The following is a 57671-nucleotide window of genomic DNA, read 5'->3' on the forward strand; positions in this document are numbered from 1 at the left end:
GCGGTAGTATTTAAGGCCATTAAACTGTTGGCATTCACCTTTACGTTCAATGTTGGGTAGTTGATGTCGTTTAAATCTACGCTACCATTTGCGGTAGCTTCATGGCCTTCAAGATCTTTAAGTACAAAATCTTCAAGCTTGATTACACTGTTATTTACTTCTACTTTATCGGTAATGACATAAGTGGTTTTAAGGTAGTTTACCATCAGCTCCCCTTTATTTAACGATAAAGTCCCGTTAATTTCCGGCTTGTCTAACTTACCTTTTACCGTTAAGTCAGCTGAAATGTTTCCTTTTAACTTGGATACGAGTTGTTTCACAAATGGCTCAAGCACAGTAAGTTTGCTGTCGTCCATTTTTATGGCAAGGTCGATTTCTTTTTCTTTTAGGTCAAGATTTCCGGTCAGCTTAAAATTCTCCGTATTATCGGCCACAATGCGGGTAAATACATTAAGTTTTTGACTTTCATTGCTATATGATGAAGTATCTGTTAAGGTACCAATATAAATATCATTAAAGTTTAACGAATCAACCTTTAGGTCATCAGTTACCCGAAGTGTTTTTAATACGCCGAATAAATCAGTCTTCCCGTTAACATTTCCACCTAGTTTAACACCAAAACTTTTGGTAAAAGGGTTAAGCGTTTTTAAGCTAAAATCTTTAAATCCAACACTAATCAGGTCTTTTGGGTCTTCAGAAATTAATCCGTCAATAGTAACCTGCTGTTTTCCATTGGTTAAATCGAAATTACTGATCTCGGTTTTACCATTGTTCAGCACGATGCGTACTTTCTCCTGGATACGCCATTCTTCATTATTGATTTTTAAGATAGATGGCAATACGCTTAACCTTGCGGTAGTATCCTGGTTTTTGGTAAATTCTACCAATCCGTTTAAGTCGAGCTGATTATCTTCATCGGTGTTAGACATTTTTACGTTGAAGGCCAAACTATCGTTCCGCAGGATGTTGGAAATGTTTACATCTTTAATGAACAAACTGTCGTTAAGCTGCACGCGATCGGAAGTTACAATCAGTTGAAGCTGTTGTGTGGTGGTATTTTCATCGAGGATAATATTGTTTACGACAATACCATTGTATTTTAATTTCTTCACAAAACCATTTAGTGTGGCAGTATTATTGCGCGAATCGAAATCTCCCGTTAAGGTAGCGCCTTCTTCCAGTTCCAGGCCCGGCGCCAGTATCTGCGCAAGCGGTTCGAATTTTTTAACCTGAAGGTTAAACTGGAAAATCTGCTTATTGTACTTTATAATGTCTGCTTTTAAGGAAGGGATATACGTTTTGGCAATAGCCTTATAGTAAGAAGCAATAGAGTTTAAATCATATTCACCTTTAATACTGGCGTCTAAAATGTCTGAGCGGATATCGAGCACGCGGTTAGCGCCTGTGCCATTGGCCATTAACTGTACCGAATCTACGCTGTAAGTGCCTTTCGGGTTTTGCAGCCTGATCTCTTGAATCAATAATTTGCCCGATATATTATTCAGGTTGGTGCCCGAAAAATTGGTGGTAAATTTGGCATCAACCATTAATGAATCTTTCAATAATTTTAAGGCTTTCAATCGTGCCTTAGAAATGGTCGCATTAAAATTAAATACAGGTAATTTAGGGTTCAGGTTAACACCCCCGTCAAATACCAGCTTAACGTTCCGGTCGTTAATGCTCAGTTTGCCATCAAAATATTTTTTATCGAAGGTGCCATCAATCTTTACGTTACGGTACCTGTATTTATTAAAGTCGATGTAAGCGATGTCGCCATTGATTTTTTCGGTTAAATCTTTCAGTTCCGTACCACGCCCTTTCACATATAAGGAAGAACTGATCCGGCCCAGGCTCTTTTCGTCTAAAAGATCGCCGATGTTAAAATCGTATGTTTTTACGTTTCCGGTATATGAAGGAACATCCTTTTGATCGATTTTCATGTTCACGTCAGAAACAACCCGGCCCAGTTTCGTTTTAAATTCACCGTAGGCAATAAAATCGTTCTGAAAGCCCGTAAAACTTCCGTTAAAGTTAATATTGCCAAATTTCTTTACAATTACCGGAACCATTTGCTTTTTGCTGTTGGTAATGCCTGCCAGCACTTGCTCAAGATCGGCTTTGTTTGTGCCAGCCATCTCGATGTTCAGGTCCATAAAGGTTTCTTTCCATTTTGGCAGCCCCTTTAAAATAAAATCGCCTTTAATGTGCGTGGCCTTTCCTGTTCTTATGGAGAGCTTTTTGGCTTTAAGGTTATTCACTAAACCCGTAATCTGGCCATCAACATCCAGGTCGAGTTTCATGGTTTTTAATTCAGGAGCAAAAAACGCAACATCTCTTGAAGTAATATGGCTATCTTTAAAGATGGCCTTCATCCGTACATTATCGATGTATTGGTTAAAATCTTTAAAGCTTTTAAACCGCATTTGATAGTAATTGGTCAGACGGCTCTGATTGGTTTCGAGCAATAGGTTTTTTAACTCGATGGCATTACTGTCAACCGTGGTTTGCGCCGTTAAATTTTTAAGGTAAAATCCGCTGCGCTCTTTAAAAGTTAAGTTTTTGATATTGGTTTTTAACAAGTGCTTCTTGGTATCCAACCCTTCAAAAATTCCGCTCAGCTGTTTAACGTTTACGTTATCAAAGTTTACACTTGAACCCTGGGTGGTATCTTTTGCGTTATAGTTAATATATCTGAAAGCAAACTTGTTTAAAATGAGGCGGCCCAGGTTTACGTCAAAAGGCTTGCTTTTCTTTTTCTTTACCTTAGGTTTACCAGAATCGAAGTAGTTGATGATGAAATCGAGATTAGAAGACTTATCTTTGAAATCCTTTAGGAAAAACTGACCATCATTAATTTGAACGGTATTGATATCGATGATCTTTTTATCAATGGATAATCGATTAATATCGACCATAAATTGTGGCGTGCTCAATAAAGTGTCTTTTTGTAGATCTAAAACCAATAAATCTTCGAGTACGATAGACTTAAATGGTTTGATGTAAAGACTCTTGATTGATATAGTGGTATTAAGTTCTTTAGACAGGTATGCAGCAGCCCGTTGTGCAAAATAGGTTTGAACAGGCTTAAATTGTAGTGAGAAAATAAGAAGCGCAAGCAGCAAAATTATTGATGCAATTACCCAAAGGAGTATTTTAAATAGTTTTTTAATAATTTTGCAGCTTAAATATTAATAATTTGTCTGTTATACTTGCTATCGAGTCTTCTTGCGATGATACATCCGTTGCTATTTGTAACAACGGCAAAATTACTGCCAATGTTATTGCAAACCAAACAATTCATCAAAATTATGGTGGTGTTATACCTGAATTAGCTTCAAGGGTACATCAGCAAAATATTGTGCCTGCCGTACAACAAGCTTTAATGATTGCAAAAGTTACAAAACAGGACATTAGTGCTGTAGCTTTTACACGAGGGCCAGGCCTTTTAGGGTCATTATTGGTTGGTGTTTCTTTTGCTAAATCTTTTGCATTAGCTTTAAATATACCATTAATTTCTGTTAATCATATGCATGCGCATATCCTGGCACATTTTATTGATGATCCTAAGCCGGGTTTTCCTTTTATTTGTTTAACCGTTTCCGGCGGGCATACGCAAATTGTGCTGGTAAAGGACTATTTTGATATGGAAATTGTGGGCGAAACATTGGATGATGCTGCTGGTGAAGCTTTTGATAAAACCGCTAAATTATTGGCCTTGCCTTATCCCGGCGGACCACTGATTGATAAACATGCACAAAATGGAAATCCTTTGGCATTTAAGTTTGCCGAACCACAAATTGCCGATCTGAACTTTAGTTTTAGTGGTTTTAAAACTTCTATTCTCTATTTTATCAGGAAGCAAGAGCAAGAAAATCCCAATTTTATTGCCGATAATTTAGCTGATATTTGTGCATCAGTTCAACATAGTATTGTACAGATTTTGCTCAATAAATTAAAGAAAGCTGCAAAGCAGTACGGAATTAAAGAAATAGCTATTGCGGGAGGTGTTTCTGCAAACTCTGGTTTACGGAATGGACTGCAAAAAACTGCCGATGAACTGGGTTGGAAAATTTATATTCCGGCATTTCAATATTGTACGGATAATGCGGGTATGATTGCCATTGCAGGTTACCAGAAGTACCTGAAAAAGGATTTTGTAGGGCAGGATGTTTCACCAATGGCACGGATGGAGTTTTAAAGTTGGTTTATTGGTCATGGGTTCATTAGTCAATGGTTTATAACCAATTGTCTAACGTCTCCATATTATGAATCGAAGGACTTCAGTATGATTAATTCTGTGGATAAAATCCTGGAACTAGTTCAGGATTACGCCTGCTTAGCGGATTATAGTTCTTAAAGCATATAGATTGAAAACTGGAGACCGGCAACTGTGAACTGAAAACTGCGTACAAAAACTGATTGGATTATAGCCCCCTGGAATGGATTAACACCTTAACTTTCGACTTCGGACACCCGACCTCGGACCAATAAAAACTATTAAATTAAATACATATATGACTGGAGCATCATTAATATTTTGGATTGTTTGTGCGATACCTTTAATCGGCCTGTTGTACTGGTTGATCAGAAAGGATAAAAACAAACTTAAAGGAAGCTGGGGTGTGATTATCCTGGGCGCTTTACTTATTGCAGCACTGCTGGTTATTGTCTACGTAACCAAAGATTTCAGTGCAATTTTTAGCCAGAATTAATCAAAAAGCTTCTTATTCTTATTTAGACCTATTCTTATTAGCATCTGTTTTCTATCTTTGTCAAAAATTAAAGATAGATGAAAAAAATTATACTGATCGTTACCATTCTGATGTGTAATCTTCTTTTGGCGCAGGGCCAAAACGTGAAGATTGAAGGGCACATCAAGGATAAAAGAAATGAAATTCCCTACGCAACCCTCTCTTTACCGGGCCAGAAAGTACAGGCCGATAGCAAAGGTTATTACTCGTTTTATATCAAAAGTGGCATTCCATTTAATATAAGGTTAGATGCAGTTGGCTATCAAACAACTACACAGCAAATTGCTGCAGTAAAAGCGGATACTATTATCAATTTAACATTGGAACCAGTTCCCAATACTTTAGATGATGTGTTGATTTCGACTTCAAGAAAGCCGGAAAACATCAAAAACATTACCGCTTCAGTAAGTATTGTAAATAAAAAGAAACTGGAGAAAGAAATGGCCATTGTACCCGATTTAAGTACAATACTCGCTAATCAGGTGCCTGGTTTTGCGCCTACAGCACAAACCGGGAATAATGTAGGGCAGAATTTACGGGGCCGCCCAATGCTGGTGATGATAGATGGTGTGTCTCAATCCTCGCCACTAAGAAATGCTGAAGTGGATTTAAGGTCGATAGACCCATCGGTACTTGAGCGCATAGAAGTGGTAAAAGGGGCTACAGCCATTTATGGTAATGGCGCTGCCGGAGGTCTGGTAAATTATATCACCATGGTTCCGGATACAGCTGCCAGGTTTGCAGGTAAAACCCAGCTTAACTTAAACGGATCTTTGGTTAAAGTCAAAAACTCCGAAGGCGGCAGGATTAACCAGATGTTTTATGGGAAACTGGGTAAATTTGATTACGTGGTGAGTGGAATGTATGAGCAAACCGGAGAATATAAAGATGCCAAAGGTGATGTAGTTGGACCCAACTATAGTTTAGGCGAAACTGATAGTTATAATGCTTTTGCCAAGTTCGGTTACATGCCTGCAAAAAATCAACGGATCCAGCTTACCTATAATACCTACAGCAGTTTGCAGAACAGTAATTTCACTTTGGTAAACGGTAATCTGGCCACCGGTCAAAAAGCAACAGGTGTGTTGGGAAAACCATTAGGGATTCCAACCGGTGTTGATTATAATCATAATCTAAATCTATCGTATAAAATCGATAGTACATTTTTGCATTCGAGTTTACATGCAGATCTCTATTACGAAACCCGTAAGGATGTATTCTATGTTTCCTTAGGTCGTTTTGACGGAGGTAACGGCCAGTCGCTGGCCAAAAATGATAAACGGGGGGCACGTTTATTTCTGGAAACACCAGTGCTAAACCTCAATTTTTTGAAGATGAATCTGGCCTATGGTGCAGATTTCATGAAAGATAAAACCGCACAGCCACTGGTTGATGGTAGAGTATGGGTGCCCACAATGGATATGACCAATATGGCACCTTTTGCGCAGGCAGATTTTAATATTTTGAGCAAACTGGTATTTAAAACAGGTCTGCGTTACGAAAATGTAAATATTGCCGTTGATGATTACCGTACCTTACGAACTACAGGCGCAAACAATGCAACCATTACCCCATCTTTTGAGGTAACCGGTGGTACTTTAAAATACAGTACTTATCTTTTTAATGCAGGTTTAAGGTATAACCAATTTAATGTGTTCAGCCCCTTTGTAAGTTTCTCTCAGGGTTTTTCTGTGATGGATATTGGCCTGGCATTACGTGATGCCAAAGTAAACAGCATTGATAAGATCAATACCGATGCGGTAAAGGTTAATAACTATGAAGCGGGTTTTGAAAGTAAAATTGCCGGATTAACATTTTCTGCATCGGGATACATCAGTACATCCAAGCTGGGGATTGAAGTGGTTTATGATCCTGCTACAGGTTTATTTAATACAGCCAGAAACCCTGAAAAAATTTATGGTTTTGAGTTGGCAGCCGATTACCAGCTGTTTGATCAGTTGGGTTTAGCTGCAAGTTACAGTTATACAGAAGGCAAGCGCGATATCGACAAAAATGGAAAGTTTAATGATGCGGGTGACTTGTATCTTAATGGCCGCCGTATTTCGGCACCAAAAGTTACGGCTTCAGTCAGCTATAGTCCGTTAAAGGTATTGGATTTGACATTGAACTATACCGGCATCAATTCGCGTAATAGGTTTGAGAAAAACAGCAACGGTATATATAATGGGAACGAAGGCGCTGTTAACGCATATCATTTATTCAGTTTTGCGGGGATTTATCAGGTTAAAAAGAATACCAGGCTTACTTTGGGTGTAGACAATATTTTTAACCAGGATTATTTTCCGGCAAGGGCCCAATGGTTTATGCAGCCTGGTTTCTATTCAAAAGGGAGAGGTACTTCAGTAAACTTTGGCATTTCGGTTAGTTATTAACCGAGATTTCCAGTCCTAAAATAAAAAAAGCGTCACAATTTAAAAATTGGGACGCTTTTTTTATGTTGAAGGGGAACTGATCAGGCTTATTTTTCTGCCAGATGCTCACCGGTTACTTCTGCTTTAATCTTAATTTCCAGTTCTTCTGCAAGTTCCGGGTTGTCGCTTAACAATTGTTTTACAGCATCTCTACCCTGACCTAGTTTGGTATCTCCGTAAGAGAACCATGAACCTGCTTTTTTGATGATGCCAAAATCAACACCTAAGTCGATAATCTCGCCATTTTTAGAAATCCCTTCACCAAACATCACATCGAATTCTGCAATACGGAAGGGAGGAGCCACTTTATTTTTAACAATTTTTACTTTAACGCGGTTACCAGAAACTTCATCAGAATCCTTGATTTGTGAAATACGGCGGATATCTAAACGTACCGATGCATAAAATTTCAAAGCATTACCACCAGTTGTGGTTTCAGGGTTGCCGAACATTACCCCGATTTTATCACGCAGCTGGTTAATAAAGATACAGCAACATCCGGTTTTTGAAATTGTTCCGGTTAATTTACGTAAAGCCTGACTCATTAAACGGGCATGTAAACCCATTTTACTGTCGCCCATTTCGCCTTCAATTTCACTTTTAGGCACCAACGCCGCAACAGAGTCGATTACAATTACATCTATAGCACCAGAACGGATTAAGTTATCGGCAATTTCTAATGCCTGCTCACCGTTATCGGGTTGAGAGATTAATAAGTTATCTGTATCTACGCCTAATTTCTTTGCATAAAACTGATCAAAAGCATGCTCTGCATCAATAAAAGCTGCAATACCGCCTTTTTTCTGTGCCTCGGCAATAATATGTGTAGCCAAAGTTGTTTTACCAGAAGACTCCGGACCATAAATTTCAATTACACGGCCTTTTGGAATACCGCCAATACCCAAAGCGATATCTAAACTGATTGATCCGGTAGATATAAAATCTATTGGTTCAATGGCCGTATCGCCAAGTTTCATGATGGTACCTTTTCCGTAGGATTTCTCTAGTTTATCTAAAGTAAGTTGCAGGGCTTTTAATTTATCTGGATTTGCAGTGCTCATTTCTTTTTTCATTGATTGCGTAAATATAATTGATTATCGGCTAATATGCTCAAATGTTGATATTTATAATGCTAAAATATTTAGCTAAGTTAAATGTTTTTTGGCTAATGTCAATAGTAAAGTGAAAATATTTTTTAAGCTTTTAATTTGTCCCTCTCGTTTTGTGCGGTTAAACGTTCAAAATACCTGCACATATAGGTGATTTCACAAACATCACATTTGGGGTTCCGTGCTACACAAACATAACGCCCGTGCAGGATCAGCCAATGGTGTGCAATATGGATGTCGTGTTCAGGAAGGTTTTTAACCAAATCCTTTTCAACTGCCAATGGCGTTTTGCCGTTGGTTAAACCCAGCCGGTTGGCCACACGGAAAACGTGGGTATCAACCGCCATTGCCGGTGCGTTGTAAATTACAGATGCAATTACATTGGCTGTTTTACGGCCAACGCCCGGCATTTTTTGTAAATCTTCAATCCCTGAAGGCACCACGTCGTTAAATTCGTTTAGCAGAATATGGGCCATGCCCACCAGGTGTCTTGCTTTGTTGTTGGGATAACTGATACTGCTGATGTAATCGAAAACAATATCGGGCGTAGCTTCGGCCAAAGCTTTAGCGTTAGGAAAGCGCTGAAAAAGAGCAGGCGTTACCATATTCACCCTTTTGTCGGTACATTGTGCCGAAAGGATTACCGCTACCAAAAGCTGATAAGGGTTGTTGTAATGTAACTCGGTTTCTGCATCAGGCTGCTTGGCCGAAAAATGTTCTACAAAAAGTTTGTAGCGTTCTTTTTTAAGCATGTGCAAATATAGGCTAAAGATGGAAAATGCAAGGTGCAAATTGCAAGGTGGGTGATGTAAGATGGAAAAGGTAAGATGGAAAAAGTAAGATGGAAAAGGTAAGATGGAAGAATTGGGGTTATGGTAAAACTGTGGTTTGCCATTTCAATCGCAGTAGCGCGATTTTTGTAATACAGTTCCCAATATCTCTCCCACTTTGCGTTGCTCCTGTTGAGATAACAACCCTTGTATTGGAATCTTTCAAGGTAATCCAGTTGAAGAATCATTGTAAAATCTCTTATCGACAATCGATTAACGCTAAATCCCTAGCCCTGCATTAGGGTAATAATTATGTAAACATTTTCTGTAAAAGTATAACATCGGGGAAGGCCATGCCACTAGCTTTGTTTAAAATTTAAACACACAATGAAAACCTTATTTAAATTATGTACGATCCAGGTTATTGTACTAATTATGGCAGGCAGTGTATCAGCTCAGGAAAAAGCCACATCGGTTAACCCTTTACAAGCTTATTACGAACTTACCGATGCCTTGATTGGCAGCAATGCAAGTGTGGCTGGCACCAGGGCTACGGCATTAATTGATGCGCTAAAAGCCAATGAAAAAACCAATGCTTCAAAAGTGTTTCGAGATAAGATATTATTTGATGCCGAACACGTTGCCGAAAGTAAAGATATTGAACACCAAAGAGATCATTTCACTTCTTTATCAACTGATTTTTATGCCTTGGTAAAAACGGTAAAACTGAACGATAAGCCTGTTTATTATGTTTATTGTCCGATGAAGAAAAGCTATTGGTTAAGTGAAAGTGAAGTGATAAAAAATCCATATTATGGTAATAAAATGTTAAGCTGTGGTAAAGTTGCCGAAGTATTGAAATAAAACACACGCTACAAAATGAAATTTATTTTAGTTTGTTGCCTTAGTATTTTGCTCCATAGTTTTGCTTTTGGCCAGCATCAGCATAACGAGGTAAAAGCAGCTGAGCCCAAAAAAGCTTCCCATAAAGCAAGTAATGTAAGAACTTTAAGCACTGGCAGGTCGCCAGGGGTTGTGCGCTATGATTTATATGTGGCCGATACAACCGTAACTTTTGGCGGGAAGCCTAAGCGCGCCATTGCGGTGAACGGACAGATACCCATGCCAACACTCACCTTTACCGAAGGCGATACCGCAGAAATACATGTGCACAACAGGCTAAAAGAGTCAACCTCATTGCATTGGCACGGGCTATTTTTGCCTAACCGATACGATGGCGTTCCTTATTTAACCCAAATGCCCATCAAACCAAATGAAACCCATGTTTACCGTTTTCCTATCATACAGAACGGCACCCATTGGTACCATAGCCACTCTGGTTTGCAGGAGCAGATTGGCATGTATGGCGCAATGATTTTAAATAAAAGAAAAGAGCCGGCCATACCTACTGTACCTGTTGTTCTAAGTGAGTGGACCAATATGAAACCTCATGAAGTGGACAGGAGATTGCACAATGCGAACGATTGGTTCGCCATTAAGAAAGGTACAACACAAAGTTATGCTGAAGCCATAAAAGGCGGACATTTTAAAACCAAACTCACCAACGAACTGAAACGAATGACTGCCATGGATGTGAGTGATGTATATTACGAAGCTTTTTTAGTCAACGGAAAAAATCAGTACCAGGTACCGAACAAGCTCAAGGCAGGCGATAAGCTAAGGTTGCGCTTGGCTAACGGGGGCGCATCCAGCTATTTCTGGCTCACTTATGCCGGCGGTAAAATAACCGTAGTAGCCAATGATGGTAACGATGTAGTGCCGGTAGAAGTAGACCGGCTGATGATAGCTGTATCCGAAACCTATGACGTAATCGTCACTATTCCTGAAAATAAAAGCTACGAGTTTTTGGTCACACCTGAAGACCGCACCGGATCGGCTTCATTGTGGCTGGGCAACGGGCAGAAAGTGCCGGCTCAGAAACTGCCCAGACTGAAATATTTCGAAGGCATGAAAATGATGAACGAAATGATGGATATGAACGGCAATCTGGTGCAGATGGGCGGCATGAAAATGCAGAACCAGGTGATGGATATGAATGCCGTCATGTATGCTGAGCTGGATGATGTGGGGACAAATGCTGTTGTTGATGCTGAAGCACATCAAGACCATAATATGGGTGATAAACATGGCATGAAAGCACCCATCACAACATTAAATTACGATATGCTGCGCGCGCCTGAAAAAACGGTTCTGCCGAAAGCACCCATCCGGCAGATGGAGTTTCAGTTAACGGGTAACATGAACCGTTATGTTTGGACCCTGGATCATAAAACGATTTCTGAAGAAGATAAAATCCTCATTAAAAAGGGCGAAAACCTTCGGATTATTTTATATAACAACAGCATGATGCGGCACCCTATGCACCTTCACGGACATGATTTCAGGGTAATCAATGGCCAGGGTGATCACGCACCTTTAAAAAATGTAATCGATATTATGCCCATGGAACGCGATACCATCGAGTTTCGTGCTTCAGAAAGTGGCGACTGGTTTTTTCACTGCCATATTTTGTACCACATGATGAGCGGAATGGGTAAGATTTTTAGCTATGAAAACTCACCGTTAAACCCCGAAATCCCGAACCCTAAACTGGCACAGCGAAAACTTTTTGCTGATGACAGGATGTTTCATTTTATGGCTGAAAATGATTTTGCCAGTAATGGAAACGACGGTATGGCTATGTTGGCCAATACGCGCTGGAGCATTGGAGCCGAATGGCGATTGGGTTATAATAAAATGCACGGTTTTGAAACCGAAACCCATATTGGCCGGTATGTAGATAAAATGCAATGGTTAATGCCCTTTGTGGGTTTTGATTGGCGGTATCGGAAGATGGAAGCTGGTGAACCCGAAACCAATATTTTTGGCCAGAAAAGCACAAAAGATAAAAGAAGCATGTTTAGTTTGGGGCTTGCTTATACCTTACCCATGTTGGTTATCGCACAGGCAGAAGTGTACCATGATGGTAATATCCGCTTGCAGCTCATGAGGGAAGATATACCGGTTTCTAAGCGACTAAGGGCAAGTTTTATGGTTAACAGTGATAAAGAATTTATGGGTGGACTTAAATTCATCACCACTAAATACATGGGTATTTCTGCCCACTATGATAGTGATATGGGCTTTGGCGCAGGCTTAACGCTTAATTATTAAGCTAACCATTCGTTATCTCCCTCAACAACTTGTCGCATTCGGCAAAGGCATTATACAGATATTTATTGCGGTGTTTTTCACCCTGACCGCTAAAAGAAACCGATTTCATAATCAGACCCTGCATCCATTGTTTGGTTTGTTTGCAATAGGCCTGGTCTTCGGTTCTTAGATAATTAAAAGTATTAAACCTGTTGTAGCAGGCCATGCGTTCTTTAAAATCAACCAGATAAGCGATGCTTCCCAATACATCGCAGTTGTACCAGTTAAAGGTATGGTTAGGGTCGATGGTTTTTTTGCTGCTAATGGCATACATATTCATATCGGTAAGGCAATACCTTACCTGTTCTACAATTTTTACAGCCAGTTCAGTATCCGTAAGATGGCCGGCTTCGAATGCATACCTGATCTGTTCGAGTGTGCCGGTTACGGTATCTTTAGACCATATTTCGGTACTTGGTATTTCCAGATAAGTGGAATGGAGCTCCTGCGAAATTTTAATAATTTCATCAGACAGGAAAGAAGCGCTAAACGGAATGCTGAGGTTACTGGCACTATTTGCCCAAAAGAAGAGTTTGAAGCTGGTAAGTTCAGGGTACTTGAAAAAATGAAATAAGGGAATGTCATCTGTCGTGATGGTAATGTGTTTTTCCTTGCTTTTTTTAATGTTTTTAAGGTTCTTCAGCAGATTGCGCAGGTAGTTCACCATATCCAGATCTTCGTTTACGCTTAAATAATTAAAGGTAACCGACAAAGATTTTTTCGGACTGTAAAGAAATGGGACATCGAAACAGTCAGAAAGTTTGATGAGCTGTTGAAAGGTAAGGTTGCTGTCTCCTCTTATTTTTTTATAAGCCTCGTTCGTGCTGATCCCCAATTCTTCGGCTACACTCAGCGCCAGGTTCTGGTATTCGGGCAGGGCCGCTCTGATGGCCTGAAAAAATGATACTTGCTGATTATCCATAAAGATTAATTTTTAGGTGAATCATTGCGATTTTTTTTATCCGATTAGTTTGTTTAAGCTGGTTAATTTTTTAAAGATAATCTTTCGCTGCTTAATTTGGTTGTATATATTCTCATGAATTTGTTATAAATATAGCTATAATCTATAAGATTAATTCCAGAATTTTTGATGTAATAGATTTGATCAACAAATTTAAACCACATCAAATGGATAGACAATGCTCAACCTTCACAATTCCAGCGGGTGCGACCCTTGGATTGAATCAAAAAAACATAACTGCTATTTCAGCGTTTGCCTGCTTTTATTTTCTATCGGGCTGCGCCTCGTTCTCTGACGGGCCTATCAGGCATCACAAAGTCAAATTGACTGAAAGCAACTTATCAATGCTTTCGGGTACTTATGAATTATATCCGGATTCAGTTTACAAGAAGAATGGAATAACAGGTCTGCAGGCTTGCTCATCAAAGAATCATCAATTACATCAATATATTGGGGCAAGTAGGATAGGTTTTGACACACTTGCCAATTATTCTGTAGTTGTACAGGTTTCAGGTGATCATGTAAACTTTCTTTTTAAAGAAAATGACATGATTAAAGATTCGGTAAGGTTATCATTTAGATTACAGTCGCGGGGTTTGTTATTGTTAGGGAATAAATATGCCAAGTCAGAAGGCATCCCTTACATTTTGGGTGGGGCCAAAAGCGAGAAAACCCGAATAGGTTTAGCTAAAGATGGCAGCCTTATTCTAAATCATGCTATTGACGATACTGGCGCTATTCTACTCTTTTTTACTGTCGGTTATTCCTATAATACTTCTTATCATTTCAAAAGAATAAACTCAAAATAGTATGAAAAAGCTTTTTTTATTTTTTGTTTTAGCGCTGCTAGTCGATGTGGCTAAATCACAGGAAGGAAATGATAATTTTTTTAGGCATTTAAGTGGTGGTTTGGAGTTTGGTGCCGCGACATTGGAAAAGCCACTGTTATCAGGGTGCATCGCTTATCATAAACCAGGTTCTTATCTCAAGTTTAAAATCTCTTCTATAATGCAAGAAACATATGAGGTAAATGTTGACGGTCAGAAAACAACTGTTCCCGGTTTTTCGGAAGCTGCCCTGATTTTAGGTAAAGGGCTTAAATCGAATTCCAATCATCGGTTCGAATTTGGTGGCGGTGTGGCTGTAATTGCCGATCTTAAAAAGTACGATCAGTCTAATAGCGATACCATGAGGGATAAAATTATACAGAAAAATTCGGCCGGAATTGTTGCTGAAGCCAGGTATATATACCGTTTTGTTGATGGTATCGGGGTTTCTCTGTCGGTAAACGGCAATGCGAACAGGCAAAAAACTTTTGCCTCTATGGGTTTAGGCGTTGTATTTAGTGGTAAAATGCTTTAATGATATGAAAAAGTATGTTTTAAGTTTACTTTGCCTTTGCATTACAGGTTTGGTTTTTGGACAGCAGGATACTTTACACCGAAAGTGGAAAACCTATTTCGGTCTTGGTTTTGGTTTGGGCGGCGGTGGAAACAGGAGGTTATACACCGATTTAGATTTCTACCTGCAACAAAGAAACAATTATATATCAGTTAAAACATCAGGCGTTAAACGGATGAGGGTATTTTACTTTGGTGGATTGCCCGAACCGCGGAGTTCCGACGTCAGTATATTAGTAGGTAAAAATTACACTTTTAACCGTTATCATTATCTAAAATTTGGTACAGGCCTATCACTGGCTAATCACATCAGCCAGGGCGCATTTTTGTACGATGATTGTGACCGGCCGGGAGGATGCCTTTTTGGCAATTATGTATATGAAAAGGTCAGAAAGAGACCAATTGGTTTGCCATTTGAGATCAAGTATGGTCTTTATCTGGATGGGACCGCTTCAGTTACTGCTGGTTTTTCGGCAAACTTAAATAAGGTAGCGTCATTTTATGGAATATCAGTGGGTTTGGTACTAGGCCGGCTAAGAGATCAGGTAAAGAGAAAATATTAAGCGCATGTAAATTAAAGAAGAAATGGATATTCTGGTGTTGGGTTTTATGAACGGCGCAGACCCTTGAAAATAAACCTGTTGGAAACAGCAGCCCGAGCTTTTTTCTGCGAGGCTATAGTGTACAGCAGGACTTACTATTTCTAGCTGTACTTGTTTTCATTTTCTAAAAATTAGCTGGCAACCAATTTTGAACGATTGAGTTTTGAATGAGAGCATGACTTGTATTTTCTAATTCAATCATTTTTCATTCTGTCATTCGAAATTAATGAAAAGAAGTAGCCGCCACTTTAACCTTTTCGGTTACGCCCTGGTTGCTTTTGATCAACCAGAAGGCAAATAATGCGCCTACCAAAGCCATGGCTGCGCCTACATAAGCCGGTGACGTATAATCGAAACCGTAAACCAATGGAAGTCCGCCGAAGAACGCGCCTAAGGCATTACCAATATTAAAACTTGCCTGACTGGCGGAGGCGGCCAGCATTTCGGAGCCTTTTGCACTTTGGATCATCAACATCTGGATTGGGGCAGCTAACGAAAAAGCAACCGCACCGGTAATAAAAGTCATGATTAAAGCCAATGGCTGACTCGCCGATACAAAGTGTACAATGGTTAAGGTAACTACCATAGTGAGCAGTAAAGCTGCGGATGCTTTTGCCGGAGAAAACTTATCTGCAAGTCTGCCACCAATGTAATTCCCGAACATCATGCCCAAACCGGCCAGCATTAAGATGTAGGTTACGGCATCAGCTGAAAAACCCGCAACATCTGTCATTAACGGTGCGATATAACTGTACCAGGTAAATAACCCACCGGTTCCGATAGAGATCATGAAAATGATGATCCATGCTTCTCTTTTTTTGAAAAAACTTAATTCTGCTTTTAAATCGCGGTTTTTTGTGGCCTCTAAAGCAGGAAGCCATAATTTTAAACTTAAAAGAGTTATCAAACCTACAAATACCACTACTGCAAAAGAGATACGCCAGGAGAAATTGTGTCCAATAAAGGTGCCCAATGGTACGCCCACAATATTGGCAATGGTTAAACCCATAAACATGAGTGATACGGCTTGCGCAGCTTTCCCTTTCTCTGCAATTCTACTGGCTACTACTGATCCTACACCGAAAAATGCACCATGAGGTAAACCCGAAAGTAACCGGGCAATAAATAAAGTATTAAAAGTTGGGGCAAAAGCAGAGAAAGCGTTAAAAACGGTGAACATGATCATCAAAGCGATCAATATCATTTTTGGCGGATATTTGCCTGCAATTATAATTAATAACGGGGCACCAATTACTACACCCAATGCATAGGCGGAGATTAAATGCCCGGCCTGTGGAATGGTTACTGCTAAATCTTTTGAGATATCAGGCAACAGGCCCATCATCACAAATTCTGTGATCCCGATGCCTAAGCCGCCTAAAGTAAGTGGAAGTAAGTTCTTGTTCATTATGCCCTTAGTGTTAAAATTACACTATGCAAAGTTAGGGCTTTTTATGGTAGAGATTGTAAAAATTGGGACATTTATAAGAGATGGAAGATGTGGGATGGAAGATGGAAGATGAAAGATGGAAGATGTGAAATGGAAGATGTGAGATGGCTGAGGGAGGGCTAAGCGGTAGTAGGATGTTTCATGGCTGATAGGCAATAGTTAATTGACAGATTGGTTCATGGTTGAATTTTTGAGCGCTTATAATGAGATCCTCATGGTTTAAAGCCCAATAGTTTATGCCCTTATCGGTTAGGCCATCCGCCAATGAACTATTAACGCATAACCCGGTAAGCTTGCACTAACAAATAAACCAATGACTCATGGGCCAATAACTAATAAACCAATGACCAATGAACCACCTCACTTTTCCTTTTTCCATAAAAAAAAGTTTGCCCCACCCTGTGGAGCAAACTTTTTACAACTGAAAATTTTATAGTGACCTGCTGTATGCTAGAATCTTATTGATGGTTTCATCTTGAGGATCTTTAGCCAGTTTATCTAACTTACCTTTTATTTGATCATAAAATAAGTCGATTTCTGCGTCCGATTCAATATCAGTTCTAGGCTGAAACATGTTAGGTGTAGGTAAATTTACATTGTTTTGTGGTGTAGAGGTTTTTGTCATAAGCAAATAAATGTGATAAGTTTTATAAACTTAACGATAGTTGAGATGCTTTATTTCAAACCCTAAAAAATTTTATGTAACATTTTTACTACCCTTTGTAGGTCATCTCTTTTGTTTTAAGCATTTTACGCAAATTGCTTAATGCATAGCGCATACGGCCCAGGGCTGTATTAATGCTAACATCAGTTAAATCTGCTATTTCTTTGAAGCTTAAATCGGCATAATGGCGCATCAAAAGCACTTCTTTCTGTTCATCCGGCAATAAATGGATCATCGCTTTTAAATCTTTATGGGTTTGATCGCGAAGCATTTTATCCTCTGCGCTCTCATCATAAAAGTGTAGCATATTGAATACATCCATTCCATCAGCACTGGTGATGATCGGTGTTCTCTTTTCTCTTCTGAAATAATCGATAACCAGGTTATGTGCGATACGCATTACCCAAGGTAAAAATTTACCTTCTTCGTTATATCTTCCAGATCGCAGGGTATTGATCACCTTGATAAAAGCATCCTGAAATATATCCTCCGCCAGATATTGGTCTTTAACCAATAAGTAGATAGAGGTATAAATTTTACTTTTATGTCTTTTTAAAAGTTCCTGCAATCCATTCTCGTTCCCGGCAATATATACCTTTACCAGGTCCTGATCATTATATGATTGTAAATTCATAGGTTTACCTACACTAAATCCCGTACTATTTGCTAAAAATTAATTTGTAGATGTTTAATTTCTATAGCTTATCTCCTATGTTTTTTGATATGTGTTAGTTTGGTTTTGAGGTTGTTAATGTTCAAAGAAAGTTATTTTTTTATCAAAAAACAAAAAATAAAATGTTAAAAAATAAATTAACCGTCTTAGTACCCTATTTTTGTATCTTCTTAAAACCCTAACCACATTCTGGGGTTATACATTATATTCGTTACCATACATGAGCAAAAAAGAGGCCGAAAAAGATCCGCATAAAAATATTATCATAAAAGGTGCCCGGGTGCACAACCTAAAAAATATCGATGTTGCCATTCCAAAAAATAAACTTGTGGTGGTAACGGGTATGTCTGGTTCGGGAAAATCTTCACTGGCATTTGATACTTTATATGCAGAGGGACAACGCCGGTACGTAGAAAGTTTATCATCATATGCCCGTCAGTTTATGGGCAGGATGAATAAGCCCGATGTTGATTATATTAAAGGTATTGCTCCGGCAATTGCCATTGAACAAAAGGTGATTACTTCCAACCCCCGCTCTACAGTTGGTACCTCAACGGAAATTTATGATTACCTGAAACTGCTTTTCTCCCGCATAGGGAAAACCATTTCGCCTGTTTCGGGCAAAGAAGTGAGAAAGGATTCGGTAAGCACGGTGGTAGATTATGTAAATGCCATGCCCGAAGATACCACGGTAACCATTTATTGTCCGCTATATCCGCATAACAACCGTACCATTAAAGAAGAACTGGCTATTTTATTACAGAAAGGTTTTTTACGCGTGCTGATCAATGATAAAATAGAAAAGATAGAAGCTGTTTTAGACGATGCTGATTTTAAAGACACAGAACTTACTGATGATAAAACCGTTCAGATCCTGATCGATCGGATTGTAACCAACCAGGAAGAAGAAACATTAAGCAGACTGGCCGATTCGGCACAGACCGCTTTTTTTGAAGGTAAAGGCGATTGTTATGTAGAAGCCCAGGGTACAACGAAACATTTTAGTGATCGTTTTGAACTGGACGGAATAAAATTTGAAGAACCTACGCCCAACTTTTTCTCTTTCAACAATCCTTACGGCGCCTGTAAACGCTGCGAAGGTTATGGAAACGTTATCGGCATTGATGAAGATCTGGTGATTCCTGACAAAAGTAAAAGTGTATATGATAATGCCATTGCCCCTTGGCGTGGCGAAAAAATGAACGTTTGGTTACAAAACTTTGTTAAAGCTGCACCAAAATTCGATTTCCCCATCCACCGCCCATATAGCGCGCTTACTCAAAAAGAACAGCAGCTACTTTGGACAGGTAATAAATATTTTGCTGGTTTGGATGCTTTTTTCAAAGAACTGGAAGAACAGACTTATAAAATCCAGTACCGGGTAATGTTATCCCGTTACCGCGGAAAAACGACTTGTCCGGAATGTAAGGGCTCGCGTTTGCGTAAAGATGCATCGTATGTTAAAATAGCAGAAAAATCAATTATCGACGTGGTGCTGATGCCGCTATCGAAAGCATTGATTTTTTTTAACGAATTAAAATTGAGTGTAAACGATACCAAAATTGCCAAACGTTTGCTGGCAGAAATTGATAACCGTTTCCTGTATTTAAACAATGTGGGTTTGGGTTACCTTACCTTAAACCGATTATCCAATACTTTATCTGGAGGAGAATCGCAAAGGATTAACCTGGCAACATCGTTAGGCAGTAGCCTGGTGGGGTCGGTTTATGTATTGGATGAGCCAAGTATCGGTTTGCATCCGCGTGATACCAATAAACTGATTGATGTATTAATCTCGCTCCGTAATGTCGGTAATACCGTTTTGGTAGTAGAGCACGAAGAAGAAATGATGCGTGCTGCCGATCACATTATTGATATAGGTCCGGAGGCAGGTACCCATGGTGGTAACCTCGTTTTCAGCGGTAATTATGAGGAGATTTTAAAAGATAAAAATAGCTTAACGGGTCGTTATCTTTCTGGAATAGAGAAAATCGCCATACCAGAAAAACGCCGCAAATGGAAAGACCACATCCTGATTAAAGGTGCCAGGGAAAACAACCTGCAGCATATCGATGTGAAATTTCCACTAGGTGTTTTTACTGCAGTAAGTGGTGTTTCGGGATCGGGTAAAACCAGTTTGGTTAAAAAGATTTTATATCCGGCTTTACAAAAAGCCATCGGAAACTATGCCGGTGAACAAACAGGTGCTTACGATGGTATTTTTGGAAATTATGACCTGGTAAGTGCTGTAGAAATGGTTGATCAGAATCCGATTGGTCGTTCGAGCCGCTCTAATCCGGTTACCTATGTTAAAGCCTGGGATGATATCCGTGCACTTTTTTCGGGCTTGCCAGCAGCAAAAGCCGCCGGACTTAAACCTGCTGCTTTCTCGTTTAACGTAGAAGGTGGCCGTTGCGATGTATGCCAGGGTGAAGGTGAGGTAAAGATTGAAATGCAGTTTATGGCTGATATTTATCTGCCTTGCGAGGCTTGCAATGGCAAACGTTTTAAACAACAAGTGTTAGATATCACTTATAAAGAGAAAAATGTTTCAGAGATTTTGGATATGACCATTGATGAGGCGGTTGATTTCTTTAAGGATGAACAAAAAATCCTGAATAAATTAAATCCATTGGTTGATGTGGGCCTGGGTTATGTGCATTTAGGGCAATCTTCAAATACCTTATCTGGTGGCGAGGCGCAGCGGATCAAGTTGGCTTCATTCCTGATTAAGGGCAATAATGCCAATAAAACGGTCTTTATTTTTGATGAGCCAACCACCGGTTTGCACTTTCATGATATTAAAAAACTCTTGAAAGCATTAAATACACTGATTGAACAAGGCAATACGATTTTGGTTATCGAACATAATATGGACATGATCAAATGTGCCGATTGGGTTATCGATATTGGTCCCGAAGGAGGCGATGGCGGTGGTAATGTGGTATTTGAAGGAGTGCCTGAAGCGTTGGTTAAAGTAGAAAACTCTTATACCGGAAAATATTTGGCTACGCATTTAAATTTAAATCCATAATTTCGGCAATGCTTTTTCTAACGTTTTTCATCGGCATCGCTCTCAATGCCATGGGTTATATTCCCCCGGGCAACATCAATCTTACTGTTGCCCAGCTAGCCATTAACAAGGGTATGCGCCAGGTTTGGTATTTTATCCTGTCATTCTCCTGCGTAGAAGTGTTTTTTACTTTCGGGATGATGCGTTTTGCGAGATGGGCCATGAGCGACATCAATCCGAATGAGGCGGTAAGCGAAGTGCGGTTAAGCACCCTGGTTGATTGCTTTATGATTATAATGTTTCTGGTAATGGGCACCATTACCTGGAGAAACCGAAAGAAAGTACCTAAAACGAGCAATAAAAAAGAGGATAAACGCAGTGGAAGTGTTTTGTACGGATTAATTCTGGGCGTTTTAAACCCTGTTCAGATTCCATTCTGGTTGTTTTTTGGAAATTACGTAATTTTACATCAATGGATCCAGACCGATTACCTTTCACTAGTGATATTTAGTTTGGGCTCAGGTGTAGGCTCATCTCTGGCCCTTTATGTATATGCTCATTTTGCAACGTATATTCAGGAAAAATTTGCACTTAGCAGTTTGATTATCAATAAATCTATAGCGATATTTTTGTTCGCATTGGCAGCCTATCTGGTTGTTAAACAGGCAATCGTTATTCTATAAATCTAATTCAAGGTCTGTGTTTTCACAGGCCTTTTGTTTTTGCCGTTTTAACGAATTTTTTCCCTACGGACGATTTGTTCGTAGTTTATTTTTTTGCCACGGAGGCATGGAAAGCCCGGAATGAGTATGATTGGTTTATGGCGTCGGATAAGGTTGTCAGTCTGAGGAATAATTTATCGTATAAAAATCAATATAAATGGACAGATGGATAAAGAAGGTGAATGGTCTCGAAGTATCGTCATTTCGCTGCGCTTCAGTCGAAAGGACGACGATTTTTTAAATCTGTCATTGATAACTCATGGAAGACTAATCTACGGTCTGTGTTCCATAAGTTCTTTATGTTTAGCCTCTTTAATAATTTTTCATTACGAAGCTATTGTTTTTCGTTCTGTGAGGGTACAGACCGGTGAATAAACAGTTGATTGTTATTTTATAATCCAGCCGGTTTCTGTATCGGCACTGCCAATGAGTTGATAATTACCGAAAATACCTAAAAGGTTTACGGTCTGTCCTTCTTTTAAGGTTGTTTTAAGCGCTGACAAACTATCCGGCCTGTCATAAACTTTTTGCTGAAGTAAATTTACTTTAAGTTTTTTCAAGGGCTCAGCTACCTGTACCAAGCTGTTGCTTTGAATAAAACCCGTGCTTCCATCTGGCAGTTCTGCCTGATAATAATTTCCTGTTGCAGCATTTGCCTGTACAATCGTACCCGCGTTAAGTGTAGCCAACACCGTTGCTTTACTTTGTGGCGAAGAGACCATTTTAACGGCGGATGTGGTTCTTAAGGTTTTATTTAACTTAACGCCAGAAGCGGTAACGGCACCAGGAGTTTTGGTTACAGGATCTATAAATGGTAGTGGGTTTACCGCACCATTAGCCGTGTAAATGCCAAAGTGTAAATGGGTAGGCGTTGTGCGGGCGTTGCCGGTATTTCCCATTAGCCCCAGGGTATCGCCAGTTTTTACTTCCTGTCCTTCTATAGCAATCTGTTTATCCAAATGGGCATAATATAAAGTATAATCTTTACCCTTTGGCCGCATCCAAACCACTTTTCCACCCAGGTTATTTTCATTCACCCGCGTTACTGTTCCTTCCGAAACCGCCAGAACAGGCATTCTGAAATTGCCGAAAATATCTATACCTTCATGCCTTCTTGCATCGTTATCCCTTCCATCTCCCCAATAACTTTTTATACTGTTGGTGTTTTTTGATTTTATCGGGAAAGCAAGTGATGGACCAGTGGTAATTTCTAATTCGTAAGCTATACTCTGCAATAGTTCAGGTTGGAGCCTGATCAGATAAGTACCCGTTTCATCAATATCGAAAACAATCGGATTATTTAAAGTATCTGCAGAGGCCATAAGTTTTTGGGTTTGGTCCTTACTATACCAAATATCAATATAAATCAAGGCACCATCCGAAGGTGTTTTGTTCAGTTTGATATTCAGTTTTTGCCCTTTGGTTACAGTGAATTGATAAGCTTTCGCAGGAACTTTATCCGCGGCAAAATAACCGTTCTCTCTGTATGGAATATTAATGTTCAATGCTTTCTTCATACTTATTACAGCAGCATTTAACCATGCCGAACCCATTGCCGTTTTATCCAGGCCTACACTTACCAATTTTTTTTGATATTGCTCGTGTGGAGTGGCGGCCTTAAATAGATTTACAGATCCTGTTTTGCAGGAGAGTATGCCTATTGCACAAGCAATAGGGAAAAGCCACATAATGATTCTGGGAATTCTCATTATATTAAGCCTTTTTTAAGCGGTTAAAAACGGCTGCCGTTACCAGTCCGCCTAAAACGTACCAGGCCACCGTTAATATCTTTGTTTGATCCGTTTTAGTAACCGGGGTATCATCTAATCCCAATTGATCGGGGATGCTTATTGCGCCCAGGCCAGCGGTAATGCCTGCAATTGCACCTTTCAGATAAATATTTTTTCTGTCTCCCAAGCCAATGGCGCTATAATATAACCCGTTGCTGATGAGATCACCGGCAAGGGTGGCCAGATAAAGATTGTTGCCACGAGGTGCGTCAAGGTTTAATTTGTTCATCGATTTCGACAGGGCCTGTTCGCCCAAAAGGTCGATCCTCGGTGCATCTGGATCTAGCTGTCTGGCACTTTCATGCAATATATTCAAGGCTGCAGCACCTGCAAAGCCAGCGATTAACGATTTAAGCAGTTTCATAATAACATAATCCCTGCAAGTGGTAAATTGTTTTATCGGGCTAAACATTATGCCTAGAACAGCTGTTTCAGATCTTTTTCTGTTATAAATTTGATACACAGATAGGATTCTGTTAACCTAATGATAACATGAAATTTATGTTTAAGAAGCTTGTTCAGCCTAATATTGGGCTTTAATACAAACATATTTTATCCTTATGTCTAACAGACGGTTTTTCCTGAAAAATGGTCTGGCTGCTGCGGTTGTGGCCAGTATTTCGCCGGTGTTATCCTCATTTGCAGATGAACAGCACCCGGTTTCTGCTAAATCTGGTAAAACATCCAAATTGCGTTTCGCCATCGCATCCGATGGTCATTATGGGCAACCTGGCACCGCATATAAACTAAACCACGAAAATATCGTAAAGTGGTTAAACGAAGCACATGATAAAAACCCCTTAAACTTTGTCATCATCAATGGAGACCTGGTACATGATCGTCCTGATTTGCTGCCAGAAGTGAAAAATAATTATTACGATAAACTCAAAGTTCCTTTTTATGCCATACCGGGTAACCATGATCATGCTGATGCCAAAATCTGGCAATCGGTTTTCGGTTATGAGGATAACTTTTCTTTCGAAAAAAATGAAGTAGGGTTTGTATTGGCTAATACTTCTGATACAAAAGGGACTTATTTATGCCCTGATAATGATTTTTTAAAACAGGCACTAGATAAATTTAAAAACCTGAAAACTGTTTTTGTGGTATTGCATATTCCGCCACATTTTTGGGTGCCGGAAAGCCCTTTTGTAGAATGTACAGATACGATTAAGCTGCTACATAGTTATCCAAATGTAAAAGCTGTTTTTCACGGCCACGACCATAGTTTAGATGCTGTTTTTTATACCGGTAAACTCCCACATTTTTTTGATGCACATATAGGTGGAAACTGGGGTACGGCCTATAAAGGTTACCGGATAGTTGAGGTTGATGAAAATGATAAGATCCAAACTTACCAGGTAAATGCCAGTGGCTCGCCATTGTTAAACGAAACGAAATTCTAAAAATATCCATTAAATGAAAAAGACATTTTTGATGCTCATCTTTGCCGGCGTCATATTAAACTGTGCAGCTCAAAAGATAAGTGAAACCAAAACCGGGGTTAAAGTGGGAACGGATGCAGCTCAGCCTTTTCTGTTTTCTTTAAATACCTTAACTGCAGAGAACCCACGTTGGAATATCCATTATTCGGGTAGTTACGGAGAAAGAACCAGCGGACAATTCGGATATGATGGCTTAGGGCAGCAGTTTGGTCTTAAAGGATATTTAGGCAGCAGGTTTACCTTGTATGCAACAGCGGCAATTGGTTTTGCTAATTCGGGAGGCATCACTTCTGCTCAACAGGCTGAAGTAAGAGATCTGGTAGGTGGTAAAGATATTGCTGGTTTTAGGCTTGGTGCAGGTTTAGGGGTGAATAGAGATTGGTCGGGTATAGGTGCTGCGATCAGCCGCATGACTGCTTCGTTTGACCAGGCAAACTGGAGAATAGCGGGTAACCTTCGCTTCGAAAAAGCATTCGATAAAACAAGGGATAAACTTGATTTTATCACCAGTTTTGGCTTTCAGCACCGTGTTTCCAGCGTATTGTATCTTGGATTCGAAGCTTTAGGGCAGGATTTAGAAGGCTTTTGGGAAAAAGACGAGGCAGAAGGCGGCACAAAGTTAATGATCGGGCCATCAATCAACCTGGAACCCAACCAGTCTAAACTGTCTTTCTCTATTTCTGGAGGACCTGTTTTTTATGCAACCCGTAGTAATGTCATCCCGTCAGAGGCTATTAGGGAAATTGGTTCTGTCGCCTCAGGGAATGGCTATACCATCAGGGCCCTCGTTAATTTTAATCTTCATCGCTAATCTGCATTGTTCAAATTAATAAAATGAAAAAGTCATACCTATTTATATTATTCTGTTTCCTGTTTATCCAGAAAGGATTTGCACAATGGCCTGGAAAAAATGAAAGCACCCAGCAAATTTTATTGCCCAATGGGTGGAAACTGAGTCCGGCGGGTTATTCCCTGCAACTGGGCGATCTGCCTTTAAACATGCAGTTAAGTCCTTCGGGTAAATACCTTGCGATAACCAATAACGGACAGAGCACACAATCGCTGCAATTGGTAGATCCTAAAACAGAAATAATTATCGATGAAAAGGTGCTGAGCAAATCGTGGTACGGAATTGCTTTTAGTAAAGACGAAAAACACCTTTATGCCTCAGGAGGTAACGACAACTGGATCTTGGATTTTAATATCGTAAACAATAAACTCGGCAAGAGTGATACCATTACTTTGGGGCCGGTTTGGCCAAAGGGTAAAATATGTCCTGCAGGCATTGTGGTAAATAAGAGTAACAGTAAATTATTTACCGTTACCAAAGAAGATAGCGCTTTGTATATCATCGATCCGGCAGCGAAAAAGATTTTAAAACGGGTACAGCTTCCTGCTATTGCGTATAGTTGCGCATTAGGTGCTGATGAGCGAAAATTGTATATTTCGATTTGGGGTGGAAAAGCAGTGGCAGTTGTTGATCTGCAATCAGAAAGCATTGTTCAGCAGATTCCTGTTGGCGATCATCCTAATGAATTATTGATCAATAAAAAGGGTAATATGCTGTATGTAGCCAATGCTAACGATAATACAGTTTCGGTGGTAAATACCCTTAATAATAAAGTAATTGAAACCATTTCTACCACGCTTTATGCCACACAGTTAACCGGTTCTACCACCAACGGTTTGGCTTTGAGTAGCAATGAAAAAACTTTATACATTGCCAATGCAGATAACAATTGTTTAGCTGTGTTTGATGTAAGTCAACCAGGACTAAGCCAGAGTCAGGGTTTTATTCCGGTAGGCTGGTACCCAACAAGTGTAAAGGTTTCAGGGAATAAAATTTTGGTCACCAATGGTAAGGGAAATACTTCAATGGCGAACCCGAAAGGGCCACAGCCCATTTCGAAAGTAGATAACAGCGATTACCATATGGGAAGTACCGCTAATAGCAGGCTGCAATACATTGCCGGTTTGTTTAAAGGTACGTTATCCTTGATCGATGCACCAAACCCCGAGCAATTAAAAGTTTATACCAAACAAGTTTATATCAATACCCCGTTTACCGATAAACGCACGGTTATTGCAGATGGTGAAGCCGGAAATCCGATTCCCAGAAAACAGGGCGAAAAATCGCCAATCAAACATGTTTTCTATATTATTAAAGAGAACCGGACGTACGATCAGGTATTGGGCGACATAAAAAAAGGCAACGGCGATTCTACATTAACCCTTTTCGGGCGCAAAGTGACACCTAACCAACATGCTTTGGCGGGGGATTTTGTGTTACTTGATAATTTTTATGTAGATGCTGAAGTAAGTGCGGATGGACACAACTGGAGCATGGCCGCTTATGCCACAGATGTAGTGGAAAAAACCTGGCCAACCAGTTATGGCGCGCGTGGTGGCAGCACTAATTTTGAAGGCGGCAGGCCGGTAACCTATCCAAAGGGAGGCTTTATCTGGGATTATTGCCAGCGGGCAGGAATAAGTTACCGCAGTTATGGTGAATTTGGTTCTTACGCTAAAGCCAATATCAAATCTTTACAGGGGCACATGTGTCCGGCTTCTCCGGGTTTCGATATGGATATTAAAGATCAGGTGCGTGTAGATGCCTGGCAGCACGATTTGATTCATTACTGGTAGCCGGTGCGGTACCGCAGTTTAATACTTTACGCATTTCAAACGATCATACCAGTGGACAGAAGAAAGGTAAATACTCGCCACAGGCTGCCGTTGCAGATAACGATCTGGCAGTAGGCCGAATCATTGAACACCTTTCGCACAGTAAGGTTTGGAAGGAATCGGTTGTATTTATCCTGGAAGATGATGCACAGAACGGACCAGACCATGTAGATGCGCACCGTTCGCCGGCTTATGTAATCGGCCCATATGTGAAAAGAAATGCAGTGTTGCATACCATGTATTCTACATCCGGCTTTTTGCGCACCATGGAGCTGATTTTAGGTTTACCGCCAATGAGCCAGTACGATGCTGCTGCCATGCCTTTGTATGAGTGCTTTACAGCTAAGCCAGATTTTACGCCATACAATGTTTTACAGCCCCTTATCGATTTAGATACCAGAAACGTTGCGGTTAACGAAAGCAGTAAACGTTCTGAGCTTTTTAATTTTGCCAAAGAAGATTCGGCGCCCGATTTAGATTTAAATGAAGTGATATGGAAATCAGTTAAAGGTGAACAATCGGTAATGCCTGCTCCGAAACGCAGTGCTTTTGTGATTTTAGAGAAAAAGAAAAAAGATGATGATTAATTGTCGGTGATGATCTCAGATTCAACAAAAAGGCAATTTTCTCATAGAAAATTGCCTTTTTATATATGTTTTGAAATTAACGCTACACTCCAAACTCCCAGCTCCAAACTAATTTAAAGCTTCCAGTCCGGTCTTTCGAAATGGCAGGTATAACCGTAAGGGTTTTTCTGTAAATAATCCTGGTGTTCTTCCTCTGCATTCCAAAAATCGGTTTCCGGTACTACCTCGGTTACAATTTTGCCCGGCCATTTGCCTGAAGCATCCAATTCAGTAATTAATTCTTCAGCGGTTTTTCTTTGTTCGTCACTATTATAAAATATGGCTGATCGGTACGAAGTGCCCACATCATTTCCCTGCCTGTTGCGTGTGCTCGGATCGTGAATCTGGAAAAAGTATTCCAATAATTTGCGATAGGTTAAAACAGTTGGATCAAAGGTAATTTCAATGGCTTCGGCATGTGTGCCATGGTTCCGGTAGGTGGCATTGGGAACATCGCCACCAGTGTATCCCACAACTGTTGAGATCACGCCAGGGTAATGACGGATCAGTTCTTCTACTCCCCAAAAGCAGCCGCCTGCAAGAATGGCTTTTTCAGTATTCATATATCTTTCCTCTTTTTGATTACATAAAGATACGGCGAAGATGTGTAAAAGGAAAGTAAAGAAGGGTCGCCGTTTAGTTGTATGTTTTAGTGGATAATAACACATGATCGGATAAGCCGCATTGGTGTCATCCTGAGCGCAGTCGAAGGATCTTTTGCTACATCAAATTACATGGTCATATATTCCTCACATGGTTAAACACATCCAGGGTCTTCGACTTCGCTCAGACTGACAAATTTAGGTAACCGCACGCTTATGTTTTGGAGCGCAAGGCCTGTATATAACACTAAGTTTCTTCCCGTCTTCCGCTTTTACGCTTCGCTGCCTCGTACCTCGTTGCTGCAGGGTAACGCTTCAGCCGGGGCTAAGTGGCCATAGTAGTATTTCATGGTAGAGATTGCAGGGTGCATCAATCTTTGTTCATAAACTCATTCATTTCGGTCGGTGCGACACCAACCGATAGGATAAGCCGCTTAGTGTCATCCTGAGCGTAGTCGAAGGATCTTTTACTACATCAAATTACACGATCATATATTCCTCACATGGTTAAACAAATCAGGTTGTTCGACTTCGTTCAGACTGACAAATTTAGGCGACCGCAAGCTTATGTTTTGGAGCGCAAGGCCTGTGTTAAACAGGGGAGGGAGTTCCCGTCTTTTGCTTTTACGCTTCGCTGCCTCGTGCCTCGTTGCTGCAGGGTAACGCTTCAGCCAGGGCTGATAGGTTAAGGTAGTTTTTCATTTGTGAGGTTGCAGGTTGCACAAGCCCTTGTTCCTAAACCCGATTGCAATGCAAAGCCCGTAAGCGAGGTACGAGTGCGGACTTGAAATGGAAAGCGGGACTGCAAACCGCCAAGAACCACTAGCCCTCCATTTCCCAATTTTGAATATACAATGTCGGTCGGTGAGACACCAACCGGTAGACGACATGTTATTTATTGCTGAGCTTAGCACCAAACGCTAACCGCCAATCGCGAAATCCATAAAACTGACATTGTTTTTACGAGCAGAGCTTACGGCAATTCCTTTGCCGGCCTGATCTGTAAAGGTAAAACCTTCCAGTTCATCCAGCTTGTTGGTATCTATCACTTTGATAACAGTTTCGTGACCGCTATCAATTGATTTTTCCAAATTAAGAAAGGTCAGTCTCCATTTACGGCCCTCAATTTGGTTCTGGATTAAAACCAAAATACCTTTATCTGCAATCCAGTGTAGATTTTGGACCCATGGTGAGCAGGTGAATTTTTTAAAGAGAATTCCCTTTTCACTTGTTTTATCAGCTTTTGATAAGGCTATTGGGTTGTATAATCGTACTTCATTAGCTTTATTGCCATAATCGGCCGTTGCTACAAACCACTTCCCTTTATAATTTACATATTCTGGTCGCGTACCCTGGATACATGCATCATCTTCAATGGATTTTATCAAATTTCCGTCCAATGTTTTCGTCTTTAAAAAACCTTGCCAGTTGATGCAGTTAATCACCGCTTTCCAAGCGGTGCCTGCTGCATTTTGACGTACCGAATTACCCACAAATGTGAGTAAACCCTTATGGTAGGCTATCCCGGTAGGGTGTTTGATGATATTTTCGCCTTTAACGGTGAATTGGTATTCTTTATTTAGGTAAATCAGGGAATCTTTCCGGAGCTGATATTCGCGCATTACGCCCACTTCTCTGTCGCCGTAAAGAAAATAACAGCCATTTTGGCGAGAAATCCCCTGACATGCACCTAATGAGTCGATTGTAACTGTTTTCGTGATTTTTCCCTCCGTTTTGCTGTATCTGGCCACAAAAAACATCAAGATCAGTACTAAAATTGGGTTTAATGTTTTCATCAACTTAAGGATCTAGCGGTTCATCAAAATCAATTTGTAAGGATGTTGTATTTAAGTAGAATTCAGATTCGGTATCACTTAAACGTTTTCCGTTTTTATAAGGATAGTAGCCGAGTTCCTTTTTACAGCGTTCGAGCAGGATATCGGTAATGTAGTAACTTTGCGATTTTACGGTGCAAACCATCCCTGCTTTATCTATTGGCATACCGTACCTGAACATCAGTCTGGCGCAGTTACGAAGATTAGTGGTGGTATGGCGGGCGTGCGGTTCCATAATAATGGCGCTTTCGGGTATCTGGAGAACTTCCATTAAAAACTTTTTCATTTCATAAGCTTCGCTGAACTTGGTTTTATAGGGATGTACCCGCCCGCCAGATACTACAATAAATGGTGCTACGCCTTTTTTATATTGTAAAGCGGCTAACCTGCAACGGATCATGCCGCCAGCACTTAAGGCTACTTCTTTTTCCTCCGGACCAGCACCTGGAACCAGGATTACGCTATAAGGATATTTTTTCCAGTTTGTTTTTTTGATCTGGTTAATGGCGGCAAAGTTTACGCCTTTAGCCATCGGTTCATAATCGGCGGCATCATTGCGTTCGTTCAATTCTAAAGCTTCCTGTGCGAATAATAGGGCAGGTTCGAAAAAGAGCTTCGTATTGCCCTGCAGCGATAACAATGCACTGGCAGAGGTAAGCTCTGCAAATGCTTTATCTGTTAAACTGAAGCTGATCGAGTCTATTTTCGGGTAATTGGGTTTGTTACCCTCTACATAAACGCCAATCGCATAATTTATGGCATTGGCATCTTGTTTCCATGCTTTAACTAAAAAGGCTTTGTGTTGTTCTTTGGCAAACATGGCATAACAACCTGAGGGGATCAGATGATTTTTTACCAAATCTCCCAATGGATTATTTTCTGTATAAAGCAGTGCCAAACGGTTTCCAATACGGGCTATTTCTTCACTGTTGAATTTTAAAGCGTTGGCATAACAACTAATATCTGTTTTGCAGGTTTTCACCGCTTCATTTACCTGTTTGGTTTTTGATTTATAGATGTTGCTGAACGCCGTATCTGTACTGAGCATTTTGCGCAGTTCGGGCAATTGCTGAAAAAGCGTAAGCAGGTAATAATTTTTGTATTGTACTTCGTTTCTGGTCTTAATTAATTGATAAGATTGCTGCGGTGCATCCTGTGCAGCTAAACCTGTGTAAAACAGGCAGAGCATAAGGAAAGGATAGAGGGATTTCATCGAAAAAGTTTTGGAAACAAACTTAAAGACCTCCCATTAAAGAAACATTAAGAGGGTGTTATGCTTTAATTCCTCAATAAACCGATTTAGGTGTTGTTTAATATGGCTTAATGCTAATTTAAAGTACATGTTGTGATTGGTGTGAAGAGTTAACGCAGGGGATACATCGTGTTAAAAATACACTTATACTTTTGCCGCTGTAGAACGCTCCGCGAATTAACCTGTTAACGATAAAGGATAAGCCTATGTACATGTGAAAATCTACGCTTCTACTTAAAAACACAAAACCCAATTATATTTCAAAACCATTACTAAGAACAAAAAGATGACATCATTTTTTTTAACCGCAGGTATAAAAAATACCTGCCGGAAATTGCTTTTGCCTTTAGGCTTACTGGCCATCTGTAATTCAGAAGCAATAGCAATAAACCACGGTATGCCTGCCTCAGGGTTATACCGTAAAACATTTGCTTCGGTAAGTGGAATAGTTACCGACCAAAACAACCAACCTTTACCAGGTGTTAGTGTCTTCGAAAAGAAAACAAAAAAAACGACAGTTACCGATGCTAATGGCAAATACGCTATTTCGGTTGAGGATGGGGCAATTTTAGTATTCTCTTATATCGGTTATGATAACCAGGAAGTTGCTGTTAATGGACGCCAGAATATTAATGTTATTTTAAAAGAAAGTAGCAATACCTTAAATGAGGTTGTGGCCATTGGTTACCAGAAGATCAGAAAATCTGACGTAACAGGTGCGATTAGCAGTGTTAAGGCCAGCGAAATGAATCTAACTTCTCCTACGGTTGGTCAGGCATTGGTGGGTAAGGTTGCCGGTGTACAGGTATCACAAACCAGTGGTGCGCCATATTCTGGTACTAAAATCAGGGTACGGGGTATCGGTTCTATCAATGCCAGTTCTGATCCCTTATACGTAATTGATGGTTATCCGGCAGGGAATAATGTATCCATCAATCCGGAGGATATCGAAACCATCGATATTTTAAAAGATGCGGCTTCTGCTGCCATTTACGGTTCGAGGGCATCGGGTGGGGTTGTATTAATTACGACCAAAAGGGGTGCAGATGGAAAAGGAAAATTTGAATATGATGTTCAGGGTGGTATTTCTCAGTTAGCTAAAAAAGTAAAACTATTGGATGCCAACCAGTTTATCCAGCTTTTAATTGATGGAAGAAACAACGCTTATAAAGATTTATGGGTAAACTCGGGGAAAACCTGGAATGATGCCATGTTCAGTGATAATAATGCTACCCGAATTGCCAATGTAGGTAATGGAAGTAGTGTAAGCATTCCGGCCGATCTTTATAATTTCAGCACACAACAGGCTATTCCGGCAACCTACAATACCGACTGGCAGGATGAACTTTACCGCAATGCCGCTTTTCAACGCCATAACCTTTCCTTTTCGGGTGGCACTAAGGATATAAAATACTTTTTAAGTGGCGGCTACCAGAATAATAATGGTATTGTAACCAATACCAACCAAAAGGTAACCAACTTCAGGGGCAATATAGATGGCAAAGTGAGCGAGCGTTTACGTGTTGGCGCAAATATTTCCTATACGCAGAACGATAACCGCGAGGTGAGGGAAGGCCGCTACGATTTAAGCCCAATGATGTCGGCTTTGATTTACCTGCCTTATCTGCCGGCAAGGGATGCCAATGGAAATCCGATCCAGTTTGGTATGGGTGCTTTAGCTTCTCAATATGGTATCCAAAACCCTGAAAATCCTTTAGCTACAGTTGAACAGGTAAAAATTACCAGAAAAGGGGCAAGAAGTACTTATAATGCCAACGCTACTTATAAAATACTGGAAGGATTAGATTTTAAAGCCAATTTAGGTACACAGACCTATAACGAGAAATATGATTTTTATCTGCCAACCAGTTTAAGCAATGGTAATAATCCGCCTTATTCCACCGCCTCGATAACCGCAGCGAATGCCGTAGCGCAAACCCTTAGCCAGGTAGATCAGCTTGGTGAGTTTACGCTAAACTACAATAAAACCTTCGGTAAGCATAAAATTGATGTGCTTGGCGGATATTCTGCACAAAAAACAACAAGTGATCTGATCAGGATTGCTGCCAGCGGTTTCCAGAATGATAATATTGGCGAAATTACCGATAAAGGTGCTGATGCAGGCTTTTTAACTTTAATAACCGATGGGTCAAATAAAACAGCTAAAGCCACCAATACCTTACTTTCTTATTTTGGCCGTTTCAGCTATAACTATGCCGGCAAATACTTTTTAACCGGTTCGTTCCGCCGCGATGGTTCATCCCGGTTTGGTCCGTTAAATAAATATGGTAACTTCCCTTCTGTTGCTGCAGGCTGGAACCTTTCGGATGAAAGTTTTTACCGGGATTTTCTTGGTGAGCAATCTACAGTGAAGTTGAGGGCAAGCTGGGGTTTAAGCGGAAACAATAATATTCCAAACTATAGAACTTCGCAGGAAATGAGTGCAACAAATGGTGTTGTATTTGGTAGCGCGATATCTACTGCCATTTGGCCAAATGCCATTCAAGATCCGAAACTGGGATGGGAATCTACTTCTCAATACAATTTTGGTACCGATATCAGCCTGTTCAAAAACCGTTTAAATATCATTGCCAATTATTACCTAAGTTATTCTTACAACCTTTTGTTCAATCAGCCAGTTTCCGGAATTTCAGGTACTTCATCTATACTGACCAATCTGAAGGATAGCAAAATCCGAAATAAAGGCTTCGATTTACAGCTGGACGGAAGAATTATCCAAAACCAGGATTTTACATTGGGCCTTAGTGGAAACATTGCCGTTAACCGTAACAAGGTACTAAACATGGGAGGTGCGAGTACGATTTTAACCAATGGTGCAGAACGTTCCTATTTAACACACATCACACAAGAAGGTCAACCGGTAGGGATGTTCTACGGATTTAAGGCTTTGGGTAGAATTACTGCAGATAACCTCGGTAAGGTTGCCCCGTCAGCAGCTTCAACCAACCCGGCAAAAATTGGTGATTTATATTTTCAGGATACGGATGGAAATGGTATTGTAAACGATGCAGACAAAACGGTTATTGGTACGCCATATCCTAAATTTACCTATGGTTTTGCAATAAATACCACTTATAAAACCTTCGATTTAAGGGCATCATTCAATGGATCGTATGGAAACCAGGTATTAGATGGACAAGATTACTACCTGTATAACTTTGAAGGTTCTGGGAACCAATATGCAGAGGTGGCCAACCGTTACCGGAATGAAGCCAATCCGGGCAGTGATTTAAACTATCGTGCATCGCGTGCAGGTACACAAAGTAACAGTACACGTTTATCTTCTTTCTACATTCAGGATGGATCTTACTTCAGGTGTACCAACATTACTTTAGGCTATAGTTTTCCTAAAACGCTCGCAAATGCCATCAAAGTGAGCAACGTCCGTGTTTATGCCAGTGTTGATAATGCTTTTACGATCACTGATTATAAAGGTTATAACCCAGAGGTTGATTATAATGGAGGCGCTAACCTTACCCCGGGTGTTGATTATGGAAACTACCCATTGGCAAGAACCTATAATCTTGGTATTAGATTAACTTTTTAAAATTCAAAACATGAAAAAAAATATTTATATTATTTTAGCACTGGCTGTTGTGGTTGGCCTTAGTGCTTGTAAAAAGGATTTTCTGGATCAAAAGAATCCAAACGCAGTAGCGCCCGAAAATTATTTTAAAACGGAAAATGATGTTTTACTGGCCGTAAATGGTGCTTATCAATCATTGAGAAGCAGTAACACTATGGGCGAGAACAGTGGTTTATTTACCGATGAACGCTCTGATGATACCGGAAGGAATGATAATCAGAGTAATTCTGGTGAACCTTTCCAGTTTAACGATTTTTCCCTGTTGCCCAGTAACTCCTACTTAAAAGCACACTGGTTGGCACTTTTCAACGCAATTACCCGAAGCAATGTAATTTTATCCAATATTGATAAAGCGAATTTTACCACCCAGGCCAATAAGGCAAATTACGCTGCAGAAGCTAAATTTATCAGGGCAATTATGTATTTCGAACTGGTACGGAAATGGGGTGCGGTACCATTGGTAACAAAACAATTATCAACTAATGAAGAGGTTCTGCCCTTTGTTTTCCGTACTCCTGAAGCAGATGTTTACAATCAGATTGTAGCCGATTTAAAAGACGGGTTAAGCAGTACGTTACCTAATTTTCAGGCAACAGCAAATATCGGCAGAACATCTAAAGCGGCCATTAATGCTTACCTGGGTAAGGTTTATTTAACCATGGCGGCCACCCTGCCAAACAATAAGGCAGAAAACCTTGCCAATGCCAATACCTACCTAACGGCGGCTTATAATATGAAAGCTTTCGGCAGCCTTTCTGAAATTCCCTATACTGATGTTTTTGATGTGGCCAAGAAAACTACCTGTAAAGAACTTATTTTCCAGATCTCTTACAAACAGGGCGATATTAATTACAGCTCGAGCATTGCTGCAAACAACCAGGCAAAAGGCGAAACCATTAACTCCTTAAAAGTTTCTACCGGTGTTGGTGGTAATGTTACGCTCGATCTGATTAACGAGTATGAAGGAAACGATTTAAGAAAGAGTTTCTCTGTGAAATATGCAAATGATGCCACTGTGAAAGACTGGTTTATTACCAAGTTCCGTGATGCGAGTGAATTTGCTACTAAAAACGGTTATGGTGGTAACGATTGGATTTTAATGCGTTATGCCGATGTAATTTTAATGCTGGCCGAAGTAAATATGCTGCAGGGTAATGATGCCCAGGCTATCCAATACCTGGATATGGTTAGGGCGAGAGCGGGTATGCCATTATACGCAGTAGCCAAAACAGATGCTACCTATGCGGCTAAATTCCCAACCTTAAAACTGGCTATTTTGCACGAACGTAGGGTAGAATTTGCTTTTGAGCACCAAAGGTGGTTCGATCTGATCAGGAATTTTACTGCTGCAGAATTGGTTACGTATTTAAAAGCAAAACCACAATCTGCTTTCGGTATTGCAAAACTGGCCAATGTAACCACAAAAGACAGGTATTACCCGATTCCTTTTGATGAGGTGAAACTGGACCCGGTTAAAATGTACCAGAATCCTGGGTATTAGTTAAATCCTAAGGAAGTCAAGTTTTTAAAACTTGACTTCCTTTTTATAAAGCGTTTTCAGTTAGCAGTTGGCAATTTTCAGTTTTCAAGCAATTGAATCAGAAAATAATCACTCTTGTTAGGTCCTGAAACAAGTTACCATTGACTGAATCCATTAGTGCGGTCGTCATCCGATAACAATCGGATCTCGCGCATGAGGGAATCTTAAAGCAACATAAAAAACTGCAAAGGCATTACGATTATTCATAACACTTTGCATTTATCAGGTGGCATTGATGAGCACTGCGTGGTTCCCATCCGATAGCCATCGGATCAAGTTGGGAATGACGATATCTCCCGCCTTTTCCTCTTCCCCACGATTGTTTTTCAGTTAACTGTAAACTATTAATTGAGAACTGTCAACCGTTTCTCTAAATAACATTCCTCGTAATTTTTCCCTTAATGATATAAAGAGACAGGATATTCTTTTTACTGATTACCGTGTCGCCGTTAAAATTTGGGTTTGAAGAACGGAGGATGAGTTTGGTATCATCAGTGTGCTGAAAAATGAGTTTGATGGTCCGTAAACTGTTACTGTCTTCATCTGTCATCACCACATATGCCTCTCCCCATTGTAAAATTTCGTAATTGGTAATTTCTTTTATCGCTATAATTTCGCCTGCCGCATATTGAGGATGCATACTATCGCCATACACCGGTAAATAGGCTGTACAATCGTTAAAAGGCAGGTAATTGACCAGGTATTCTGCCCGATGCTCTTCTACCATGTGCTCTTTAGCATCCGATAGGCTCATATCGAAATAGGGAACACCCTCCCTGCTTTCGCCTACAGCTGGTCTCTTTTTGAAAAAAGGTTCGCCAATTCCATCTTCCAGCCAGGTTAAATTGACGTCGAATTTCATTTCTAACCTATCTTTAATAGCATTGGATACATGAACCCTTCCTCTTAAAATATCTGATAAAGAACCCTGTTGAATATTCAATGCAGCAGCAAAATCCTTCTGAGTCTTAAAATATAGTAATTCCATTAACCTTTTTAAGCGCTGATTTTCATTCATAATAGATGTTGGTAAGTTTTTTGAATTAATTATAGTTTAACTATATTTTTTGCTAAATTCGTTAGCTAATATAATCATTTAAAAATATACGCTATGAACGAGAACCCGAATTTTAAAAAAGAAACCATGGCATTTATTGATGCGATTGAAAGTTTTTTTTCTACAAATGGTGTAGATTATCATTTAAATTTTCTAAAAAACTGGTTAAACCCGCCCCGTAACGAATTCGATTTTTCGCCCCAAAAGCACCCCGCACAGCTGTTGGTTTTTTACGAAAAACTGGTGCCGCTTTTCGATTACTCAGATTTGGTTTTTAACCATATTGAAGCTGATAAAGCATTTATAGAAGCAATTTCGGCTGATGAATGTGGTGTAGAACGCGAAATGGTACTGCTTGAGTATTGTCCGAAATTATTGAGCAGCGGAGAAGTTAAAAATCCAAAACTTACCTTTCTTGATATTTTCCTGTTTTTTCAATCAGATACCTATAAGCTGGTTTACAAAGAATGGCTGTTGGCAGCACTAGAAAACAACCTTGATCTGGATTGGGATCAGTATGTTGCGGCGTTTTACGAAAACACCAAAAAAATGCTGGAGGCTTGCTGGCTCATACACGAAAGGATCATTACCAGAAATAGTTTTAAAAGTATCGATCGCTATTATCATATGGCCATATTCGAAAGTACATCGCCACTGGCTTTTGAACAGGAATTATTTCACGATCCATTTAAAGTAATAGAATTCTTCTTTAGCCTCGATAATCTTGGCGGGCATAAAACTTATTTAAAAAACTGGTATAAAGCTGCCCTGGCTGAAGAGAAATGTTTGAGCGATGTGGCCGATTATTTTTTCCTTTATAACCAGTTTACCAAACTGCTAAATGCCGGTTTTTTGATTATGGCCAAAAAATTAACGTATCAGGGTACCCCGCCAAAAAGCCTGATTGCTGCTTTAGATCAATCTAAAAACAGCGATACCCATAAAAGTCTGTGCGAGGTAAATACACTGGCTGCCGTGCATATCGAAAACCCTTATCTGTTTGTGACATCTTTTTTTATTCCCGGAAAAATCAAGCAACTGCGTTTAGGGCTCCTGGAATGGTTTTATGCGGCATTTAGTACCAAAAGCAGCATAAAATTACTGGATAAGGAATTTTTATTTGAACAGTATGAATCTATGTTAATGATTATGGAAGCTTTTTTTTTAATCATTACCAATCCTCCATTGGCTGAAATTGAAGAGAGGTACTATTATGGGGAGTAAATTTTTTAACCCAGAACATGCAGCGTTAAAGGATGGAAAAACCTTGCGTTTGTTAAAAGACATTATGGCTGCGGTACCCGTTCAGTATATTTATCTTCATAACCACTTTTTGGCCGATAAGACCGCGCAGGAAATGCTGATTATAGTTTCATTTAAACATATACGCATTTTGAATGAATTAACGCCGGTGTTAAATATTGTATTTAACGGGCAAATAGGATTGGGTTATCGGGTTTTCCACGTACATGAGGTAGAGCAGGCCCTGTTGGAGGGAAGTTTGTTTTTTTACTATGCCACCGCTGCACAAAATTGTTTATTTAGTAGGTCTGGTCTTTTTCTGGATGGCGGCAAGCCTAAGCTTATTGCAGATCAGGTGAGTGCCAGTTACCGGCACGGAATTGACAGGGCCAATAAATTTTTAACGGGTGCTACCTTCTATTTTAAACAGCAGAACTTCGAATACTGCACTTTTATGCTGCACCAGGTTTTCGATCTGATGTACCGGGCCATTGAAACTCTGGTCATGGGCAAAGATAAAAAAACACACCGCATCAAAGTTCATCAAACGTATATTAAACCCTATGTAAAACCACTTTCAGCATTATTTGATCACAATGAGGAAGAAGTTAACCTGTTGCATTTGCTGGATGAGGCCTATCTGGCCGTAAGGTATGAAAACAGTTATGTTATTGGTGAGCAAGATTTGTTACACCTGTTTGAAAAAGCAGATTTATTGTATGTGGTTGCAGAACAGGTTTATCAGCGTATCATGAACAATCATTTCGATCAACAGCGGAGCACGATAGATGCGGGTTAAGTGTTAAAACAGCATATTAAAAGCATTCATCTATTTAATTGGAAATTTAGGGTTCGATATTTCTTCGGCAAGAGCAGTCCCGTTATTCGCTTTATCCCGATAGAAAAAATCGGGATGCACGCTACTACCGGGTTTATGCGCAGCGGTTTTGTAAAAAGCAAATGAAGGTGAATGTTTGCTGATTAGGCACCTAATCGATAATAATAAGGTATGCCGTGCCACTTAGACCCGATTGGAGTGAGCACGAGCCCGATATTTCATCGGGTGAAGTAAAACGGAAAGCGGGAAGAAACCTGAATAGTTGCACAGAAACCTGCTCTCCAAATACCTAAAAATAACATCGGTTTTGATACTAAACCCTATGATAAAGAAATGAAATAAAATTATTTGCTACCCTTTGGTCTGTTCAGTTTCATTTCCTTCGATTTTTTTAACCTTAGCTTTACCTGCTGACCATAAATTTTGGACTGGTTCGCCTGCACCCAGGATCAATTTAAAAGCCTGGAATACAGAAACCATACAAAACACTATAAAGTTGATTATTAATACCAATAATACATATCGTATAAATATATTTGCGGATAGGATCTGGTATCAGTTCATATCTTATCGCAAAACTCAATTTTTAACCAATGAATAAATTCGAAAGCCGTTACGCCCAAAGCCCCAAAGAAGTTAAACAAATGGATACCGCAGCTTTGCGGGATAACTTTTTGATTGAAAACGTATTTGAAGCCAACCAGGTAAACCTCACCTTATCTCATTTCGATAGATACATTGTGGGGGGTGCCATGCCGGTTGATCAGAAAATTGCATTGCCAAACCCTGATGATTTAAAAGCGAACTACTTTTTGGAGCGCAGGGAGCTGGGGATCATCAATGTTGGAGGAAAAGCAATTGTAACAGCCGATGGGGAAACATACGAACTGGATTATAAAGAGGCTTTATATATCGGCAAAGGTACAAAAGAAGTTTTTTTTGAATCTGCCACTCCTGGCGAAGCTGCAAAATTATACATCAATTCTGCCCCCGCGCACCATAGCTATCCTACTAAAAAGGTAAGCAAAGCTGAAGCGGAGGTTGTAGAGTTGGGTACACCTGAAACAGCGAACCATAGAATAATCAATAAATTGTTAGTAAACAGTGTATTGCCAACCTGCCAGTTGCAAATGGGGATGACCGAATTAAAATCGGGCAGTGTTTGGAATACCATGCCGGCACACACACACGACAGAAGGATGGAGGCCTATTTTTATTTCGAGGTTCCAAAAGGGCAGAGTGTTTGCCATTTTATGGGTCAGCCGCAAGAAACCCGCCATATCTGGATGCAGAACGATCAGGCGGTTATTTCGCCAAACTGGTCTATCCATTCTGGAGCGGGTACCAGTAATTACACTTTTATTTGGGGTATGGCCGGTGAAAACTTAGATTATGGCGACATGGATCACTGTGCCATTACCGAACTGAAATAATTTATTTAAGAATACATCATGGCTAACATATTTAATTTAGCAGGTAAAACTGCATTAGTAACCGGTTGTAAAAGAGGGATCGGAAAAGCCATGGCTTTAGCTTTGGCTGAAGCAGGTGCCGATATTATCGGTGTTTCTGCAAGTTTAGAACTGCAGGGCAGCGCTATTGAAAAGGAAATTTTAGCGCTGGGCAGAAAATTTTATGCTTACCAGTGCGATTTTGGTAAACGCGAAAATACTTTGGCTTTTGCCGCTCAGGTAAAAACTGATCACCCTGTGATCGATATTTTGGTAAATAACGCCGGAACGATCTTGCGCCAGCCAATTGCTGAACATTCAGACGAATATTGGGATGAAGTAATTGCTGTAAACCAATCGGCACCATTTATTCTAACGCGCGAAATAGGCAGGGAAATGATTGCAAGAGGAAGTGGAAAAGTAATCTTTACGGCATCATTGCTCTCCTTTCAGGGCGGTATTACCGTACCAGGTTATGCAGCGAGTAAAGGTGCAATTGCATCTTTAACCAAAGCTTTTGCAAATGAGTGGGCATCAAAAGGTGTAAATGTAAATGCGATTGCGCCTGGATATATTGCAACCGATAATACTTCTGCCTTACGCGAAGATCAGGATAGGAGCACTTCTATATTATCTCGTATCCCGGCTGCAAGGTGGGGCACACCGGAAGATTTTAAAGGGCCAACCATATTCCTGGCCTCAGCGGCCAGCGATTATGTTCATGGAACAATTTTAACCGTTGATGGCGGTTGGATGGGACGGTAGGTTAGTCCTTAGTCTTAAGTCCTTAGTCTTTAGTTATGAGTTGGGCGTTTGGAGTAGTGAGTCGTATAATACTCCAAAACCCAAACTCCCAGCTTTTTAAAACCCTACTGGTTTTCAATGCACCTTGGATTCTAAACGCTCAACGCCAAGCGCTTAGCTATTAATAAAGATTATAAATCTCCTTAATGTCCTTCAGAATAGCTTCAAAATCAATTTTAAGGTCGATTAATTTACCGGTATGGATATCGAAAACCCAACCATGTACGGTTATGCCACGTTTGGTGATTGCTTCCTGAACCGCTGCCGTTTTTAACAGGTTCACGCATTGTTCCTGAACATTCAGTTCTACCAGTCTGTTGTAACGCGTGCTTTCATCCTCAATGGCGTTTAACTCATCTTTATGGATCCGGTAAACATCCCTGATATTCCTCAGCCATGGATTGAGTATGCCCATATCTGCAGGTTGCATTGCCGCTTTAACACCACCGCAGTTATAGTGACCGCAAACCACAATATGGTTCACTTTCAAATGGCGCACAGCGTAATTTAAAACCGTCATTACGTTTAAATCTACGTTGTTTACCAGGTTGGCCACGTTACGGTGCACAAAAGCCTGTCCTGGTTGTATACCCATTAAATCTTCAGCCGTAACACGGCTATCTGAACATCCGATATACAGAAACTCCGGACTTTGTCCTTTAGATAACTCGGTAAAGTAATCAGGATCAATAGCCAGTTTATTAGCGATCCATTTTTCATTGTTCTTAAAAACGTCTTCTACATTCATATTGTGGTCTAATAGCTTTTTTGGATAAATAAATTATTATTAAGCCGTTGTTTGTGCAGGCGTAATACTAAAAAAGATCTCCTGATTTGGCAAGTTATTCGTCTGTAATTGTTGCGTTAAGATTGAAATAAATATGCACCCTTCAGGTTTCTTTTATAGAGTGATTTAACAAATTTTATCCGGAAATGTTTAAGATTTGGCAGGTTTTTTAGGAAACCTCTGGAGCGCACACCAGTGTGATCAGTTTGGAGTATTGCTCACTGATGATGTGAACTTTAAGTTAGGAATTGATATCTTGATTGAATGGCTATCGGGTGGAGCGCAATGAAAAGATTTCTCTACTTCGCTGCGCTCCGCTCGAAATGACGACTAATTGTATTAGTCTAATATTTTAGCTCGCAACCGCAACCGCATTTTTGTTGATGTGGTTAGGCAGTTCTTCAAGCGTATATAAGTTAACTAATGATTCTCTCAACACATCTTTAGCATCATACCACACATTTTCTTGGGTAAAATGGCAAATGCCGCTGGTTAGTTCTGTAATAATTGCGCCAATCAATGTTGCAAAATGATTTTCGAATACATCTCCGGAATGGTATTTCAGAGAGAATACTTTATTGTAATTTTGTAGTTTTGCTTCAACCGCTGCACTCAGTTTTACAGGTTTTGCAACCTTTCTTTTTTTCTTTTTGAATAAACCAAGAATTTTTTGGACGATACTCTGTTTAATGATTTTTTCTTTAAAAAGCTTTTTCTTATACGCTTTCAAATCGAATGATTTAAGCGCAACACTAAAATTCAACTTTAAATTATTTTCGTTAAATATTTCCAGGCTTGGTTTGTCCCATTTAAAAATGATCGGCAAACTTCCGTTCGGATTTCTGAACGAAAAAGAAGAATTAATATCCAGAACGTTTTCATGTTCATTTAAACGTTTTAGAATTGTTGGAATAAGATCGTCTGTTAAAGAATTGGTGTAGATGTTAATATAAGCGCTCATGTTTAATTAAGATTATCTGAATCAATATATTGCAAAAGTCTTTTTGACCCATGCTTTTTTATTTCAATGATAATTAAGGATATCATTACATTGCGGAGTATTCTAATTTTATAGATAGTGCTCCTTCATATTGATTAACTTGGAAATCTTAAAGTGGGTTGATAATCATTCTGTTTCATTTGTATGTGGTTTTGTGTATGGCAATATTTTCCGCGAAATGGCGGTTTTTAAATTTAACTGCTTAAACGGATCGAAATGCGAAAGCGCTACAATTAATTTAAAATATCTTATGTGCAATAATTATACCACAAATACCGTTGGTTTAGTTAATTTTCCAGCAGCTTTTTCATGCTGTTTAGTTGCAGTGTATTTTTTAATTCGGCTGTATCGAAACCTCCTTTAGCTATTACCTGTTTTAAGCTTCTGTTAAAGCTTCTTACGGAAATGCCCAGATAGGCAGCCATGTCTTCTTTGGAGATGTAAATATGCTCATCAGCCTGTAGTTTAAACAATTTCAAAAGTGCATATTCTAAGGTGTATAACTGCTGGAAGGATGCGCGTGTACTGGTTTGTATAATTCTGGTAGACAATTCCTGGAGTAAGAGTGTAGTGAATTCGCTACTTTTGTTAATCAAAGAAAGAAAAAGATGATGGGGTATAACATAGGCCGTGACCTCACTAATTGCAGCCACATTGCAGAGGCAAGTAATCTTTTTTAATGCTTCTAATTCGCCAACCACTTCGCCCTTACCTAAAAATTCGATAATAAAATCTTTACCGTTCTCTTCAGAAATAAAACATTTACTGATGCCATCTTTAATGATGTAGATATTGCTGATTTTTTCGCCCTGTTCAATAAATCGATACCCTGCTTTAAAGTTTTTGAGCGTAATGTCTGCCTCCTTATTTTCAGCGCAGAAGCGTTCAATAAAAGATAGGAAAGTAAGGTTGGTGCGTAGCATATTTATTTAGTCGAGACAAATGTCCTTTTTTGAAGGTTGTTGTTGCTTTACTTTTGTGTTGCTAAAGTAAGCATAACCATGAAAAATCAAATTACTGTAATTGCTTTTGATGCGGATGACACCCTTTGGGTAAATGAGCCCTATTTCCGCGAAACCGAAAATCAGTTTGCAGGCCTTTTAGAAGATTTTATGCCACACCATAACATCCTGGCCGAACTTTACAAAACGGAAATAGCCAATTTGCCACTGTATGGTTATGGCATTAAAGGTTTTGTATTGAGTATGATCGAAACTGTTTTAAAAATAACAGCAGGTAAAATAGACCCCATGGTGATTAATAGGGCAATAGAATTAGGGCAGGAAATGCTTAATAAACCAGTAGAGTTACTGGATGGGGTAGAAGAGGTGCTGAAGGTATTACATGGGAAATATAAACTGGTAGTGGCTACCAAAGGTGATCTGTTAGATCAACAGCGGAAACTGACGAAATCCGGACTTGATCACTATTTTCACCATATTGAAATTATGAGTGATAAACAGGAAAGAGATTATCAAAAACTGATCAAACACCTGGATTGTAAGCCTGAAGAATTTTTAATGTTGGGTAATTCCTTAAAGTCAGATATTTTACCTGTGTTGAATATTGGCGGACATGCAGTTCACGTCCCTTTTCATACTACATGGGTGCATGAACATATCGATCATACCATTGAGCATGCAAATTTTTACCAGATGGAAACACTAGCAGAAGTTTTACCAAAATTATTGGAATGAAAGAAAAAATAGATATAGACAACTGGATCAGAAAAGATCATTTTAAATTTTTTAGCACCTTCGAAGAGCCTTTCTTCGGTGTAACTGTGGAATTAGATTGTATGGCTACCTATAAAGAGGCGAAAGAAAATAACGTTTCCTTTTTCCTGCTTTACCTGCATAAATCGCTGGTGGCCGCCAATCAGGTAGAGTATTTTAGGTACCGCATAATTGATGGTGAAGTTTGGAAATATGACACCATACACGCTGCGGCAACCATTAACCGTCCCAACGGAACTTTTGGGTTTGGTTATATGGATTTCCATGAGGATTTTGAAGATTTTAGAGTGGCCGCTAATCAGGAAATTGAGAAAGTAAAGGCCAGCAATGGTTTAATCCCATCCTTATCAGGCGAAAATGTAATCCATTATTCGGCACTGCCCTGGTTAAATTTCACATCTTTATCACATGCCCGCAACTACGCTTTTCAGGATAGCTGTCCTAAAATATCTTTTGGTAAGCTAAGAAATGAAAAAGACAGAAAGATAATGTCGGTTTCGATACATGTAAACCATGCGTTGATGGATGGATTTAACGTTGCCCAGTTTGTTGATCGCTATCAGGCGTTGTTAAATAACAAGGCAATTAACGCATGTGTAGTCTAAACCCTTAAGGAGCTAAACCTAAACGACATTTAATATCCGGTTAATATTGGGAATTTATTTTCGGTAATGTTTATCACTGCCTTAATTATTCCGTTTTACCTTTTGGCTGTTGTAGCCATGTGTTATATGGACAGTGCTTTTAAGGACATGATGTTTTTTGTGATGTTGCTCATTGCTACATTTGTACTTTTTCTGTTTATCACTTACCCCATGCAATCAGCTTTTGCTGTAATCTTTTTGATGGCGCTTTTTGGCTTGAAATTTAAAGATTAATAAAAAGTTGAATTATCATTTGCATTCGAGAAAGTATTTGCTATTTTTGCTGCTCGGGCCGGAAGCTTGTTTTTCAGTGTACATTGTTTACTATTGAATATTAAAAATTGGGGGATTAGCTCATTTGGCTAGAGCGCTTCGCTGGCAGTGAAGAGGTGATCGGTTCGAATCCGATATTCTCCACCTTTAAAAGCCGATTTATTAAATTAGATCGGCTTTTTTGTTTTTGATAAAAAGGGAAACTGATGTACTACGCTTAAAATAAGTAAAATGAGTTCTGGTACTTTTTAGCTGATGTTAAGTACACCAATTAAAACATAAATAAAAAGGTGAGACGAGGATATCAATATCATAATTAAACTTAAAAATTCTGAAAACGTCGTATAAATGATACGAATGTCTGTGTTTTTGTTACATTTCTAAAAATGCTAATCAGCCATTTTAAGGCACTTTGTTGATAATTATCAAAGACTCATTTTTGTTAAGCAAGCTTTAAGAAATAATTAAGCATAACTTTGATTTTATGAACAACGCTCTTAAAATCATGGTGTTATCCATCTTAACGATTGGCGCCAAAGCCCAATCTGCTAAGCCATTATCAGTTGAGGCATTATCAGCCACCCGTACAAACTTTAACAAAAACTTAATAAAATTGGATTCAGTTGATGTTGATGATCTACCCGCTCCGGTGTATTTGTTTTCCAGAGATGGTAAACACGAAATAAATATTGACGGCGTTACGGTACTAACTGATCAACAAAAAATTATCGGTATTAAAGATATGGACCTGTCCGGAGAGTCATTAAAAAATATCAGCGATAGACTAATAATTTTCGATAAGCTTCAGAAAGCCTATAGTGAAGCATCTAATGATGAATATAGGTCTGGCAAAAGAAACAAAAATAACATTGTTTTCTATGACCGCAGATTTTTTGCCGTTCTACGTTCAATGAGAACAACGTTGAAAGATTTTAAAAACAGGTATGCTGCAAATCAGAATGATAAAAGTAAAACGATATCAGTTGCAGCAATGAGAAGCCCCAACGTTGACTGGGATTTCTACTGTCGCTTGATACAAGTTGAGCACGAAAAGATACTATCGCTAACCAAATAATTATGATCACGATTAAAAAAAGAACCATCTGCAGCAAAAGTTGTAGATGGTTTTTGGTTTTATGCGCATTCCTGATCTACCATTTTCGTTTGTTTTGTTAAATTATAGTGTTTGGAGATTTTAATACTAAAAACTTAAATGCTGAAGAGAAGAAAGAATAGCATAATCTGATCTGAAAGGGTATAGGTTTTTGTTGATTTTGGGGTAGAAACCAAGTGTTAGCAGTTAGATAAAATCTGAAAAACATCAGAATTTATAAATCCTGCCTATCTTCTATCAATATCATTTTGCCAAACATCATGGTTTTATATTTTGTAAAAAGCATATCGAAGAATGTTAAGGTCTTCAATTTTAATTGCTTAATGCGTAGATTTGGCGAAATGTCAACCGGCCATCCCAACGATCATGAAGAATTACGGCAACTCGATTACCTGAAAAAAGGTAGTCGTGAAGGCTTTGATTTTATTTACGCAAAATACAGCAGGTTGCTTTTGCCCAAAATGCAGCGGATGGTGAAGGTTAACGAGGTGGTTGATGAGCTGATGCAGGATGTTTTCTTAAAAGTTTGGTTAAACCGAGCAGAGATTGATCTAAACCGTTCTTTTGCGGGATGGATTTTTACGATTGCGCAACATACTATTTATGGTTATTACAGGCGAGTTGCCCTTGATGTAAAAATGCAGCGCTATCTTCTGGAAACCTTTGCCGAATTTTACGAGCAAACGGAAGATTATATTTTCAATAAAGAGCGCGTTGAGTTGTTAAATCAGGCGATCGAAAAGTTACCAGCCCAACGGAAGGAGATATTTAAACTTTGTAAAATAGAGGGGAAAAGTTATCAGGAAGCGGCAGAAATCTTATCACTCAGTTCCTCCACCGTAAGCAATCAACTGGTAAGTGCCACCAAATACATCAAACGATATGTTTTCTTTCACTCCAAGGAGTTTATTCTGCTTTGTATTGCCGCTTATTTAAAAAAATAAAAAATTTTAAGTGCGAATAGTGTGTTTGTCCATCTCGTGCATAATATATATAGACAACGATGGAAAAACAACCTTCAAACAAACAACTATTCGACCGCTTTATCGCAAATAAAAGTAATGCCAGGGAGCTTGAGATGCTTTTTGCTTATTTTGAACATGCCGGTCACGCAGAACTTGAAGGTTTAATTAAAGATGAATTTGACCTTAAAAACCAATCTTTTGATGAGGAAGATGCTTTACGTCTTGAAGCTGTTCATGCCCGGTTAACGGAGAAACTTTTTGCCAAACCTCAAAACCGTGTATTGAAATTCATCAGCACAGCCAGGTTGATCAGAAATGCTGCTGCCGTAGTGGTAATTTTGTCTGCCGGACTATTGGTGACCCGACAGTTATCAAAAACGGAACAAGTGGTGCCTGGCGTTGCAAAAGCTTTTCTGCATTTCAATGGTAAAAACGACACTTTAAGGGCGAAAAAAGCAGGGCTGCTTTATCAGCATGGCGGCGTAACGGTAAGCACGCAAAGCAATGGTACAGTCGTATTTATGGCAGTAGATGCCGATTCTGCAACAGCCGTTAAACTGAACACCATTACTACGCCTAACGGTGGTGTGTTTAAGGTTACCTTGAGCGACGGCTCTATGGTAATGTTGAACGCAGGCTCAAAACTTACTTTTCCTGCAGGCTTCCGCGGGCCGGAAAGGAAAGTATACGTAGAGGGCGAAGCATTCTTCAGGGTAGCCAAAAATGCTGAAAAGCCGTTTATTGTTCAAGTGAGGGGAAACGAAATCAAAGTTTTAGGTACTCAGTTTAATGTGAGCAGTTATCCCGAAACCGATGGTGTTGAGACTACACTTTTAGAAGGAAGTGTAAGTATTACCAATGCCGCAGGGAATAATGTGTTGCTAAAACCAAATCAACAGGCGATTTCTTCTTATGGACATTTATCGCTTAAAGACGTAGCTGCAGGAGATTTTAATGCCTGGACCAAAGGAGAGTTTCTTTTTAATGATGTGCCGTTATCGGTCGTGATGCAAAAGTTGGCCAGATGGTATAATGTGGAAGTACAGCCCGCATCAATGCCGTCAAAAAACCTTTACATGAGGATATCGCGCAAGGCTGATATTAAAGAGGTACTCGAGATGATTGCAAAGGCTACAGATCTTCAGTTTGATTTAAAGGGCAATCAGATTGTTTTTAAAAAAGAATAGGTTTTTATCCATCGTCGTCAATTAACAACCAACCAAACTAATTTTTTTATGACAAACCTTTACTTTCGCTTCGTCCGGACGGGACGTAGTTATTTATTGAACTGGTGGGCATTGCTGTGTTTAGCACTACTCTTTTCGCTGAACGCAAATGCGCAAAATAACCAGTACAAGTTTTTTCAGGCACCACTCAACACGGTCATTACACAGATTTCCCAAAAAACATCTTACGAGTTTGTATATGATGCTGACCTGGTAAAAACGGCAAAACCGATTACCATTACCTTAACCACGCCCGACATCAGGATTTTAATGGATGCAGTAACCAAAGGACAGGATTTTACTTACGAAATCAGCAACGGTAAAACCATCGTTTTAAAAACCAGAAGTGAAAATGCAGGCGAATACACTTTGCATGGTATGGTAACTGATACCATTGGCGGACCGCTTCCGGGCGCTTCTGTCAAATTAAAGGGAACCACAAAATTTGCAGTGACTGATGGTAACGGGCATTTTAACATTGGCTTAACCGATCAATATAATACCCTCGACATCAATTATATCGGATACAGACCGCTATTACAAAAAATTGATAGGATCACTGCGCAAAATATCGTTACAATTAAACTTAAAACCGATGCTTCGCTATTATCTGAGGTTGTAGTCAATGGCTTTCAGGCTTTACCTAGAGAAAGAAGTGCAGCGGCAATTTCGGTGGTAGATAGTGCAACACTTAACCGGCAGATTAATCCAGATTTATTAGCGGCTTTGGAGGGCAAGGTTGCAGGTTTATTATATACCAAAAATCCAAAGGGATTAACCGCCGATCAGCCGGTATTGAGGGGTGTAGGTACTTATTCGACCAATATAGGTACAAGTCCATTAATTGTCGTGGATGGTTTACCTTCAGAACTTACACTCGATCAAATTAATCCATATGATGTAGAGTCGATTACGGTATTAAAAGATGGTGCAGCGGCATCTATTTATGGCTCACGTTCAGGTAATGGTGTAATCGTGGTGACTACAAAAGGAGGTAAAGCAAAAGGGGTAAATATCACGCTAAACGCTGATTTGTTTATTACCGGAAAGCCCGATTTCGAGAGTATGCATTATGCTTCAACCAGTGATCAAATAGATTACGAAACGGCAGTTTACAACAACGAAAGAGCCCGTTTTGCAACTACAGATGCGATGTTTAATAGCTATGGTAATGTAAATAACGGAACGATAAAATATTACAGTCCATTGTATGAACTTTATCGTCAGCAAGCTGCAGGTGGCATCAGTGCCGATCAATTGAATGCCACAATTAATCAATTGAGGCAAAATGATTACCTTAAAGACTACGCGGATAATGTCTGGCAAAATGAAGTAAGACAGCGATACAACTTATCTTTTAATTCAGGCAACGGAAAGAGTAGTAACTATTTGTCGCTAAATTATGATGCATCAGATTTGCGAATGAAATATAACAAATCTGAGAATTTCAATATTTACAATAAATCTACATTTAATTTACAGAAATGGTTGACAGCTACGGTTGGCATAAATGCTTCCTATAACACCAGTTCTATCAGTAGTTTTGATTATACCGACTACTTGTTACAGCCGAGGTATGCGCAGATTACAGATGGAAACGGAAACCTGGTTTATTCGGATTATGTGAAATTAAAAGATGGTTTTAGTACATCTGGGGAAGTAAATCCAGCAGTTATAGCAACCTTAAAAAACAATAACAATTTTAAATCATTCAGGTTTAATGTTTTAGAGTCACTTCAAGAAGGATTAGATAAAAGTAAGGCTATCAACTTAAGGGCATTTGCAAACCTGCAGGCAAAAATTTATAAGGGTTTAAGTTATAGCATGCAATTTCAGTATGAAAATAATAATTCAGATCGGGAATCCTTTTTTGATAAAAATAGTTACAGAATGCGATATGCCTATAACTATTTAACGAGTTACAATGCTGCAACGAATGTTTACACACGTAATTTACCTGAAGGTGGAAGGTTTTATCAAATAAATAAAAAAAGTAACAATTACACCTTTAGAAATCAGTTGAGCTATGATCATAGTTTTGGTAAAAATCAGGAACATAATATTGCAGCCATCGCCGGGGTAGAAATGAGGCAAACGCTAGTGCCGAGAAGTTTGGAGAATGTAAGGTATGGTTATGACCCTGTTACGCTGAACTCTGTTACGCTCAATTCATTTGCATTAAGCAACACCGGAATAACCAGTTACATTGGCGGTACAAGGACCCTTAGTGCTTTAGCTACCAAACAGGAACAAATCAAACACAGGTATTTTTCTGCATATAGCAATATGAGTTATACCTTTCAGGGAAAATATAATTTAACCGGAAGTATTCGTGTAGACCAGGCTGATTTGTTTGGTGTGGATCCTCAATATAAAAACCGCCCTTTATGGTCTGTAGGTTTAGGTTGGAACGCAAACCGCGAAAATTTTATGAAAGATATTGAGTGGTTGAACACGTTAAAGGTACGTGCTACCTATGGAATAAATGGGAACGTAGATCAGACTTCTTCCCCATACTTAACAGCAACACTTAGAAATGATGGCTTGTTCCCATCACTGCAGTACACCAATATTTCTGCACTTCCTAATCCAAAATTGCGCTGGGAAAAAGTTGCTTCTACCAATTTCGGTATAGATTTTTCCATGCTAAATAACAGGTTACGTGGTAGTTTAGATTTGTATAACAAATACAGCAGCGATTTATTGGTGAGTACAGAATTAGATCCTACAGTTGGTGCTTTATCTAGAGTGCTTAACAATGGTGCATTAAGAAACAGAGGGATAGAATTAAATTTAATTGGTGACTGGTATAAATCAGGTGATCTGTTATTAAGTTCTCAGTTTGTAATCGGATATAATAGAAACAAAGTGATGGCAGTCAACACAGCTGCACAGAATGCCTACTCGTATATTGGTTCACCAACAGATTACTTTTTTGTAGGACAGCAATTTAATTCGCTCTACGCCTATCAATATGGAGGCATGACAAACGGTTACCCATACTTTTTAGATGAAAATGGTAACGCTAATGTAACATTCAATTCAGCCGGAGTTCCTACAGCAGTTAAAGATATTACAAACAGAAATGCCATTGTGAATATGGGTTCGTTGACACCTTTGTATTCAGGTTCATTCAGTCAAAAAATTAGCTACAAAAATTTCGAGTTAAGTGCGATGTTGGTATTCTCAGGTGGTAATAAATTAAGAAAAGATGTAACCGATCTGTCATCAACCACGGTGTACGACCAAGATATTACCCAAAGATGGACGGGTACAACAACGAGTGAATTACCTCGTCTATTTGTAGATTATGCTACCTCTGCCGCCAATTACGCTAGTACATTAAGTCGCCTGTGGCGATATTCAGATGTTCAGGTACTGGACGCATCTTACATCAAACTAAGAAACATTGTTGTCTCTTATAATTTACCTCGACAAATCAGTCGTTTAATTCATTTAAATAATGTTCGAATATCAGGCCAGGTCAACAATTTATGGTACTGGAGTGCAGCTGGCGATGATATTGATCCGGAAACCTATTCGCCTAATTCCGGAACCAGGTCTTTACAAATTCCTAAAACATTCATTCTTGGTCTTAACGTAACTTTTTAATCAAAAGATGAAAAAATATTCATACATCATGGCTCTTTTACTGGTAGTTCTGGTAGGAGGCTGTAAAAAATATACCGACGTTATACCGACCGGTTCGATCGTAGTTGAAACCGCTGATGATTTTTACAAACTGGTATCACTTCCAAACAGGGCTTATCCAATCAATAACTTTCAATACCTGGTTGACGATCAATGGATTCGCGAGTCATATGTGATTGGTCAGATAAAAAACATTGACATTATCAACTTTACCTTTGATGATACCGATGCCCGCACAAATTTATTGACGGCATCATCTTTCTATAGTCAAACTTACGCTTATATCAACAGATGGAACACAATCATCTCACTGGTAGATGGAAGTAAGGGGGATGATAATATAAAACAACTAGCAAAAGCAGAAGCAAAGGTGTACAGGGCTTTTGATCATTTCATGCTGGTCAACGTTTATGCTAAAGCTTACGACCCGGCTACGGCGGCAACGGATGGTGGTATCTGCATCATGGATAAGTATGATCTTGAAGCAAAGCCAGTGAAGTCTACGGTAGCACAAGTTTACGATTTTATACAGAAGGATATCGACGATGCACTTCCGTACCTCCAAAAAGTACCTGTTGATCCTTATCACCCATCTCTAGCCTTTGCGTGGGGATTAAAGGCAAAAATTCATTTGTTTAAGCATGAGTTTGCTTTGGCCAAAGAAGCCGCACAAAAATCGTTGAGTTATAATAATGCCATTTACGATTTAGTTGCCTATAACAAATTGGGCGGACCAAATGCTGTGCCTGTATTAGCGGGTGAAAATCCGGAAGTGCTTAGTTTCCAGTATATGACCGGGTATACTGAAATGAGTTTTGCGTACACCTGTATTTTGAGTCCCGAATTGGTTAAACTTTTTGGTACAAACGATGCCCGGTTTAATCTGTTCATGAACACAACCAGTACATCTTTAATGGATGCCGGTGCCGGAACAGCCTATTTTAGCGTAAACTACACCAAATTCTTTTACCCAACCGTAGGTATGAAAACAACGGAGGTATATCTTATGCTTGCTGAGTGTTTGGCCCGTGAAGGGAATCTAAATGAGGCCATGGCTATTATCAATCAGCTGCGTGCTAAAAGAATATTGAGTGGCACTGTTACCTTGCCGGTTCCTACTACCGTAAAGGAAACCATGAATATCATTATTACGGAAAGAAGAAAGGAATTACTGCTTGGTTTCCATCGCTTCTTCGATTTGAAACGATTAAATAATGAACCCGATTATGCTAAAACAGTTACACATACTTTTCCCATTGTGAACAAGACTGTTCCTCAGGTAACTTACTCATTAAGTCCTAATTCCAGATTATATATTATTCCTTTTCCATCAGGTGCAATGAAACTTAATCCAAATCTAAGATTGAATACTAACGAAACCCTTCCGTTCTAAGATGAATTTTAAATCAGTCCTATTTCCGATCGCATGTACGCTCTCCCTTACTGCATTTGGTCAAAAACCTGTAGTTAAACCTGATAGTGCTGCCAAAAAAGCACCGATGGATTACACCAAAGTTATTCCTTCTACCGCTATAGCCCAGAATGGGCTTTTTAATGTTCGCCAGGTAGATCAAAAATGGTATTTCGAAGTGCCAGACACTTTGCTTGGCAGATACCTGCTGGCGGTAACCCGGTACGTGACTACGCCGCAAGGTTATGGAAGTTTCGGTGGTGAGAAAGTAAATGAGCAAACCCTATTTTTTCAGAAAGGAAACAATAACAACCTCTTTTTAAAAGGGGTTGTTTATCGCCAGGAAAGTAAAACTACCGAAGGTCCGATTTTTCAGGCGGTAATGCAGTCGCAGGAAAGCCCGATTATTGCCAGTTTCGATATCAAAGCTAAAAATCCATTAACAGGAAACTATGTTATTGATGTAACCGACTTCTTTAAGAAGGATGTTGCCGTAGTAGCTATCCCGGCTGAAGAAAAATCGGCAAAGAAACTTAGCGCTTTAGCTGATGACCGCTCTTTTATTGAACGTATTTCCTGTTATCCGATAAACACCGAAATCAAAACCACCAAAACCTATGCAACCTCTGGTCCGGGTTTTACGGTTGGTGCAATTACCGGAGCTACTACTTTAAGGTTAAATACTTCGATTATTCTATTGCCGAAAGTGCCCATGCGTAAGCGTCTTTTTGATGAAAGAGTTGGCTTTTTTGCTAATAAATACATTCTTTTTGATGAAGATTACCAGCGTACACAAACCAAATATATTGTACAGCGCTACCGTTTAGAGCCTAAAAAGCAAGATGTCGCAAAATACAAAAAAGGGATTCTGGTTGAACCTAAAAAGCAAATCGTTTATTACATTGATCCGGCTACGCCAAAAAAATGGCGCCCTTATCTTATTGCAGGAATAAATGATTGGCAGAAAGCGTTTGAGCAGGCTGGTTTTAAAAATGCCATTATAGGTAAAGAATGGCCCGAAGCAGATACGACCATGAGCTTGGAAGATGCCCGTTTTTCGGTGATCAGATATTATGCTTCAGAGACGCCAAACGCTTACGGACCACGAATCAGCGATCCACGTAGTGGTGAGATTATGGAGAGCCATGTTGGCTGGTATCATAACGTGATGAAACTGGTACACAACTGGTATATGATCCAAGCTGGTCCGCTGGATAAGCGGGCACAAAAAATGCAGTTTGATGATGAACTTATGGGGCAATTGATCCGCTTTGTATCTTCACATGAGTTAGGCCATACTTTAGGTTTACGTCATAACATGGGCGCCAGCAGCCAAACGCCGGTTGAAAAATTGCGGGATAAGGCCTGGGTGGAGAAAAATGGCCATACCATTTCTATTATGGACTATGCCCGATTTAATTATGTTGCGCAACCGGAAGATCATATTGGGCCGAAAGGGATCTACCCGAGGATAGGCGCTTATGATGAGTGGGCCATCAACTGGGGTTACCGCTATTTTGAAGGTGAAAAAGACGAGTTTTCGGAAGAAAAACTGCTCAGTAAAATGACGACAGACACCTTGACTAAAAACCCGGGATTATGGTTTGGCGGAGAAGGTAAGGATGAAGACCCCAGGAGTCAGGCTGAAGATTTGGGTGATGATGCTGTTGCCGCAAGTGATTACGGAATAAAAAACCTCAAACGTGTAGTCGCTAATCTTAAAAACTGGACTTATGAGCCGGGTGACGAATATGATAATTTAGCCGAATTACATAAAGGGGTGCTTGCTCAATATAGCAGATACCTCTATCACGTGCTTAAAAGTGTAGGTAATCGCTATGTAACCAAAAGAAGTGTTGATGAAAAAGGCGCTGTATATGCAGAAATATCAAAGCAGAAAGTTAAAAATGCCGTTGCTTACGTCGGTCGGCAATTATTTGATGCACCATTGTGGCTGTATCCGCAAGAACTTGCTCAGTATATTAATGTAAAACCTATTGAAGATATTTCAGATCAGCAATCACAGGTTTTGAACATGTTTCTAAGTCCGGGGTTACTATTTAATTTAAATCAAAAGTCCTTAACCGCAAAAGACCCTTATCCAATTAGCGAATTCCTAAATGATCTGTTGCCTCTGGTATGGAAAAAGGAATCTAATAATCCTTTACAGGATTCGTATTTGAGGAGTTTACAACGTTCTTACCTGGAAAAAGTAGGCATGTTAATTAATCCCAAAGATGTTGCAGATGGTAAGATGATGAATAGTGCACAACGCAGTGATGTGAGGCTTGAAGCCATTGCTCATATCGAGGCCATCAGAAAAAAAGTAA

44 protein-coding genes and 1 tRNA gene (2 of these 45 running past the window's edge) are annotated in these 57671 nt (G+C 39.6%); 30 read left to right on the plus strand and 15 right to left on the minus strand.

The genetic code is table 11. The features are described 5' to 3' along the window. Nucleotides 1-3122 carry the 5' portion of a translocation/assembly module TamB domain-containing protein gene (locus ABEG20_RS00465; protein ID WP_406825457.1) on the minus strand. Its footprint begins 1309 nt before the window's first position, so only the first 3122 of its 4431 coding nucleotides appear in the window; the start codon lies at nt 3120-3122; its stop codon lies off the left edge, out of view. 74 nt (nt 3123-3196) lie between these two features. Here ABEG20_RS00465 and tsaD point away from each other — a divergent pair, with 74 nt between their 5' ends. The 3 genes from tsaD to ABEG20_RS00480 all read left to right on the plus strand — a co-directional run bounded on the left by tsaD (nt 3197) and on the right by ABEG20_RS00480 (nt 7144). Next, a complete protein-coding gene (gene tsaD, locus ABEG20_RS00470) occupies nt 3197-4198 on the plus strand; it encodes a tRNA (adenosine(37)-N6)-threonylcarbamoyltransferase complex transferase subunit TsaD (protein ID WP_406825458.1) in 1002 nt (333 codons plus the stop codon). A 316-nt stretch (nt 4199-4514) separates the two neighbouring features. Continuing rightward, on the plus strand, nt 4515-4712 hold the full coding sequence (locus ABEG20_RS00475; RefSeq protein WP_406825459.1) for a hypothetical protein: 198 nt from the start codon (nt 4515-4517) through the stop codon (nt 4710-4712). Between the two features lie 77 nt (nt 4713-4789). After that, the gene (locus ABEG20_RS00480; protein ID WP_406825460.1) at nt 4790-7144 is read left to right on the plus strand and encodes a TonB-dependent receptor; all 2355 of its coding nucleotides are present in this window, start codon (nt 4790-4792) and stop codon (nt 7142-7144) included. An 86-nt stretch (nt 7145-7230) separates the two neighbouring features. Here the strand turns inward: ABEG20_RS00480 and recA are convergent, their stop codons facing one another. Together recA and nth are read right to left on the minus strand one after the other, a co-directional pair. After that, nucleotides 7231-8244, minus strand: coding sequence for a recombinase RecA (gene recA, locus ABEG20_RS00485; RefSeq protein WP_113950465.1), 1014 nt, complete (start codon nt 8242-8244; stop codon nt 7231-7233). A gap of 134 nt (nt 8245-8378) precedes the next feature. Next, complete coding sequence (gene nth, locus ABEG20_RS00490; protein ID WP_406825461.1) at nt 8379-9044, minus strand: endonuclease III; 666 nt, start codon at nt 9042-9044, stop codon at nt 8379-8381. Nucleotides 9045-9449: 405 nt separating this feature from the next. Between nth and ABEG20_RS00495 the strand changes: the two genes are divergently transcribed. After that, nucleotides 9450-9926, plus strand: coding sequence for a DUF3347 domain-containing protein (locus ABEG20_RS00495; protein ID WP_406825462.1), 477 nt, complete (start codon nt 9450-9452; stop codon nt 9924-9926). A gap of 15 nt (nt 9927-9941) precedes the next feature. Further along, complete coding sequence (locus ABEG20_RS00500; protein WP_406825463.1) at nt 9942-12236, plus strand: multicopper oxidase domain-containing protein; 2295 nt, start codon at nt 9942-9944, stop codon at nt 12234-12236. Between the two features lies 1 nt (nt 12237). On the opposite strand, the gene ABEG20_RS00505 is transcribed toward ABEG20_RS00500, so the two are convergent. Continuing rightward, the gene (locus ABEG20_RS00505) at nt 12238-13197 is read right to left on the minus strand and encodes a hypothetical protein (RefSeq protein ID WP_406825464.1); all 960 of its coding nucleotides are present in this window, start codon (nt 13195-13197) and stop codon (nt 12238-12240) included. A gap of 362 nt (nt 13198-13559) precedes the next feature. Here ABEG20_RS00505 and ABEG20_RS00510 point away from each other — a divergent pair, with 362 nt between their 5' ends. From ABEG20_RS00510 to ABEG20_RS00520, 3 genes are read left to right on the plus strand one after another with little or no spacing between them, the layout of a single operon-like run. Next, nucleotides 13560-14045 carry a hypothetical protein gene (locus tag ABEG20_RS00510; protein WP_406825465.1) on the plus strand — a complete coding sequence of 162 codons (486 nt, stop codon included), beginning with the start codon at nt 13560-13562 and terminating at the stop codon, nt 14043-14045. A gap of 1 nt (nt 14046) precedes the next feature. Beyond that, nucleotides 14047-14598 (plus strand): hypothetical protein, encoded by a 552-nt coding sequence (locus ABEG20_RS00515; protein WP_406825466.1) that lies wholly within the window; start codon nt 14047-14049, stop codon nt 14596-14598. A 4-nt stretch (nt 14599-14602) separates the two neighbouring features. Beyond that, entirely contained in the window at nt 14603-15199 is a 597-nt protein-coding gene (locus ABEG20_RS00520; RefSeq protein ID WP_406825467.1) for a hypothetical protein, read from the plus strand. A 262-nt stretch (nt 15200-15461) separates the two neighbouring features. On the opposite strand, the gene ABEG20_RS00525 is transcribed toward ABEG20_RS00520, so the two are convergent. Further along, nucleotides 15462-16646, minus strand: coding sequence for an MFS transporter (locus ABEG20_RS00525; RefSeq protein ID WP_406825468.1), 1185 nt, complete (start codon nt 16644-16646; stop codon nt 15462-15464). A gap of 755 nt (nt 16647-17401) precedes the next feature. Then, nucleotides 17402-17986, minus strand: a complete 585-nt coding sequence (locus ABEG20_RS00530) for an RNA polymerase sigma factor (protein WP_406825469.1) — start codon at nt 17984-17986, stop codon at nt 17402-17404. 259 nt (nt 17987-18245) lie between these two features. Between ABEG20_RS00530 and uvrA the strand changes: the two genes are divergently transcribed. Then, the gene (gene uvrA / locus ABEG20_RS00535; protein ID WP_406825470.1) at nt 18246-21059 is read left to right on the plus strand and encodes an excinuclease ABC subunit UvrA; all 2814 of its coding nucleotides are present in this window, start codon (nt 18246-18248) and stop codon (nt 21057-21059) included. 8 nt (nt 21060-21067) lie between these two features. Then, nucleotides 21068-21721: a LysE family transporter gene (locus ABEG20_RS00540; protein ID WP_406825471.1), complete on the plus strand. Its 654-nt coding sequence runs from the start codon at nt 21068-21070 to the stop codon at nt 21719-21721. A gap of 425 nt (nt 21722-22146) precedes the next feature. Here ABEG20_RS00540 and ABEG20_RS00545 read toward each other — a convergent pair whose 3' ends face one another. After that, complete coding sequence (locus tag ABEG20_RS00545) at nt 22147-23469, minus strand: peptidoglycan DD-metalloendopeptidase family protein (protein WP_406825472.1); 1323 nt, start codon at nt 23467-23469, stop codon at nt 22147-22149. 4 nt (nt 23470-23473) lie between these two features. After that, nucleotides 23474-23914, minus strand: a complete 441-nt coding sequence (locus ABEG20_RS00550; protein WP_406825473.1) for a hypothetical protein — start codon at nt 23912-23914, stop codon at nt 23474-23476. Nucleotides 23915-24110: 196 nt separating this feature from the next. Here ABEG20_RS00550 and ABEG20_RS00555 point away from each other — a divergent pair, with 196 nt between their 5' ends. The 4 genes from ABEG20_RS00555 to ABEG20_RS00570 all read left to right on the plus strand — a co-directional run bounded on the left by ABEG20_RS00555 (nt 24111) and on the right by ABEG20_RS00570 (nt 28267). Next, a complete protein-coding gene (locus tag ABEG20_RS00555; protein WP_406825474.1) occupies nt 24111-24956 on the plus strand; it encodes a metallophosphoesterase family protein in 846 nt (281 codons plus the stop codon). Nucleotides 24957-24969: 13 nt separating this feature from the next. After that, entirely contained in the window at nt 24970-25806 is an 837-nt protein-coding gene (locus ABEG20_RS00560) for a hypothetical protein (protein ID WP_406825475.1), read from the plus strand. A 23-nt stretch (nt 25807-25829) separates the two neighbouring features. Next, nucleotides 25830-27641 (plus strand): SMP-30/gluconolactonase/LRE family protein, encoded by a 1812-nt coding sequence (locus tag ABEG20_RS00565; RefSeq protein WP_406825476.1) that lies wholly within the window; start codon nt 25830-25832, stop codon nt 27639-27641. Between the two features lie 122 nt (nt 27642-27763). Next, a complete protein-coding gene (locus tag ABEG20_RS00570) occupies nt 27764-28267 on the plus strand; it encodes a hypothetical protein (RefSeq protein ID WP_406827378.1) in 504 nt (167 codons plus the stop codon). A 113-nt stretch (nt 28268-28380) separates the two neighbouring features. Here ABEG20_RS00570 and msrA read toward each other — a convergent pair whose 3' ends face one another. The 3 genes from msrA to ABEG20_RS00585 form a co-directional block, all read right to left on the minus strand. Then, nucleotides 28381-28869 carry a peptide-methionine (S)-S-oxide reductase MsrA gene (gene msrA, locus ABEG20_RS00575; protein ID WP_406825477.1) on the minus strand — a complete coding sequence of 163 codons (489 nt, stop codon included), beginning with the start codon at nt 28867-28869 and terminating at the stop codon, nt 28381-28383. Between the two features lie 959 nt (nt 28870-29828). Beyond that, entirely contained in the window at nt 29829-30704 is an 876-nt protein-coding gene (locus tag ABEG20_RS00580) for a hypothetical protein (protein ID WP_406825478.1), read from the minus strand. Between the two features lie 4 nt (nt 30705-30708). Beyond that, entirely contained in the window at nt 30709-31956 is a 1248-nt protein-coding gene (locus ABEG20_RS00585) for a YdcF family protein (protein ID WP_406825479.1), read from the minus strand. Between the two features lie 325 nt (nt 31957-32281). Between ABEG20_RS00585 and ABEG20_RS00590 the strand changes: the two genes are divergently transcribed. Then, complete coding sequence (locus ABEG20_RS00590; RefSeq protein ID WP_406825480.1) at nt 32282-35563, plus strand: SusC/RagA family TonB-linked outer membrane protein; 3282 nt, start codon at nt 32282-32284, stop codon at nt 35561-35563. 10 nt (nt 35564-35573) lie between these two features. Continuing rightward, nucleotides 35574-37103 (plus strand): RagB/SusD family nutrient uptake outer membrane protein, encoded by a 1530-nt coding sequence (locus tag ABEG20_RS00595; protein WP_406825481.1) that lies wholly within the window; start codon nt 35574-35576, stop codon nt 37101-37103. 409 nt (nt 37104-37512) lie between these two features. On the opposite strand, the gene ABEG20_RS00600 is transcribed toward ABEG20_RS00595, so the two are convergent. Next, the gene (locus tag ABEG20_RS00600) at nt 37513-38130 is read right to left on the minus strand and encodes a helix-turn-helix transcriptional regulator (RefSeq protein ID WP_406825482.1); all 618 of its coding nucleotides are present in this window, start codon (nt 38128-38130) and stop codon (nt 37513-37515) included. 123 nt (nt 38131-38253) lie between these two features. Here ABEG20_RS00600 and ABEG20_RS00605 point away from each other — a divergent pair, with 123 nt between their 5' ends. The 4 genes from ABEG20_RS00605 (at nt 38254) to ABEG20_RS00620 (ending at nt 42495) form a co-directional block, all read left to right on the plus strand. Further along, complete coding sequence (locus tag ABEG20_RS00605) at nt 38254-39423, plus strand: hypothetical protein (RefSeq protein ID WP_406825483.1); 1170 nt, start codon at nt 38254-38256, stop codon at nt 39421-39423. Then, nucleotides 39413-40240 (plus strand): HEPN domain-containing protein, encoded by an 828-nt coding sequence (locus ABEG20_RS00610; RefSeq protein ID WP_406825484.1) that lies wholly within the window; start codon nt 39413-39415, stop codon nt 40238-40240. Before ABEG20_RS00605 ends, ABEG20_RS00610 begins: the two co-directional genes overlap by 11 nt. A 632-nt stretch (nt 40241-40872) precedes the next feature. Then, nucleotides 40873-41712 (plus strand): 5-dehydro-4-deoxy-D-glucuronate isomerase, encoded by an 840-nt coding sequence (kduI, locus tag ABEG20_RS00615; protein WP_406825485.1) that lies wholly within the window; start codon nt 40873-40875, stop codon nt 41710-41712. An 18-nt stretch (nt 41713-41730) separates the two neighbouring features. Further along, a complete protein-coding gene (locus tag ABEG20_RS00620; protein WP_406825486.1) occupies nt 41731-42495 on the plus strand; it encodes an SDR family NAD(P)-dependent oxidoreductase in 765 nt (254 codons plus the stop codon). 160 nt (nt 42496-42655) lie between these two features. On the opposite strand, the gene ABEG20_RS00625 is transcribed toward ABEG20_RS00620, so the two are convergent. From ABEG20_RS00625 to ABEG20_RS00635, 3 genes are all read right to left on the minus strand, one after another. Then, nucleotides 42656-43282, minus strand: coding sequence for a carbonic anhydrase (locus ABEG20_RS00625; protein WP_406825487.1), 627 nt, complete (start codon nt 43280-43282; stop codon nt 42656-42658). 391 nt (nt 43283-43673) lie between these two features. After that, a complete protein-coding gene (locus ABEG20_RS00630; protein WP_406825488.1) occupies nt 43674-44282 on the minus strand; it encodes a hypothetical protein in 609 nt (202 codons plus the stop codon). Between the two features lie 326 nt (nt 44283-44608). Beyond that, nucleotides 44609-45244, minus strand: a complete 636-nt coding sequence (locus tag ABEG20_RS00635; RefSeq protein WP_406825489.1) for a Crp/Fnr family transcriptional regulator — start codon at nt 45242-45244, stop codon at nt 44609-44611. Between the two features lie 78 nt (nt 45245-45322). Between ABEG20_RS00635 and ABEG20_RS00640 the strand changes: the two genes are divergently transcribed. The 10 genes from ABEG20_RS00640 to ABEG20_RS00685 all read left to right on the plus strand — a co-directional run. Then, the gene (locus tag ABEG20_RS00640) at nt 45323-46018 is read left to right on the plus strand and encodes an HAD family hydrolase (protein ID WP_406825490.1); all 696 of its coding nucleotides are present in this window, start codon (nt 45323-45325) and stop codon (nt 46016-46018) included. After that, on the plus strand, nt 46015-46662 hold the full coding sequence (locus ABEG20_RS00645) for a CatA-like O-acetyltransferase (RefSeq protein WP_406825491.1): 648 nt from the start codon (nt 46015-46017) through the stop codon (nt 46660-46662). The genes ABEG20_RS00640 and ABEG20_RS00645 overlap by 4 nt, the downstream gene beginning before the upstream one ends. 66 nt (nt 46663-46728) lie before the next feature. Further along, a complete protein-coding gene (locus tag ABEG20_RS00650) occupies nt 46729-46935 on the plus strand; it encodes a hypothetical protein (protein WP_406825492.1) in 207 nt (68 codons plus the stop codon). A 109-nt stretch (nt 46936-47044) separates the two neighbouring features. Next, a tRNA-Ala gene (locus ABEG20_RS00655) sits at nt 47045-47118 on the plus strand. Nucleotides 47119-47458: 340 nt separating this feature from the next. Continuing rightward, a complete protein-coding gene (locus tag ABEG20_RS00660) occupies nt 47459-48049 on the plus strand; it encodes a hypothetical protein (protein WP_406825493.1) in 591 nt (196 codons plus the stop codon). Between the two features lie 362 nt (nt 48050-48411). Further along, on the plus strand, nt 48412-49032 hold the full coding sequence (locus ABEG20_RS00665; protein ID WP_406825494.1) for an RNA polymerase sigma factor: 621 nt from the start codon (nt 48412-48414) through the stop codon (nt 49030-49032). A 59-nt stretch (nt 49033-49091) separates the two neighbouring features. Further along, the gene (locus ABEG20_RS00670; RefSeq protein ID WP_406825495.1) at nt 49092-50240 is read left to right on the plus strand and encodes a FecR family protein; all 1149 of its coding nucleotides are present in this window, start codon (nt 49092-49094) and stop codon (nt 50238-50240) included. Between the two features lie 48 nt (nt 50241-50288). Continuing rightward, nucleotides 50289-53891: a SusC/RagA family TonB-linked outer membrane protein gene (locus ABEG20_RS00675; protein ID WP_406825496.1), complete on the plus strand. Its 3603-nt coding sequence runs from the start codon at nt 50289-50291 to the stop codon at nt 53889-53891. Between the two features lie 7 nt (nt 53892-53898). Next, on the plus strand, nt 53899-55323 hold the full coding sequence (locus tag ABEG20_RS00680; protein WP_406825497.1) for a RagB/SusD family nutrient uptake outer membrane protein: 1425 nt from the start codon (nt 53899-53901) through the stop codon (nt 55321-55323). 1 nt (nt 55324) lies between these two features. After that, nucleotides 55325-57671 carry the 5' portion of a zinc-dependent metalloprotease gene (locus ABEG20_RS00685; RefSeq protein ID WP_406825498.1) on the plus strand. The gene runs 101 nt beyond the window's last position, so only the first 2347 of its 2448 coding nucleotides appear in the window; it begins with the start codon at nt 55325-55327; its stop codon lies beyond the right edge, outside the window.

The sequence above is a fragment of the Pedobacter sp. KACC 23697 genome (genome assembly GCF_045348445.1).
GTDB lineage: Bacteria > Bacteroidota > Bacteroidia > Sphingobacteriales > Sphingobacteriaceae > Pedobacter.

Excerpts from the sequence above, each read along its gene's own strand:
- ABEG20_RS00480 (WP_406825460.1), top strand. The coding sequence starts at position 4,790 with ATGAAAAAAATTATACTGATCGTTACCATTCTGATGTGTAATCTTCTT.
- ABEG20_RS00560 (WP_406825475.1), top strand. The coding sequence starts at position 24,970 with ATGAAAAAGACATTTTTGATGCTCATCTTTGCCGGCGTCATATTAAAC.
- ABEG20_RS00550 (WP_406825473.1), bottom strand. The coding sequence starts at position 23,914 with ATGAAACTGCTTAAATCGTTAATCGCTGGCTTTGCAGGTGCTGCAGCC.
- ABEG20_RS00505 (WP_406825464.1), bottom strand. The coding sequence starts at position 13,197 with ATGGATAATCAGCAAGTATCATTTTTTCAGGCCATCAGAGCGGCCCTG.
- uvrA (WP_406825470.1), top strand. The coding sequence starts at position 18,246 with ATGAGCAAAAAAGAGGCCGAAAAAGATCCGCATAAAAATATTATCATA.
- ABEG20_RS00635 (WP_406825489.1), bottom strand. The coding sequence starts at position 45,244 with ATGCTACGCACCAACCTTACTTTCCTATCTTTTATTGAACGCTTCTGC.
- ABEG20_RS00530 (WP_406825469.1), bottom strand. The coding sequence starts at position 17,986 with ATGAATTTACAATCATATAATGATCAGGACCTGGTAAAGGTATATATT.
- ABEG20_RS00545 (WP_406825472.1), bottom strand. The coding sequence starts at position 23,469 with ATGAGAATTCCCAGAATCATTATGTGGCTTTTCCCTATTGCTTGTGCA.
- ABEG20_RS00650 (WP_406825492.1), top strand. The coding sequence starts at position 46,729 with ATGTTTATCACTGCCTTAATTATTCCGTTTTACCTTTTGGCTGTTGTA.
- ABEG20_RS00495 (WP_406825462.1), top strand. The coding sequence starts at position 9,450 with ATGAAAACCTTATTTAAATTATGTACGATCCAGGTTATTGTACTAATT.
- ABEG20_RS00585 (WP_406825479.1), bottom strand. The coding sequence starts at position 31,956 with ATGAAATCCCTCTATCCTTTCCTTATGCTCTGCCTGTTTTACACAGGT.
- ABEG20_RS00630 (WP_406825488.1), bottom strand. The coding sequence starts at position 44,282 with ATGAGCGCTTATATTAACATCTACACCAATTCTTTAACAGACGATCTT.
- ABEG20_RS00605 (WP_406825483.1), top strand. The coding sequence starts at position 38,254 with ATGAACGAGAACCCGAATTTTAAAAAAGAAACCATGGCATTTATTGAT.
- ABEG20_RS00665 (WP_406825494.1), top strand. The coding sequence starts at position 48,412 with ATGCGTAGATTTGGCGAAATGTCAACCGGCCATCCCAACGATCATGAA.
- ABEG20_RS00580 (WP_406825478.1), bottom strand. The coding sequence starts at position 30,704 with ATGAAAACATTAAACCCAATTTTAGTACTGATCTTGATGTTTTTTGTG.
- ABEG20_RS00600 (WP_406825482.1), bottom strand. The coding sequence starts at position 38,130 with ATGGAATTACTATATTTTAAGACTCAGAAGGATTTTGCTGCTGCATTG.
- ABEG20_RS00500 (WP_406825463.1), top strand. The coding sequence starts at position 9,942 with ATGAAATTTATTTTAGTTTGTTGCCTTAGTATTTTGCTCCATAGTTTT.
- ABEG20_RS00520 (WP_406825467.1), top strand. The coding sequence starts at position 14,603 with ATGAAAAAGTATGTTTTAAGTTTACTTTGCCTTTGCATTACAGGTTTG.
- ABEG20_RS00640 (WP_406825490.1), top strand. The coding sequence starts at position 45,323 with ATGAAAAATCAAATTACTGTAATTGCTTTTGATGCGGATGACACCCTT.
- ABEG20_RS00525 (WP_406825468.1), bottom strand. The coding sequence starts at position 16,646 with ATGAACAAGAACTTACTTCCACTTACTTTAGGCGGCTTAGGCATCGGG.
- ABEG20_RS00565 (WP_406825476.1), top strand. The coding sequence starts at position 25,830 with ATGAAAAAGTCATACCTATTTATATTATTCTGTTTCCTGTTTATCCAG.
- ABEG20_RS00555 (WP_406825474.1), top strand. The coding sequence starts at position 24,111 with ATGTCTAACAGACGGTTTTTCCTGAAAAATGGTCTGGCTGCTGCGGTT.
- ABEG20_RS00675 (WP_406825496.1), top strand. The coding sequence starts at position 50,289 with ATGACAAACCTTTACTTTCGCTTCGTCCGGACGGGACGTAGTTATTTA.
- ABEG20_RS00670 (WP_406825495.1), top strand. The coding sequence starts at position 49,092 with ATGGAAAAACAACCTTCAAACAAACAACTATTCGACCGCTTTATCGCA.
- kduI (WP_406825485.1), top strand. The coding sequence starts at position 40,873 with ATGAATAAATTCGAAAGCCGTTACGCCCAAAGCCCCAAAGAAGTTAAA.
- ABEG20_RS00595 (WP_406825481.1), top strand. The coding sequence starts at position 35,574 with ATGAAAAAAAATATTTATATTATTTTAGCACTGGCTGTTGTGGTTGGC.
- ABEG20_RS00645 (WP_406825491.1), top strand. The coding sequence starts at position 46,015 with ATGAAAGAAAAAATAGATATAGACAACTGGATCAGAAAAGATCATTTT.
- recA (WP_113950465.1), bottom strand. The coding sequence starts at position 8,244 with ATGAGCACTGCAAATCCAGATAAATTAAAAGCCCTGCAACTTACTTTA.
- ABEG20_RS00625 (WP_406825487.1), bottom strand. The coding sequence starts at position 43,282 with ATGAATGTAGAAGACGTTTTTAAGAACAATGAAAAATGGATCGCTAAT.
- ABEG20_RS00620 (WP_406825486.1), top strand. The coding sequence starts at position 41,731 with ATGGCTAACATATTTAATTTAGCAGGTAAAACTGCATTAGTAACCGGT.
- ABEG20_RS00515 (WP_406825466.1), top strand. The coding sequence starts at position 14,047 with ATGAAAAAGCTTTTTTTATTTTTTGTTTTAGCGCTGCTAGTCGATGTG.
- nth (WP_406825461.1), bottom strand. The coding sequence starts at position 9,044 with ATGCTTAAAAAAGAACGCTACAAACTTTTTGTAGAACATTTTTCGGCC.
- ABEG20_RS00680 (WP_406825497.1), top strand. The coding sequence starts at position 53,899 with ATGAAAAAATATTCATACATCATGGCTCTTTTACTGGTAGTTCTGGTA.
- msrA (WP_406825477.1), bottom strand. The coding sequence starts at position 28,869 with ATGAATACTGAAAAAGCCATTCTTGCAGGCGGCTGCTTTTGGGGAGTA.
- ABEG20_RS00610 (WP_406825484.1), top strand. The coding sequence starts at position 39,413 with ATGGGGAGTAAATTTTTTAACCCAGAACATGCAGCGTTAAAGGATGGA.
- ABEG20_RS00475 (WP_406825459.1), top strand. The coding sequence starts at position 4,515 with ATGACTGGAGCATCATTAATATTTTGGATTGTTTGTGCGATACCTTTA.
- ABEG20_RS00590 (WP_406825480.1), top strand. The coding sequence starts at position 32,282 with ATGACATCATTTTTTTTAACCGCAGGTATAAAAAATACCTGCCGGAAA.
- ABEG20_RS00660 (WP_406825493.1), top strand. The coding sequence starts at position 47,459 with ATGAACAACGCTCTTAAAATCATGGTGTTATCCATCTTAACGATTGGC.
- ABEG20_RS00540 (WP_406825471.1), top strand. The coding sequence starts at position 21,068 with ATGCTTTTTCTAACGTTTTTCATCGGCATCGCTCTCAATGCCATGGGT.